The organism is Streptococcus sp. SP8, assembly GCF_030440045.1.
Lineage (GTDB): Bacteria > Bacillota > Bacilli > Lactobacillales > Streptococcaceae > Streptococcus > Streptococcus parasanguinis_I.
Genome location: NZ_JAQFJL010000018.1, coordinates 1 through 47,660 on the forward strand (window position 1 = coordinate 1; position 47,660 = coordinate 47,660).

Annotated in this window: 40 protein-coding genes; 13 read left to right on the forward strand and 27 right to left on the reverse strand. The window is 41.9% G+C overall.

Features of this window, described 5'->3' with window-relative positions; genetic code table 11:
- Nucleotides 1-125: 125 nt before the first annotated feature.
- The 3 genes from budA to PCY11_RS09625 all read right to left on the reverse strand — a co-directional run bounded on the left by budA (nucleotide 126) and on the right by PCY11_RS09625 (nucleotide 3,309).
- Nucleotides 126-842 carry an acetolactate decarboxylase gene (budA, locus tag PCY11_RS09615; RefSeq protein WP_070846026.1) on the reverse strand — a complete coding sequence of 239 codons (717 nt, stop codon included), beginning with the start codon at nucleotides 840-842 and terminating at the stop codon, nucleotides 126-128.
- A gap of 72 nt (nucleotides 843-914) precedes the next feature.
- Nucleotides 915-2,144, reverse strand: coding sequence for a tetratricopeptide repeat protein (locus PCY11_RS09620; protein ID WP_070846024.1), 1,230 nt, complete (start codon nucleotides 2,142-2,144; stop codon nucleotides 915-917).
- The gene (locus PCY11_RS09625; RefSeq protein ID WP_070846022.1) at nucleotides 2,134-3,309 is read right to left on the reverse strand and encodes an AI-2E family transporter; all 1,176 of its coding nucleotides are present in this window, start codon (nucleotides 3,307-3,309) and stop codon (nucleotides 2,134-2,136) included. Before PCY11_RS09625 ends, PCY11_RS09620 begins: the two co-directional genes overlap by 11 nt.
- Nucleotides 3,310-3,477: 168 nt before the next feature.
- On the opposite strand from PCY11_RS09625, the gene PCY11_RS09630 reads away from it, so the two are divergent.
- Nucleotides 3,478-4,488 carry a lactonase family protein gene (locus tag PCY11_RS09630; RefSeq protein WP_049507697.1) on the forward strand — a complete coding sequence of 337 codons (1,011 nt, stop codon included), beginning with the start codon at nucleotides 3,478-3,480 and terminating at the stop codon, nucleotides 4,486-4,488.
- A gap of 95 nt (nucleotides 4,489-4,583) precedes the next feature.
- Nucleotides 4,584-4,769, forward strand: coding sequence for a hypothetical protein (locus PCY11_RS09635; protein ID WP_009731358.1), 186 nt, complete (start codon nucleotides 4,584-4,586; stop codon nucleotides 4,767-4,769).
- A gap of 103 nt (nucleotides 4,770-4,872) precedes the next feature.
- On the opposite strand, the gene eno is transcribed toward PCY11_RS09635, so the two are convergent.
- Nucleotides 4,873-6,177, reverse strand: coding sequence for a surface-displayed alpha-enolase (gene eno, locus PCY11_RS09640; protein WP_049475342.1), 1,305 nt, complete (start codon nucleotides 6,175-6,177; stop codon nucleotides 4,873-4,875).
- Between the two features lie 211 nt (nucleotides 6,178-6,388).
- On the opposite strand from eno, the gene PCY11_RS09645 reads away from it, so the two are divergent.
- Nucleotides 6,389-6,841, forward strand: coding sequence for a DUF1694 domain-containing protein (locus PCY11_RS09645; RefSeq protein ID WP_045759659.1), 453 nt, complete (start codon nucleotides 6,389-6,391; stop codon nucleotides 6,839-6,841).
- A gap of 43 nt (nucleotides 6,842-6,884) precedes the next feature.
- Here the strand turns inward: PCY11_RS09645 and PCY11_RS09650 are convergent, their stop codons facing one another.
- From PCY11_RS09650 to PCY11_RS09690, 9 genes are all read right to left on the reverse strand, one after another.
- Complete coding sequence (locus tag PCY11_RS09650) at nucleotides 6,885-8,000, reverse strand: glycerate kinase (protein WP_049475343.1); 1,116 nt, start codon at nucleotides 7,998-8,000, stop codon at nucleotides 6,885-6,887.
- Nucleotides 7,985-8,653 (reverse strand): phosphoserine phosphatase SerB, encoded by a 669-nt coding sequence (gene serB, locus PCY11_RS09655; RefSeq protein ID WP_070466271.1) that lies wholly within the window; start codon nucleotides 8,651-8,653, stop codon nucleotides 7,985-7,987. Before serB ends, PCY11_RS09650 begins: the two co-directional genes overlap by 16 nt.
- Before the next feature lie 112 nt (nucleotides 8,654-8,765).
- A complete protein-coding gene (ezrA, locus tag PCY11_RS09660) occupies nucleotides 8,766-10,490 on the reverse strand; it encodes a septation ring formation regulator EzrA (RefSeq protein WP_070466273.1) in 1,725 nt (574 codons plus the stop codon).
- Nucleotides 10,491-10,576: 86 nt separating this feature from the next.
- Nucleotides 10,577-12,526, reverse strand: a complete 1,950-nt coding sequence (gyrB, locus tag PCY11_RS09665) for a DNA topoisomerase (ATP-hydrolyzing) subunit B (protein ID WP_070466275.1) — start codon at nucleotides 12,524-12,526, stop codon at nucleotides 10,577-10,579.
- A gap of 12 nt (nucleotides 12,527-12,538) precedes the next feature.
- A complete protein-coding gene (locus tag PCY11_RS09670) occupies nucleotides 12,539-13,102 on the reverse strand; it encodes an HAD-IA family hydrolase (RefSeq protein WP_049491087.1) in 564 nt (187 codons plus the stop codon).
- Nucleotides 13,103-13,267: 165 nt separating this feature from the next.
- Nucleotides 13,268-13,819, reverse strand: a complete 552-nt coding sequence (locus PCY11_RS09675; protein ID WP_024055774.1) for a DJ-1 family glyoxalase III — start codon at nucleotides 13,817-13,819, stop codon at nucleotides 13,268-13,270.
- A gap of 19 nt (nucleotides 13,820-13,838) precedes the next feature.
- Nucleotides 13,839-15,068, reverse strand: a complete 1,230-nt coding sequence (locus tag PCY11_RS09680) for an FtsW/RodA/SpoVE family cell cycle protein (protein ID WP_070466276.1) — start codon at nucleotides 15,066-15,068, stop codon at nucleotides 13,839-13,841.
- A 33-nt stretch (nucleotides 15,069-15,101) separates the two neighbouring features.
- Nucleotides 15,102-16,082: a YeiH family protein gene (locus PCY11_RS09685; RefSeq protein ID WP_070466278.1), complete on the reverse strand. Its 981-nt coding sequence runs from the start codon at nucleotides 16,080-16,082 to the stop codon at nucleotides 15,102-15,104.
- A 4-nt stretch (nucleotides 16,083-16,086) separates the two neighbouring features.
- Nucleotides 16,087-18,540, reverse strand: coding sequence for a bifunctional DnaQ family exonuclease/ATP-dependent helicase (locus tag PCY11_RS09690; protein WP_070466712.1), 2,454 nt, complete (start codon nucleotides 18,538-18,540; stop codon nucleotides 16,087-16,089).
- A gap of 118 nt (nucleotides 18,541-18,658) precedes the next feature.
- Between PCY11_RS09690 and PCY11_RS09695 the strand changes: the two genes are divergently transcribed.
- Nucleotides 18,659-19,294: an MBL fold metallo-hydrolase gene (locus PCY11_RS09695; protein ID WP_070466280.1), complete on the forward strand. Its 636-nt coding sequence runs from the start codon at nucleotides 18,659-18,661 to the stop codon at nucleotides 19,292-19,294.
- A gap of 75 nt (nucleotides 19,295-19,369) precedes the next feature.
- On the opposite strand, the gene ftsX is transcribed toward PCY11_RS09695, so the two are convergent.
- From ftsX to prfB, 3 genes are all read right to left on the reverse strand, one after another.
- Complete coding sequence (gene ftsX / locus PCY11_RS09700) at nucleotides 19,370-20,296, reverse strand: permease-like cell division protein FtsX (protein WP_042759907.1); 927 nt, start codon at nucleotides 20,294-20,296, stop codon at nucleotides 19,370-19,372.
- Nucleotides 20,289-20,981 (reverse strand): cell division ATP-binding protein FtsE, encoded by a 693-nt coding sequence (ftsE, locus tag PCY11_RS09705; protein WP_003008021.1) that lies wholly within the window; start codon nucleotides 20,979-20,981, stop codon nucleotides 20,289-20,291. Before ftsE ends, ftsX begins: the two co-directional genes overlap by 8 nt.
- Nucleotides 20,982-21,025: 44 nt before the next feature.
- Nucleotides 21,026-22,121, reverse strand: a protein-coding gene (gene prfB, locus PCY11_RS09710; protein ID WP_100209015.1) for a peptide chain release factor 2 whose coding sequence is annotated in 2 segments (ribosomal slippage) — nucleotides 21,026-22,048 and nucleotides 22,050-22,121 — 1,095 coding nt in all. Because the reading frame shifts where the segments join, the coding sequence is not laid out codon by codon here.
- A 174-nt stretch (nucleotides 22,122-22,295) separates the two neighbouring features.
- Here prfB and PCY11_RS09715 point away from each other — a divergent pair.
- Complete coding sequence (locus PCY11_RS09715; RefSeq protein ID WP_070846020.1) at nucleotides 22,296-23,153, forward strand: metallophosphoesterase; 858 nt, start codon at nucleotides 22,296-22,298, stop codon at nucleotides 23,151-23,153.
- Nucleotides 23,154-23,181: 28 nt separating this feature from the next.
- Here the strand turns inward: PCY11_RS09715 and PCY11_RS09720 are convergent, their stop codons facing one another.
- The 3 genes from PCY11_RS09720 to PCY11_RS09730 all read right to left on the reverse strand — a co-directional run bounded on the left by PCY11_RS09720 (nucleotide 23,182) and on the right by PCY11_RS09730 (nucleotide 27,243).
- Nucleotides 23,182-23,850 (reverse strand): MIP/aquaporin family protein, encoded by a 669-nt coding sequence (locus PCY11_RS09720; RefSeq protein ID WP_049514648.1) that lies wholly within the window; start codon nucleotides 23,848-23,850, stop codon nucleotides 23,182-23,184.
- Nucleotides 23,851-23,971: 121 nt separating this feature from the next.
- Nucleotides 23,972-26,656, reverse strand: coding sequence for a cation-translocating P-type ATPase (locus PCY11_RS09725; RefSeq protein WP_070466285.1), 2,685 nt, complete (start codon nucleotides 26,654-26,656; stop codon nucleotides 23,972-23,974).
- A 203-nt stretch (nucleotides 26,657-26,859) separates the two neighbouring features.
- Complete coding sequence (locus PCY11_RS09730) at nucleotides 26,860-27,243, reverse strand: DUF1934 domain-containing protein (protein ID WP_049475354.1); 384 nt, start codon at nucleotides 27,241-27,243, stop codon at nucleotides 26,860-26,862.
- Between the two features lie 115 nt (nucleotides 27,244-27,358).
- Here PCY11_RS09730 and PCY11_RS09735 point away from each other — a divergent pair, with 115 nt between their 5' ends.
- The 4 genes from PCY11_RS09735 to PCY11_RS09750 are packed head-to-tail and all read left to right on the forward strand — an operon-like array spanning nucleotide 27,359 to nucleotide 31,922.
- Entirely contained in the window at nucleotides 27,359-28,669 is a 1,311-nt protein-coding gene (locus PCY11_RS09735; protein ID WP_013903868.1) for an HD domain-containing protein, read from the forward strand.
- Nucleotides 28,659-29,465 (forward strand): sugar-phosphatase, encoded by an 807-nt coding sequence (gene yidA / locus PCY11_RS09740; RefSeq protein WP_049507679.1) that lies wholly within the window; start codon nucleotides 28,659-28,661, stop codon nucleotides 29,463-29,465. The genes PCY11_RS09735 and yidA overlap by 11 nt, the downstream gene beginning before the upstream one ends.
- 3 nt (nucleotides 29,466-29,468) lie before the next feature.
- Nucleotides 29,469-30,680 (forward strand): aminoacyltransferase, encoded by a 1,212-nt coding sequence (locus PCY11_RS09745; protein WP_031574026.1) that lies wholly within the window; start codon nucleotides 29,469-29,471, stop codon nucleotides 30,678-30,680.
- 6 nt (nucleotides 30,681-30,686) lie between these two features.
- Nucleotides 30,687-31,922 (forward strand): aminoacyltransferase, encoded by a 1,236-nt coding sequence (locus tag PCY11_RS09750; RefSeq protein WP_301362728.1) that lies wholly within the window; start codon nucleotides 30,687-30,689, stop codon nucleotides 31,920-31,922.
- Between the two features lie 222 nt (nucleotides 31,923-32,144).
- Here the strand turns inward: PCY11_RS09750 and tpiA are convergent, their stop codons facing one another.
- The 4 genes from tpiA to PCY11_RS09770 all read right to left on the reverse strand — a co-directional run bounded on the left by tpiA (nucleotide 32,145) and on the right by PCY11_RS09770 (nucleotide 38,649).
- Complete coding sequence (gene tpiA / locus PCY11_RS09755; protein WP_070466289.1) at nucleotides 32,145-32,903, reverse strand: triose-phosphate isomerase; 759 nt, start codon at nucleotides 32,901-32,903, stop codon at nucleotides 32,145-32,147.
- Nucleotides 32,904-33,067: 164 nt separating this feature from the next.
- Nucleotides 33,068-34,264, reverse strand: coding sequence for an elongation factor Tu (gene tuf, locus PCY11_RS09760; RefSeq protein WP_003008055.1), 1,197 nt, complete (start codon nucleotides 34,262-34,264; stop codon nucleotides 33,068-33,070).
- 279 nt (nucleotides 34,265-34,543) lie between these two features.
- A complete protein-coding gene (gene ppc, locus PCY11_RS09765) occupies nucleotides 34,544-37,369 on the reverse strand; it encodes a phosphoenolpyruvate carboxylase (protein WP_070466713.1) in 2,826 nt (941 codons plus the stop codon).
- A 38-nt stretch (nucleotides 37,370-37,407) separates the two neighbouring features.
- A complete protein-coding gene (locus tag PCY11_RS09770) occupies nucleotides 37,408-38,649 on the reverse strand; it encodes an FtsW/RodA/SpoVE family cell cycle protein (RefSeq protein ID WP_070466291.1) in 1,242 nt (413 codons plus the stop codon).
- 248 nt (nucleotides 38,650-38,897) lie between these two features.
- Between PCY11_RS09770 and PCY11_RS09775 the strand changes: the two genes are divergently transcribed.
- From PCY11_RS09775 to PCY11_RS09785, 3 genes are all read left to right on the forward strand, one after another.
- Nucleotides 38,898-39,773 carry a GH25 family lysozyme gene (locus PCY11_RS09775; protein ID WP_049472442.1) on the forward strand — a complete coding sequence of 292 codons (876 nt, stop codon included), beginning with the start codon at nucleotides 38,898-38,900 and terminating at the stop codon, nucleotides 39,771-39,773.
- 140 nt (nucleotides 39,774-39,913) lie between these two features.
- A complete protein-coding gene (locus PCY11_RS09780) occupies nucleotides 39,914-40,387 on the forward strand; it encodes an aminoacyl-tRNA deacylase (protein ID WP_024055351.1) in 474 nt (157 codons plus the stop codon).
- Nucleotides 40,388-40,409: 22 nt separating this feature from the next.
- Nucleotides 40,410-41,033: a histidine phosphatase family protein gene (locus PCY11_RS09785; protein ID WP_031574000.1), complete on the forward strand. Its 624-nt coding sequence runs from the start codon at nucleotides 40,410-40,412 to the stop codon at nucleotides 41,031-41,033.
- Between the two features lie 36 nt (nucleotides 41,034-41,069).
- Here the strand turns inward: PCY11_RS09785 and lysS are convergent, their stop codons facing one another.
- From lysS to PCY11_RS09805, 4 genes are all read right to left on the reverse strand, one after another.
- On the reverse strand, nucleotides 41,070-42,560 hold the full coding sequence (lysS, locus tag PCY11_RS09790; RefSeq protein WP_070846018.1) for a lysine--tRNA ligase: 1,491 nt from the start codon (nucleotides 42,558-42,560) through the stop codon (nucleotides 41,070-41,072).
- Nucleotides 42,561-42,819: 259 nt separating this feature from the next.
- Nucleotides 42,820-44,163 carry an ABC transporter permease gene (locus PCY11_RS09795; protein ID WP_070846016.1) on the reverse strand — a complete coding sequence of 448 codons (1,344 nt, stop codon included), beginning with the start codon at nucleotides 44,161-44,163 and terminating at the stop codon, nucleotides 42,820-42,822.
- Nucleotides 44,163-44,858, reverse strand: a complete 696-nt coding sequence (locus PCY11_RS09800) for an ABC transporter ATP-binding protein (RefSeq protein ID WP_070466295.1) — start codon at nucleotides 44,856-44,858, stop codon at nucleotides 44,163-44,165. Before PCY11_RS09800 ends, PCY11_RS09795 begins: the two co-directional genes overlap by 1 nt.
- Complete coding sequence (locus PCY11_RS09805) at nucleotides 44,842-45,999, reverse strand: efflux RND transporter periplasmic adaptor subunit (RefSeq protein WP_070466297.1); 1,158 nt, start codon at nucleotides 45,997-45,999, stop codon at nucleotides 44,842-44,844. The genes PCY11_RS09800 and PCY11_RS09805 overlap by 17 nt, the downstream gene beginning before the upstream one ends.
- A 179-nt stretch (nucleotides 46,000-46,178) precedes the next feature.
- On the opposite strand from PCY11_RS09805, the gene gorA reads away from it, so the two are divergent.
- A complete protein-coding gene (gorA, locus tag PCY11_RS09810; RefSeq protein WP_070466298.1) occupies nucleotides 46,179-47,528 on the forward strand; it encodes a glutathione-disulfide reductase in 1,350 nt (449 codons plus the stop codon).
- Nucleotides 47,529-47,660 lie beyond the last annotated feature (132 nt).

Consider the following 47,660-nt stretch of genomic DNA (forward strand, 5'->3'; position numbering starts at 1 on the left):
TCCGCACAGTTGAGTAGGGCTGTAAAAGCTGATGAAATCAGCGTAGTAGAGCCCACTCAACCACTGCGTCTTGCTCGACAATCCAAAAATAATTGAGAGGCTAGGACTTTTGTCCCAGCCTCTTTTTATTCTGCTTTATGGATATCTTCTTTGACCTCATCGACATTGAATTTGGCAAAGAGGTACTGACGGTCTTGGACTGGGAAACGTTGATCCAGCTGATCGATAGCCCCCACCTCTACAATCCCTTCTGAGATGACAAAATCCATTACATGGCCACCAAAGGTATGGTCATCTGAAATAAAGTGCAAATGGTATCCTGCCACACTCACGCCATGGAAAATTTCTGGTGTCCAAAAACCGACGATGGTCCCTGTGACATTTTCCCGTGTATACTCTGGCTGATGGGTTGCAACCTCTGCAAACTTCATCTCTGGTGTTGATTTTGGAATCATACGGACATGCATCTTGACAAAGTCACCACGAATCTTAATGGAGCGAAAAAGATTTTCGCCATCGTAATAAGACTCAATACGAGCTTCCAATTCCTCGTCCGTCATTTCAAAGCGTTGACGGAAAATCACTTCTGCTTGGTGAGGAACGACTGCTGCATAAGGAACCTTGGCATCCGGAGAAACTTCAACAATTTCAGGATGGTCGCCAGATCCCTTGGCCTGATATGCCTTACCATCTAATACGATCAACTCTCCATCAATAGAATCCAGCGTCCCAATTCCGAGGTTCCCATGTTCTAAGAGTTCTCCTATCGTAAATGACCCCCCGTACAGACCCGCCATTAGGGCACCTAAGGTATTGTATTGAAAAAGTTTCACTGGTTCCATGTTTTTCTCTCCTCATTCTATCTTCTACCAGTATACCACAAACTATTCCGAATCTTCACGATATGGTTTTGATTAGAGGCTATCATAGAGGGTTTGCATCTGCACATCGTCTGGTACGATCGCCAAATACTGATTAGCCACTTCACGCGCCTTCGTCACATCTCCAGCCTCACGCAACAAATAAACATAGGCTTCGAGGAATTCTGGGTTGTCCTTTAAATCCTCATAGAGCTCTTGGTAGGCTGAGACGGCCTCTTCTGTTTTCTCCAAGGCAGCCAAAGCACGGGCAATGTTCCAACGGGTGACAACCGTTTCGACTTCTTCATTTTGCCAATCCAAGACTTGGTCAAAGCGTTCCTGTTCCAAATAAAGGGTGGTCAGGCGAAGAGCAATCTCTTCTATATCATCTGCCACTTCTTTAGCCTCTAATAGATAAGCTTCTGCTTGCTCAGGTTGGTGGAGTTCATAAGAAAGCTGAGAAGCAAGGAGCTTCAATTGGGCATCAAATGGATTCTTCTGGATCCCTTGTTTAGCAATCTCAAGCGCTTTTTCACGGTCATTTTCAGCCTGTAAAGCCAAGGCATAACCATACTCATAGCCCTCAAAATCAGGCGACAAGGTATCAATTTGTTTGTAGTAGATCAGGGCTTTTTGGAATTCTTCTTGGTCAGACAATAGGGTCGCTAATTCGTAAGCAATCTGGTCATCAAACTCAATCTCCAGAGCTTTCTCTAAGAAAGGAACAGCTGCTTCAAACTTACCAAGATTGGCATAGGCAAAACCAATCCGTTGATAGGTGGAAATTCCTGTTGCTTCCAAAATCTCCCGATTGTCTAACTGGGCATACTCTTGGATAGCCTCTTGATAGCGTTCCAATTCCAGATCAATTTCAGCTAGCCCTAATTGAATGATGGGATCATCAGACAGACTGGCTGCTTCAACTAACTTTTCACGCGCCACATCTGCGAGACCTTCCAGCTGATAGAGATCGGCCTTAACCAAGAGACTGGCTACATACCAGTTAGACTCAGGGCCAATTTCTTCTAAATATGCAAAGGCCTCTTCCGTTTGCCCTTCCTCTGCAAGGATGGTTGCCAAACTCAGATATACTTCTGGATAGGTTTCTGCAATCTGTTCATAAACCTCTTTTGCCTGAGGATAAAAACCGATACTTTCAAGATATTGACCCAAATCCAATAATTGCGCTTCACTATCTTCTAACAAGGCCTTTTGAAATTGAACTTCTGCTTCTTCTAGCTCTTGCTGATCAAGAGCCTCTACCATTTGTTGACTATGACTCACTCTGTGTTTCCTCTTCTATTTCATTGTGTTCTTCATACAAGCCACTAACGACCTTATACCATTCAAAGATAGCTCCGATCACCACCTTAGCAGATGCATAGACCGGAATACCAAGGAAAACTCCCCAGATTCCAAACATAGATCCTGACGTCAAGAGCACAAATAAAATGGTAATCGGATGGATATTTAACTGACTTCCCAAAACCAAAGGTGATACGAAACGTCCTTCAATGGTTTGCTCCACTGCAAATACAATTAAGACCTTGATAAACATCTCTGGTCCTGCTACCAAGCCCAAAACTAAAGCAGGTAACATGGCTAAGAAACTACCCAAGTAAGGGATCAAATTCAAGATCCCCGCAGAGATCCCAAGTGTCACCGCATAACGTAAGCCAATGATCTTAAAGAAGAGGATAAACATAATGGCGACGACAATGGCTACCGTAATTTGCCCTCGAACATAATTGGAGAGTTGGGTGTTGACATCTGAGAGAACTTGTTCAGCCGGTTTACGAATCTTAGTCGGTAAGAAGCGAACAATGTGGCCCTTTAAATTTTTTCCATCTCGAAGAAGATAAAAGACAATAAAAGGCATGATGATCAAGGCAACAATGACTTGCGAAGCCACTCCGATCAAGTTGCTGACCCAATTGACAGCCCGCCCAGAGATCGAACTCGCCCAAGAAGTAATGTTTGCAGACAATTCCTTAGTGATCTCATCTAATTGGGGTTTGATATCTGAGGAGACGCGATTATCTAGAAAATCATCGATGGTTGCATTGGCCTTTTCCAAATAAGTTGGCAGGTTATGAAAGAAACTCACCACTTGTCGTTGGACGGATGGAATCACTACAGCTAGACCCCAAATTAAAAGCACTGCAATCAAGAAAAAGACTAAGGAAATCGCAAAAATCCGCTTGAGTCCTTTTCTTTCAAGAAAGTCAACAATAGGGTTAAGCAGGTAATAGAGCAAACCAGAAATAATGACAGGCAGCATGACGGCTCCTGCAAACTCAAAAATAGGAATAAAAATAAAGGTGATTTTACTCAAAACCAAAAGGTTCAAGCCCAACAGCAAGGTAACTAAAAATACGGTAATGGCCTTGTTGTCTAAAAACCATCTAAAAAACCAGGACAAACTAAACTGTTTTTCTTTATTATCCACGGAAAACTCCTTTTCATTTCAATCTGTTTCTATTTTAGCATTTTTTGAGCTTGAAGTTACGAAAAAACTAGCAAAATAAGAAAGAAAGGCCCTCGCCTTTTCAACTAGCAATTGCCTTCCAATAGGACCTTTGATATAATAAACCTAACAAATCATACGAGGTGTCCTATGTCTCAAACCATTTATTTCGGTACCTATACCAAAAAAGAATCCAAAGGAATTTACAAGGCACAATTTGACCCTGAAACAGGGACATTGAGCCAACTTGAACTAGTGGCAGCTGAGCCCAATCCAACCTATATCGCTTTTTCTGAAAAAGGCAACCTCTACAGTGTCGGAGCTGAAGAGGGAAAAGGAGGAATCGCAAGTTTTACAGCTGATTTTCAGCCGCTCAATCACGTTGTTGAAGAGGGAGCACCACTCTGCTATGTCTCTGTCGATGACAAGCGTCAACTGATCTATGGAGCCAACTATCACAAAGGCCAAGTTCTCGTATATAAGCTAGAGTCAGATGGGCGTTTGTCCTTTGTCAATCAAGACACCCACCAAGGAAGTGGTCCTCATGCCAATCAAGCAAGTCCACATACCCACTATGCAGACCTTACACCAGATCAGTACTTGATCACGTGTGACCTAGGAACAGACAGTTTGCATGTCTATGATGTCAGTGAGGAAGGAAACCTAACCCTGATCAATCAGTATCAAACAGCTCCAGGGGCAGGACCTCGTCACCTGGTCTTTCATCCCCACTATAAGACTGCCTATCTCATCAATGAATTAAATGCTACGATCGATGTACTCTTTTATGACGGTATGGGTGAATTCGAACACTTCCAAACTGTTTCCACAATTCCATCAGACTACGATGGTCAAAAATGGGCTTCTGCGATCAAGCTCTCAGCTGATGGAAAATTCCTCTATGCATCTAACCGTGCTCACAATTCCATCGCTGTCTTCAAAGTTGTGGCTGATGGTAGTCTAGAACTGATTGAAATTGTTCCAACTCAAGGGCTCAATCCACGTGATTTCACGCTTAGTCCTGATCAAAACTATTTGATCGCAGCCCATCAAGATTCACCTAATGCCACCGTCTTCAAACGAGATTCTACTAGCGGAAAATTGACCCTTCTATCCGACGACTTCTATGTTCCAGAGGCCGTTTGTACAGTTTTTCATTAAGTCGTTTTAGTTGTCAAACCTCTAAAAAAATGATTAAATAGATGAGAAAAAGGCGCGAGCCTGACTTCACAACTTATATTTTAGGAGATCCAAGCATGAATCCAATGGACTTATTTAACCAAGTAAAAGAAATGATCGAAAAGAAAGATTTCGACGCTGCAAAGAAATTTGTTGATGACAACAAAGACAACCTCGGTGACTACCTTGAACAAGCCAAAGGGCTTGTATCTGGAAATGAAATGGTCAGCGGTGCCTTGGACAAAATCAAAGGCTTGTTCTAATAGAACTACTCCTCAACGCTTTAGTTGAGGAGTTTTTGTTTATACCAATCGCAAAAAAGATCCTTGAGAAAACTCAAGGATCTTTTTAGTCTAGTAAACTAGATTATTTCTTAAGGTTGTAGAATGATTTCAATCCACGGTATTCAGCTACTTCACCAAGTTGATCTTCGATGCGAAGCAATTGGTTGTATTTAGCGATACGGTCTGTACGTGAAAGTGAACCAGTCTTGATTTGTCCTGCGTTTGTTGCAACTGCGATGTCAGCGATTGTTGAATCTTCAGTTTCACCTGAACGGTGTGATACAACGGCAGTGTAACCAGCTTCTTTCGCCATTTCGATAGCATCGAATGTTTCAGTAAGAGTACCAATTTGGTTAACTTTGATAAGGATAGAGTTAGCACATTTTTCTTCGATACCACGTGAAAGGTAGTCAGTGTTTGTTACGAAGAAGTCGTCACCAACCAATTGAACTTTACCACCAAGACGTTCAGTAAGAGCTTTCCAACCGTCCCAGTCGTTTTCATCCATACCATCTTCGATAGTGATGATTGGGTATTTGTTTACCAATTCTTCAAGGTAGTCGATTTGTTCAGCAGCAGTGCGGACAGCAGCTCCTTCACCTTCGAATTTAGTGTAATCGTAAACTTTGCGTTCTTTATCGTAGAATTCTGATGATGCACAGTCAAATCCGATAAATACGTCTTTACCTGGAACATAACCAGCAGCTTCGATAGCAGCGATGATAGTTTCTACACCATCTTCAGTTCCGTCAAAACGAGGAGCAAATCCACCTTCGTCACCAACGGCTGTTTCAAGACCACGACCTTTAAGGATTTTCTTAAGTGCGTGGAAGATTTCAGCACCCCAACGAAGAGCTTCTTTGAATGTAGGTGCACCAGCAGGTACGATCATGAATTCTTGGAAAGCGATTGGAGCATCTGAGTGAGATCCACCATTGATGATGTTCATCATTGGAGTTGGAAGAACTTTAGTGTTGAATCCACCAAGGTAGCTGTAAAGTGGGATTTCAAGGTAGTCAGCAGCAGCACGAGCTACAGCGATAGACACACCAAGGATTGCGTTTGCTCCCAATTTACCTTTGTTAGGAGTACCGTCAAGAGCGATCATTGCACGGTCAATAGCTTGTTGGTCACGAACATCGTAGCCGATGATTGCTTCAGCAATGATGTTGTTTACATTGTCAACAGCTTTTTGAGTTCCAAGACCACCGTAACGAGATTTGTCACCGTCGCGAAGTTCTACAGCTTCGTGTTCACCAGTAGAAGCTCCTGATGGAACCATACCACGTCCGAAAGCACCTGATTCAGTATAAACTTCTACTTCAAGTGTTGGGTTACCGCGTGAGTCTAGGACTTCGCGAGCGTAAACATCAGTAATAATTGACATTTCTTACTCTCCTTATTGAGTTATATTTTTTACTCCTCTATCATATCGTAATTAGGCTATTTTTTCAAGAAAAAACAAGGAAATCTACGAAAATTGAGAAGTTTTTAACAAGAAAACGGTTCCACTGCCTTATTTTCTTCCATTTCCCTTCCTTATTTAATTTTTTAGCATTCCTCTACTCTTCTGCTACGCTTTATGCTATACTAAACTTATGACAGATATTAATAAAACGATTTTAGAAAAAGCTGCTGGTCCTACTCGGTTCAATCCTGATGAACAGCGTCGATTTTTGGAGACATATGAGGAGCGTGTGATTGCATCATGTACCTTGGAGGAGGCAAGGGACAATCTCTATTTGGAGCACTATTCTTCAATTCTTACGAACATTTCAGAACGCTTTGAACCTGTATTGGTCAAGATTTCGCCTGCCTTGGATGAAAGCAGCCAACTTCAATATTTGAAAAAAACAAAGGATCTTGGTCTTGTGGCAAGCATTGTTTCAGATGACTGTCGCCACTCTCCCTTTGGTCTCATCATCCATACTGATCATCCATCTGGAATTTCTCCAACCGATATCAGCCTCCAGTATCCAAATTTGTTTGAAAAGAAGGAAGAGAGCACAGCACCTGAAAAAAAATCATTTTGGAAACGCCTCTTTGGCTAAAGAAAGAACCAATTGAAAAGGAATTTCCTTTTCAATTGGTTCTTTAGTTTGCTTTCATTTTTAAGAGGTTACCAATATTTCGAGCACAGGAAATCAGATTTTTTTCAGCATGAGTAAGTGCATCTGCCACCTCACAAGGACCTGGTACAATAGAGAAGGCAGCCTCAATATGATGACTTGGGAAAGCTGGCAAATCCTCTGCTAAGGCCCCACAAATAGCAAGCACTGGGATCTTATCTGGTGTTCGTTTGGCTACCCCGACAGGAGCTTTTCCAGACAGAGATTGGAGGTCCATCCTACCTTCTCCCACGACGACCAGATCCGCTTTTTGAACCTTACGATCGAAGTCGATTAGATCCAAACTTTTCTCAATTCCCGAGGAAACCTGACCACCCGCAAATGCGACCAAGCCAGCTGCCATGCCACCTCCAGCTCCGGCGCCAGCCATGGATAAAATTCGGGCATCTGCTAGCTGGTAAAAATCCTGCATAGCCTGGTCGACAGCTGGAAACAGAAGGGGATTCAAACCCTTTTGCCCGCCAAAGATATAGGTTGCTCCTTGACTGCCACAGAGAGGATTGGTGACATCCGTTAAGACCAGGAGCTCGATGTCTTGTAAAGCATTTGGAACCGCACTGGTATCTATTCTATCCACACGACCGATCGAAGCACCTACAGGACGAAGCAGATGACCTTGGTCATCATAGAAGGCTACCCCTAGTCCGGCTGCCATCCCAATCCCACCATCATTGGTCGCTGAACCACCAATTCCCACACAGATCGTTTTAACCCCTTGGTCAACCAATTGCAAAATCAGTTCACCAATTCCTCGTGTCTCTAGTTCTAGTGGATTGCGTTTTTCAGCTGGGATAGAGCCTAAGCCAACAAGAGAGGCCATCTCAAAAAATGCCATCTCATCTTTTTGGTAGTAAGACATTGAAACAGGCTGTCCAAATGGTCCGGTTACTTGCGTTTGGTACTCAGTTACATCTAGAACACCAGCTAGGGTTTCCATGGTTCCTTCGCCACCATCCCCAATAGGAAGGAGGTCAAAAGTTGCATCTGGTAGAGCCTCTTGAAATCCTTTTTTCAAGGCTTCTGCTACTTGTTTGGCAGATAAGGATTCTTTAAATGAATCCGGGGCTAGTAGGATATGCATGCTGTTTCCTTTCTATGCTGGTCTAAAATTTCAAGAACAAGGCTTAAATCCCTCTTCTCAATACGATATAGGGCTCGCTCAGCGACGATTGGCTTGGCCATAAAGGCAATCCCGATACCGGCTGTTTCAATCATCGGAAGATCATTGGCACCATCTCCCATCGCAATCGTCTGACTTCGTGGGACATGATTTTCTTTCGCCCATGTCAGGAGGGACTCTTTTTTCCTTTCAGGTGTGATTATCCCACCGAGGACTTTACCTGTCAAACAACCATCAGAAGCCTGCAAACGGTTGGCGCGGACCAGATCAATTCCTAAAGACCTCGCGATGGGGTCGATGACTTCATGAAATCCCCCTGAAACAAGGCCAACCTTGTAACCTCTTTGATGAAGTTCCGTGATTAAGGTCTTAGCTCCCGGTGTGACGTCCATCTGCTCTACAATTTTCGGAAAAATAGAGGCCTCTAATCCCTTCAATAAAGCGACACGCGCCTGTAAAGATGCTTTAAAATCCAACTCTCCATTCATTGCTTGTGCCGTAATCTCTGCTACTTTTTGTCCCACGCCAGCTTCTTGAGCTAGTAAATCAATTCCTTCTTGTTGGATCAAAGTTCCATCTACATCCATAACGAGGAGACCGGTTACTTCTTTCATCGCTTTCCTTTCTTATTTCTCCCTTACTATACAAAAATAGGGTTTAAATTTCAAGTTTCAATGATCATTTGAAGATAAAAAAACGACCTCCTAAAAAGTCGTTTTTTTGTTATTAGAAGCGAATTTGCTCCCGAGTTTTTTCATACGAAGTAACAAAGCGATCGGTCACTCCAGCTTCTACCATCTCCAAAGCATCTGAGATGACTTTGAAGGAAGCCGCATAGTCATATTCTCTTTCGAAAATATAAAGGGACTCATCAAAGGCAGCTTGAACATGATCATCAAATGAACGATAGCGATTTGAATATTGCAACAACTGCTCCGTTAAAGTAGCATTTTGTACAATTCGATAAGTCGCTTCTTCCAATTCATTCATATCATTGGTCAAAATATCTAACAAACGATTGGTTGATTCGATGTTGATTTTATCCCCTTCCAACTCATCCATCAAAGCCTCTGTATTGTTGCTTGCTGTGAAGAATAATTCCAAGAATTCTTGAGGGATTCCTGGCAAGTTTCGTTTGTCCATATAGCGTTTAATGGCATGCAAACGGTTGGCATAGATATTAACTTTTTGGCGAGCATTGGCATCGTCTTTTTCAATTTTTGAAAGGGAATCACTTAAGCCAATTTGCTCATCTTCGATTTCTTTCAAGCGAGCTTCAATAGCTTCTAATTCTTCTTCTACAATAGAATAGGCCTTTTGTGTTTCAGATGAATCTTTCAAGGCATCTTCTACCACATTTTCTTGTGAAGATAGCTCAGCTTCCAACTCTTTTAACTGTTGGCTGAAGCTTTCATTCAAGACGAATGTTTTACTAAGGCGTTCCACTTCTGCTGCAAGGTTGCTATTGTTATCTTTTGCGTGTTTCAAATAGCCAGGCAGTTGTTTCACTAACTTCTTCACGACTTTTTGTGATTCGATTTCACGAGTAAAGATGTGATACAATGCATCGATTTCCTCTTGAATTTGCTCATTTTCGTAAATAGCATTGTCCAATTCAAGCGCGGATACATTTGCCATATTGTTCTTCAAGGAAGCATGCAACTGTTGGAAACGAGATTCAATATCTGTTTCAGTGAAGTGGTAGCCAGATTCCAAAAGCTTGCGGTAGCCACTTTCCAAATCCTCTAATTGGTCTGGAAGTTTTGACTGAAGAGCGGTGACAATTTCTGGCACTCGCTCAACAATTTGTTTTAAGGCCACAATATGATTCTCAGCTGTATCAAGGATTTCAGCTGCTTCAACAGGGTCACCTGAAGAATTCAAGGTGACAAATTGTGAAAACTCAGATTGAATATTTCCAATTTGCTTTTCAATTTCAGGAAGCGCACTGCCATAACGATCTGGATCTGAAGTGACTTCTTTTTGAAGTTCTTCAAACATATCTAAGGCATGAACCACGCGTCCGCTATTTTTTTGTTCTTGCTCTTCAAGATCTGAAAGGGCTTGGCGAATCGCTTTGATATCTTCGTCGATCAACTGGATCTGACTTTCGATATTGTCAATGGCTTGTTTAGCCTTCATGAAACGGAAAGAATTATTATAGCCTTCCGCTTCAAACAGATTGTTTTCAATATCAGCAAATGAATTTAAGGATAAATCTACCCATTTTTGATTCCATTCACGAAATGCAATTTGACTTTGACCAATCAAATGCATGTTTTTTACGGCCTCTACTTCATCGTTGACCGGAAGGTTGTATAACTTTTCTTTTCGTTCTTCCAGTGCTGCCAGTAAGGCTTCATTTCGTTTTCTCAATATGACTGCAACCACATATCCTACAATCAAGATAAGGGCGACAATAAAGATGAGAACAATTAGTCCACTAGACATATAAAAACTCCTTCATCGTATTACTTGAACGTAATCCTAGTAATTATACCATAAAATATCCATTAATGGGAAGCGTTCGGTGAATTTTATACATCGAGTGTACTATATTCAGCGTTTTCTTCGATAAATTCACGACGTGGTTCCACACGGTCCCCCATCAACATATCAAAGATCTTATCTGCTTCCGCAGCATCGTCTACTGATACTCGTGCCATCAAGCGGTGTTCTGGATTCATGGTTGTTTCCCATAATTGGTGATCATCCATTTCTCCAAGACCTTTATAGCGTTGGATGGTTGGTTTTGAGCGACCTTCTGAATAACGTTCCAAAGCTGCAGCTAATTCGGCTTCTTGGTTGGCACCAGGTTGGATATATTCTTTGATTTCACTACCGACTTTGACCCCATAGATTGGTGGTTGCGCAATGTAAACATATCCCGCTTCCAAGACTGGTTTCATATAGCGATAGATCAAAGTCAATAGAAGGGTTCGGATATGAGCGCCATCGACATCGGCATCGGTCATGATGACTAATTTTTGATAACGCGCTTTTGTAACATCAAATTCGGCACCAAATCCAGTTCCCATAGCAGTAAATAAACTACGGATCTCTTCATTGGCTAGAATTTTGTCCATACTTGCTTTTTCAACGTTCAAGATCTTACCACGGATTGGTAAAATCGCTTGGAATTCCCGATTTCGACCAGATTTTGCAGATCCTCCGGCTGAATCCCCTTCGACGATAAAGAGTTCTGTTTCTTGTGGATTATTTGAAGAACAATCTGCCAATTTACCAGGTAGGTTGGAAATCTCAAGCCCTGATTTCTTACGGGTCACCTCACGCGCTCGCTTAGCAGCTACGCGAGCTTTCGCTGCTAAAATCCCTTTTTCGACGATTTTCTTAGCAATTTGCGGATTTTCCAAAAGGAAATCAGAAAAGGCATCACTAAAGAGTCGATTGGTAATCTTAACAACTTCTGAATTTCCAAGTTTGGTCTTGGTTTGTCCTTCAAACTGTGGATTTGGATGTTTAACCGAGATCACTGCTGTTAAGCCTTCTCGAACATCTTCCCCAGTTAGATTGTCTTCGTTTTCTTTTAAGAGTTTATTCTTCTTAGCGTAATCATTGATCACACGAGTGAGAGCTGTACGGAAGCCCTGTTCATGCGTTCCACCTTCATGGGTATGAATGTTATTCGCAAAACTCATGACCGTCTCATGGTAGCCTGTGGTATATTGCATAGCTACTTCAACTGTAATATCATCCATTTCACCATCTGTGTAGATTGGTTTTTCAAAGATGACATCTTTGTTTTCATTGATGTATTCGACGTAACTTGAGATCCCACCTTCGTAGTGGTAATGCTTTTCTTGCTCTAGGCCTTCTCGCTTATCCGTCAAAGAAATACGCAAGCCACGATTCAAAAAGGCTAGTTCTTGAATTCGTTTATTTAATTTTTCAAAATCATACTCGGTGGTTTCCGTGAAGATTTCTGGGTCTGGAATAAAGTGGACGGTTGTTCCTGTGCGGTCTGTTTCTCCAATGATCTTTAAATCATCTACAACATGTCCGCGTCGATATTCTTGGTAATGGATACTGCCATTTTTATAGACACGAACATCGAGGGATGTGGAGAGGGCATTTACTACGGAAGATCCTACCCCGTGAAGACCACCAGAAACCTTGTAGCCACCTCCGCCGAATTTTCCTCCGGCGTGAAGCACGGTAAAGACAGTTTCAACGGCAGGTCGACCTGTCTTTTCTTGGATATCCACTGGGATCCCACGACCATCATCGACAACCGTGATAGAATTATCTGCTTCAATGAAAACTTCAATATGGCTAGCAAAACCAGCTAAGGCTTCGTCAATCGAGTTATCTACGATTTCCCAGACCAGGTGATGAAGACCTTCTTTTGAGGTAGAACCAATATACATTCCCGGACGCATCCGAACGGCTTCTAGTCCTTCCAAGACCTGAATCTGACTGGCATCATATTCTTGTGCTTGATTTTCTTGCTGTTTATCCTCTGTCATAATTTCCCTTTTCTATTCAAATATAAACTGGTGTAAGCGTGGCATGGAATCAAATAAATAGGTCGAAAGCCCTGCAGCCTTCCCAGCTTCTATATCGATCGGACGATCTCCGATGACCAGACCGTCTTGAATGCCATATTTTTCTTTCAAATAAAGCATAGAGGCTGGGTCTGGTTTTCGAGGAAAGCCCTCGTCTGCTGTTACAATCTCCGTAAAGTAGGGTGCAATACCTGTCTGTTCAATAAGGGTCAAAACTTGGCGATCCCGATGAGATACCAAAAAATGGCGTCCTCCATGTGCTTGGATCTCTTCTAGTAACTTTTTTGCTCCCTCAAATAAGACCGGCTCTTGCAAGCCCAAGGCTTCTTTTTTCTTGTATTCCGTACGAAAATTGGAAATATGAGGGGCAAAGGTTTGAATTGCATCCTGTGTTGAGATTTTTAATGCTGCATAAACAGAATCATGATCAGCTTGGATGTGAAAGTCCTTCAATGTCGCTACAAAGGCATTTGTGGACGTTTCGTAATTATCCAATAGCGTCCCACCAAGATCCCATATAAAATCATGATAATTCATAGTCAATATTATACCACAAATGGACAAAAAAATAAGCTAAAAACCCTCATTTAGGGGGGATTTTAGCCATTTTTTACGGTCATTTCATTTTAAATCAAAGAGAAGTCATTTTCCGACATAGAATGTGATCTTTCACCAGAAAATATGGTGTCCAAAAGAGCTTTGTTAAGCATCTCCAAAGACATCTTGATAGAGCATTCCTTGACGAAGGCTTTGGGCATCTCCTCCAAATTGCTCTACCAAGGCGTAGGCTAAGGCAAGTGCCGTTGAAGGACCACGACTGGTCAAGAGATTCCCGTCTTTCACTACTGTTTCTTTCTGATAGTGTCCATCTTGAATCTCTTCTTCAAAACCATCGTAACACGTATAGTGTTTATCTTTTAAGAGGCCGGCACGCGCCAAGACAATTGGTGCTGCACAAATCGCAGAAATGATTTTTCCCTTCCTACTTTCTTCTTGAAGAGCTGCAATCAATTCCGGATTATCACGCAAATTTGCAGCTCCTGGCATCCCACCTGGTAAAAAGATTCCATCATAATCTGACAGGTCCCCATTCCAGAGGCGATCGACTTCCACTGTGATCTGGTGAGAACCTGTGACCGTTTCTTCCATGCCAATAAGGTCACAGTCGATCCCAGCGCGTCTCAAAACATCGACAATGGTCAAGGCTTCAATTTCTTCAAAACCGTTTGCTAAAATCGTTGCTACTTTTTTCATTTTCATTCCTTCTTTCTATCTATTGCGCCTTTTTAAGGACTACTTTTTTACGGATTGGAGGCCCTTCTTCTGGCTCTTTCTTTTTGCTACTATGATTATATATTGAGAGGACCAGACCAATACCAATCAGATTACTAATAATAGACGATCCACCTTGTGAGATAAAGGGGAGGGGAATCCCCGTCAAAGGGAGAAGACCCGTTACTGCTCCGACATTTTCAAAAATATGAAAGACCAGCATCATGATAAATCCGATGGAAATATAGGTATAAAATTGGTTATTGGACTGGAGGGTAATTTTTAAAATGCGGTAAATCAGGGTCACATATAAAATCAACAGCACCAGAGCTCCAACAAAGCCAAAGTCTTCTGCGACGACCGTAAAAATCATATCGCTTTCCCGTACGGGAACCAATAAATTGGAGACATTAAAGCCTTGCCCAAAGAGACCACCACTAGCAATAGCTAGCTGTCCTTGCGCCTGCTGGTAGGTGGTGGTTTGTGCATAGTCAAAAGGATTTAACCAGGCTAAAATACGGTTCATCTGATAGGTTGGCATCCCTACTTGCTGGTGCAGAAAAGCTCGCCCCCCTTCTGAAAGAAAGAGGAAGAGAAAGCCTGCTAACCCACCTGCCAGAAGCAAGATGACCGGCAAGATAATTTTCCAGGAAACTCCTGAAACGAGCACTAAGCCCGCAAAAATGGCCAAGAATACTAAGGCCGTTCCCAAGTCCTGTTGGAGAGCCAATAAGGCAAAGACCGGAATCGTATAGATGGTCAACTCTAGAATCAAAAACCAATCTTGTCGTAATAATCGCTCACGCCCCTTATTTCTTTGCAAAAATCGGACAATAGAGCGTGACAGCATCAGGATGAAGGGGATCTTCATAAATTCTGAGGGCTGAAATAAGGTGATGTTCCCATAAGCCACCCAGTTTTTAGCTCCTGTTGAAGCTACCAAGTTGGGATTATAAAACACAAGGGGAAGAACCATCAAGGCTAGGCCAAGCAGGTAAAGAAAGGGAGTGATTTTCCAAAGAAATTTCGTGCTAAAAATCGTCACAATCAGGCAAATGACGCATCCCACACCAATCCAGGCCAATTGCTGCCCTAAAAAAGACCACACCATTTGGGGATAGTCGTGAGAAACTGCTACATAAACAGATAAGATCCCAATCATAAGAAGGGTGAAGACAATCCCAATGATGGAATAATCCAGGTGAATCGTCCAAAAATGATGTTTCTTCATTCACGTTCCTTTCTGTGAGAATCATCAAATCAATTAATAGAACAACATTTGTAGAACCAAGCTAGATCCTGCTACACAAAACCAAGCAATCAACCCTACTAAAAGAGGGGCTGCTCCTGCTGCACGGAACTGTTTCCAAGAAACCTTGCTTCCGATTCCAACCAAGGCCATGGCCATAAAGAGGTGAGAAAGGTCATTTAGGTAAGGTAGGACCACTTTAGGTACCAGGCCAATAGAAGAAAGAATGGAAGCCACAATAAACCAGATAATAAACCAAGGAATAATTTTCTTTAACATTCCTTTGTTTCTTCCTTGTTGTTTACTCCGATACCATTTTAAACCGATCAAGCCCAAACAAACTGGTACAATCATCAGGGCGCGTGTTAACTTAACAATTGTAGCCATTTGCCCCGCTGCTTTACTGTAAGAAAATGCTGCTGCTACAACAGATGACGTATCGTTAATGGCTGTTCCTGACCAGAGGCCAAATTGGAAATTAGACATATGCCATAAATGCCCTAATACTGGAAAGATAAAGACAGCCAAAATGTTGAAGAAGAAAATAGTTGACATAGATAGGGCAATTTCCTCTTCGTCTGCTTCAATGATCGGCGCTGCTGCTGCAATAGCAGATCCACCACAAATAGCTGTACCAAACCCAATTAAGGTCCGTAGATGAGATTTCAGGTGGAAGACTCTCCCAAAAATAATAGCTGCAAGAAAGGCAACGGTTATCGTTGGCAGACTAATCTTTAAAGAAGACAAACCTGTAGAGGCAACTGTCGCAATGGGCAAGCTAAATCCCATGAAGATAATCGAATACTGCAACAATTTCTTACCGGACCAGTTCAAGCCTGGTCGTGAATTCTCCGGCAAATCCACAAATTCATTAAGGACAATTCCTAAAATTAAGGCAAAAACACTGGAGCCAATAATGGGAAAGAAAGTTCCCAACAACATAGCACAAAGTGCCAGTACAAATGCAATTGCAAGTCCAAATCCTTTATTTTTCATTTTCTCAATTCCTTTCAAAAAAGTCAGCTGCTTGCTCAACAAGCCGCTCTCTCACTGTCGTGTGAAGGGGCAACACTTGTTGCAAACCATCCAAAATTTGTTTTCCATATCGCTTGGTTACCACCCGCTGATCTAATAAAAGCACCAAAGATTCCTGATCTTGAAAACGGCTGGTTCTCCCAATAGCCTGTTTGAGCCTTAAAATCGCGACTGGAAGACTATAGTCGTAAAAGGGATTTTTCCCCTGTTCTCTGAGTTTTGTATTCAGCTTTTGAACCATATAATCTTTAGGATTGTCAAAAGGAAGGCGCGTGATGATTTGAATCACTTCTTTTTGTTGGGAGAAATCGACTCCCTCCCAGAAGCTTCCTGTTCCCAATAAAATGGAGCTTTCTCCTCGGTCAAATCGTCGCTTAATATTGGCTGCATCCCCATTTCGATACTGGGCCAAGTGAGGAAACTTCAATGCGTTTGACGTCTCCAGTAACAATTCTTTTGAAGTAAACAAAAGAAAAATTGGCTTTCGTAAAGGAAGGAGTTCACCGACGAGCTGACAAATCTCCCCTGCGTATTCCACTGAAGATAAAGAAACAACATCTGGAAAATCAATCGGCACCAGCAATTCCTGGTGTTGTTTGACTGTTATCGGTACCCGATAGATTTGCTGCTTTTGATATCCTAAAAGAGCAGGTAAATGCACTTTTTTACTGATAGCAATCGTCGCTGATACAAAGAGCACGGTCACTTCTTCAGGTACAAATTCCTTAAAGGATAGTAAGTCCTCCACTCCTCCATGGAGACGAAGAATCTGGTGGCTTTCAACCACTTCTTTGTCTATCCAAAAGGTTTGGTAGCGCTCATCAAACAATTCCTTTAGATTCTCTAGAGATTCGGTTTTCAATTCCGATACATCCTGCCGAATTTTTGCCACCGTTTGATCTGATAAGACTGCCGTTTTTCCTTGCACGACTTCTTTGGAGCAGGCATTTAACTCAAATTGAATACTCTCCAGCAAACGTCGTTGTAGAAGATCTTTTTCCTCTTCAATAGCGTGTTGCAAGTTTAAAAGAAGAGATTGCAAGGTTTCTTCTCTCTGTGAAAATTGCTCTAAAGCAAAGAAGAGTTTTTGCGCTTCATCCACGACCAGAACAGACTCTTGAAGTAGACTCTTATCATCTTCTAGACGGGTTAGCAGATAAGCATGATTGGTCAAAATCACACGGCTAGTTTTCACTTTTTCCTGACCAAGACGCCAAAAATCTTCCTGATAAAACAGTGAACGTTTCGACAATTGACCATCGTGGCAAATGTCAGCTACAAAATGAAGATGACGATAGAGTTGGCCAATTTCACTGAACTCTCCTGATTCAGTCATGGTCAGCCAAACCAACAGTTGCATTTTAAAGCGTCGAATCATCCCATTATCTGACTCAATCTGTAAGGTCTCATAAAATTTATCGAGTTGGATATAATCCTTGGGACTTTTAAGGCTATGAAAGGGAATTTGGAAAAGATCCTGGATGGTCTTTCCTTCTTTCTTCATAATTTGATCCTGAAGAATTTTAGTTGGAACACTCACAAGAATGCGCTTGGAGGTTTTCGCCAAAAGCGTTAACAGATAAGCGTAGGTCTTCCCAATTCCCGTTGGCGCCTCGATAAAACTTGGAAGCGGCTGGTGCAAACTGTCCTCGATATAGGCAACAAATTCTCTCTGCTCCGGATAAGCTTCCATTCCCAACAACTGCATATTGAGTTCAAACTGTTCAGACAAATAGTGACTTTCTAAGAACTGCTGTGGCTTGCGCAGATAGAGACCATGAACTTCTACTAAATGAGCTGGTAAAAAAAGGCTACTGTCTTTAAGCGCATCTTCTATTAAGAGTCGCGATTCATAAATCAAACAATCTGCCATCGAAAGAAGTTTTTCGATCAATCCTCTTGGTAAGCTCGCAATTTTCTCTCTCAATTTCAACAGCAGCTGGGCTGTTGCCATAGCATCCGCTAAAGCGGAGTGAGCATGGTGCAACTCAATTTCCAGTTCAGCTGCAAGCGCTCCTAAATTGTAGCGTTCTAAAGTCGGATAGAAAATTTGAGACAATTCAACCGTATCAATCCGAGGAGTCGTTAGCTCAAATCCTTCCCAAAAGAGGGCTTCTGCTAATAAATTCGCATCAAATTTGACATTATGGGCCACAAAGACGGCATCTTCTATTAATTCAAAAATTTCTTTTGCCACTTGTGCAAACTCTGGTGCTTTTTTCAAGCGAGCATCTGTCAGGCCAGTCAATTGTTTGATATGCTCATCCAATCGTTCATGGGGATTCACATCCGTCTCATAGGATTGCATAATCCTCCCATCTTCGATGATGACAATCCCAACCTGAATGATCTTAGCATTGCTTCCAGCACTGGTCGCTTCCAGATCCACAATGGCATATTTCCGTTTCTGTCTTGTCATAATACTTAAAATTATATCACGTTTGAGCAAGCTCTGCAGATTTTTTTCTCCTTTCAGGCTGACTTCAATCCTGTTATTTTCCTTACAATTTGATACACTATTCTAGAAAGGAGTCCTTATGAAAATCTATCGTACTGTTAATCCTATAGCTTATGAAAACACCTACTACCTTGAAAATGATCACTCCCTCATTCTTGTCGATCCAGGGAGCGACTGGGCGACTATTCAAAAACAAATAGATCGCATCGGAAAACCAATCGTAGCAATTCTTTTAACCCATACGCATTATGATCACATTATGAGTCTTGAAAAGGTTCGTCAGACCTATCATTTCCCACCTGTTTATGTCCATCCAGCAGAAGCCAGTTGGTTGTCTTCTCCTGTCGATAATTTATCTGGTTTGGATCGTCATGCGGATTTAGAAGATGTTGTATGCAAGGAGGCCGACTTCCTTTATGACATTCGCTCTGATTACCAAATAGCTGATTTCCACTTTTATGTTCTGGAGACACCAGGCCACTCTGCAGGAGGAGTCTCTATCGTCTTTCCTGAGGATCACCTGGTTCTATCCGGTGATGCCCTTTTTCGCGAAACTATCGGACGGACCGATCTTCCGACAGGGAACGCGACACAGTTACTTAGCAGTATCAGAGAAGAGCTCTTTACCCTTCCATCTTCCTACACTGTCTATCCCGGTCATGGCCCTGAAACTTCTATTGGTCACGAGAAGATGTTCAATCCCTTCTTTAGATAATCCTAAAGAGTCCTTATCATCCTTCCTGTCCTCATCAAAGTAAACAAAAAAAGCAAGTGCGAACTTGCTTTTTTATTATATCTTAAGAAAACGTCTCATGGAGATTGAAGAACCAATCGCTCCAATCAAAATTCCTAATCCAAAGAGGCCACCGACCATGATCGGTACCAAGAGATGAGGACTATAGAGATACAAGTTTTGATCTGCCAAATTATTGTTCATAGATGTATAGACAACATTATAAACGTAGAAGACTAAAGCTGAAGGAACCAAGGCTCCCAAAAGACCGATCCAAGCACCTTCTAAAAGGAATGGTGCACGAATATAGCCATTTTTTGCTCCTACCAGTCGCATAATCTTAATCTCACGACTACGTGAAATGATGGTAATCCGAATGGTATTTGAAATCAAGAAGACTGCGATGAAGATCAATAAAGCTACACCAATCAAGCCCCAGTTTCGGATGAAGGTTCCAAGAGCGAACAAGCGTTGGGTATCGACCCCACCATCTTTAACTTCAGAGACCCCTTCAATTTTTTTGGCATCAGCCGAAACTTGCTTTACATATTTAGGAGCTGTTGTCTCTACATAATAAGCATCATAGAGAGGATTGGCATCTCCATCAAAAATCTTCCAGTTGTTCCCAGCCGTTTTGATCAGTTTATCATACTGCTCTTCCTTGCTAGAAAAATCAACCTTGTCAACATGCTTCATGGCTGTCAGAGCATCGTAGACCTTATGGTAGTTTTCATTGGTCACGGTTTGACCGTCTTTTTCAATCTGCTCGCTCTGATCTTGAATATCCTTGCGCATGTATACTACAACCCGCACACTGTTTTGAATATCATCTGAAAGCTTGATGGTATTGGCAATAACTGAGGCGAAAATAGCAACCAAGCTAAGGGTAATCATAACCGAGCTGACCGCTGCAATCGTCATCCAACCATTTCGTTTCAAGCTTTTAAGCGATTCGATTAAGTGTCGGAAAAATCTTCTAATCATCGTATCCGTACTCTCCTTCCGCTTCATCACGCACTACACGACCATTTTCAATCGCGATGACACGGTGACGTAAAGTATTTACAATCTGGCTATTGTGGGTCGCCATCAATACTGTGGTCCCTTGCAGATTAATCCGCTCCAAAAGATTCATGATTTCCCATGAATTATCTGGGTCCAAGTTCCCCGTTGGCTCATCCGCAATCAAGACTTTCGGATTGTTGACGATCGCACGAGCAATCGCAATCCGTTGTTGCTCCCCACCGGACAATTCATTCGGGAATGAGCGGACCTTGTGTTTCAATCCGACAAGATCCAAAACTTCCATAACACGCTTTTTAATATTGCGACGGCGCTCACCGATAACTTGCATTGCGTAGGCAATATTTTCATAAACGGTTTTCTTTGGAAGCAATTTATAATCTTGGAAGACCACTCCCACATTGCGTCGCAACATAGGAATATCGCGTTTTTTGATTTTATCCAAATCAAAATCAGCTACTTTCAAACTTCCTTTATCGTGTTTGACTTCACGGTATAAAAGTCGAATAAAGGTCGACTTCCCTGCACCAGAAGGTCCTACGATGTAGGCAAATTCTCCTGGTTCAATTTGGACAGAGACCCCGCGAAGGGCCGTCGTCCCGTTGTCATACTTTTTGACAACATCTTTCATTTCAATCATTGACATGTAATGAAATTCCTCTCATTCTTTTCTGGTTGATTCCCTCGAGGTTATTGGAGACGCCATTTAAGGTAGGCATCGATAAAGCCATCGATATCTCCATCCATCACCTTGTCCACCTGCGCTACTTCGTAGTTGGTCCGGTGGTCCTTAACCATGGTATAAGGGGTAAAAACATAGGAGCGGATTTGACTTCCCCAGGTGATTTCTTTTTTATCCCCTTTTAGAGAATCCACTTCTGCTGCTTTTTTCTCTTGCTCTAATTGGTAGAGTTTAGCTTGCAACATCTTCATCGCACGATCACGGTTCCCGTATTGGGTCCGATCCACGGTGGACGCCACTACAATCCCTGTCGGAATGTGGGTCAAGCGCACCCCTGTAGAGACCTTGTTGACGTTTTGTCCACCAGCTCCACCAGAGCGGAAGGTGTCCATCTTGATATCATCATCACGAACTTCGACTTCGATGGTATCGTCTAATTCGGGCATGACCTCAACAGATGTAAAGGAGGTATGACGACGTTTAGCGGAGTCAAATGGAGAGATCCGAACCAAACGGTGAACGCCCATTTCAGATTTCAGAAGACCGTATGCATGTGGCCCTTCAAAGGATAGGGTCACAGACTTGATTCCAGCCTCATCTCCAGCCTGATAGTCCAAGACTTCAACTTTAAAGCCGTGGGCATTTCCAAAACGAGTATACATCCGAAGAAGCATGTCGCCCCAGTCCTGAGCTTCTGTTCCTCCTGAACCTGGGTGGATTTCTAGGATGGCATTATTATTGTCATAGGGTTCAGACAATAGCAAGGTCATCTCATAGCTGGTCATACGTTTATCCAGCTCCTCCAACTTCTCGATCAATTCTTCCTTGACCGAATCGTCTTCTGCCAAAAAGTCCAGTAAGATTTCTGACTCATCAAAGAGATCCACCATTTGATGGAAATTTTCATAGGTCTGCTTGAGTTCATTTAATTCTTGAGATGTCTTTTGCGCAGCAATATTATCATCCCAAAAATCAGGTTCTGTCATTTTATTTTCTAAAATGGCAATTTCTTCTTCCAATGCCTCTAAGTCAAAGAGACCCCCTGAAAGAAGCTAATTTTTCACGATTTGCGTCAATTTTTTGACGAATTTCTGAAATGTCCATAAGTACCTCTTTCTATGTATCTAGTCTATTATATCATAACCTTCACTATTTGCCCACCTTCCAATATTGGATCTGCTGGTTGACTACTGCCAAGCCAGCTAATTTTCAACATTTTTCCATTCATTTGTAACCTAATTGTTAGAAAAAAAGATCCTCTTATGCTAGACTGGTAGCATGACAATAGTAGCTTTTATGTCCGATTTACATATTGATTCGAACAACTTCGGTAAAGAAGAATTAGAGACCCTGATCACTCTTTTCAAGGACAAAAAAATTCAACATCTCCATATTGCAGGAGATATTGCCAACGGCTTTGAAAAGACCTCACAGAAATTTTTAGACCAACTTCATTGTCATCTTCCAGTGACCTTTAGCTTGGGAAATCATGATATGCTGGGCCTATCAGAAGAAGCCATGAGACCTTTTGAATTTCAAAAGATTCCTTTTTCAAAGCATACACTCCTTGCCTTTTCGGGCTGGTATGACTACAGCTTTGTTCCTACTATCTCTCCCCAAAAACATCTCCAAACCAAGAATCTGTTTTGGTTTGACAGACGTCTCCAACGAAGGGGATCTGATCCAGCCATTACCCAACGTCTGTTGCAAGAGCTCGAAACAGAACTCATGCAAGTGGATCAACCCTTGATCATCGCTATGCACTTTGTTCCTCATAGTCAGTTTCTCCTGCGCCACCCTTATTTTGAACGCTTTAATGCTTTTCTAGGGAGCCAAGCCTTTCATGAACTGTTTAGACAATATCCTGTCAGAGAAGTGATTTTTGGTCATAGCCATCACCGAATGCCAGCAACAACGATTGACACCATCACCTATCATGCCAGACCTTTAGGCTATGTCCGAGAATGGGAGCTCTGCAAGCAATTTTTCGAAGCTTTTCCTGAATATGATTTTCCAAAACGATACGATCCCTACAAACGCTATCGCAGAATCAAAGACCTCCCCGAATTTAAAGCATACAAGAAAAAACAGCTCGCTCATGAATTTTCTCAAGCCATGACGATCCTTAAACTATAAAAAAATTGGTTCCTTCGGAACCAATTTTTTACTCTTCTGTATCCAAGAGATTTTTTGCAACGATTGCAGCCAGAACACCACCGACAATTGGAGCCAAGATAAAGATCCAAATTTGTTGAAGAGCCGCACCACCAACAAAGAGGGCAGGCGCCAAGCTACGAGCTGGGTTAACAGAAAGTCCTGTAATGTTCAAACCAACAAGAATAATCAAAGTCAAGCTCAAACCGATCACAAGACCAGCGATCTTCCCATTACCTTTGCTAGCTGATGTCACTGTCATGATGACTAAGATAAAGATAAAGGACGCAATCACTTCAAACAAGAAACCGCCAAATGGAGTCACTCCTTTAGCCAAGGCATTTTCACCAAGACTAGCTGTTGACATACCTGAATTTGACAAGAGGAAGAGAACTGTTGCAGACGCGAGAACCGCACCCACTACTTGCGCTGCAATATAATTAACCAAGTCCTTTGAAGACAAGCGTTTGTTCACAAACATGGCAATCGAAACAGCCGGGTTCAAGTGGGCACCAGAAACAGTCCCAATTGAGTAAGCTGCTGCAACAATGGATAAACCGAATGCCAAGGCAATTCCTAAATGTCCCAGACCTTCTGTCCCATTTCCAAAAACAACTGCGCCAGTCCCGATAAAGACAAGCATAAATGTGCCGATTACTTCAGCAAAAAACTTTTTCATAACTAAGTTTCCTTTCTTCAAACTGTTGACTAGTTTATCAAAAATCCACACGTACCTCAAGAAATATGCCCAGTCTATTTTGCCCGCAAAAAAAGCCATCCAAAGATGACTTTTTTTATGTTTAAATGGCGTTTTTATCTTTTCCAAGTGCACGTTGAACGGCTTTAACAATCTCAACGAGAACAACAATCAAGAGCGAACCAATCATAACTGCTAACCATTGTGTCAAACTCAAATGAGAGACATGGAAGAGTTTGTTAAATCCAGGGACAATGATGGTCGCCATCAAGAGAACAAAGGCAACTGGAATCGACCAGTTAAAGCTCTTGTTCTTGAAGAGTCCCACTTTAAAGATCGATTGGTAAACCGATTTAACGTTAAAGGCATGGAGCAATTGGATCAAACCAAGAGTTGCAAATGCCATGGTCAAAGCGTCTGCATGGATTTCGGCACGAGTCGCATGTTCTGGAGAGAGCAAAGCCCAGCCATAAACACCAAGAACCAGCATGGTTTGGAAGATACCTTGATAAAGAATAGCTCCGAAGACCCCACCGTCAAAGAAGTTAGATTTACGTCCACGAGGTTTGTGGCTCATGACACCTGGCTCAGCTGGTTCCACACCAAGAGCGATGGCTGGAAGCGTATCGGTTACCAAGTTGATCCAGAGAAGATGCACTGGTTGCAATACATCCCAACCAAAGAGGGTTGCAAAGAAGATGGTGAAGACCTCAGCCATATTGGCAGACAAGAGGTATTGGATAGATTTTTGGATATTTGAGAAGACCTTCCGTCCTTCTTCTACCGCTACGATAATGGTTGCAAAGTTATCATCTGCAAGGACCATGTCTGAAGCTCCCTTAGAAACTTCTGTACCTGTAATCCCCATACCGATACCGATATCAGCTGTCTTAAGTGATGGTGCATCGTTGACCCCATCCCCTGTCATGGCAACAACTTTGCCTTCATTTTGCCAAGCTTTCACGATCCGAACCTTGTGTTCAGGTGATACACGCGCATAGACAGAATATTGCTTGAAGACTTTTTGGAATTCTTCGTCAGAGAGTTCATTCAACTCAGCCCCTGTGAAGACATGGTCTTCGGTATCATTTGGATCGATGATTCCCAGACGTTTGGCAATAGCTTCTGCTGTATCTTGGTGGTCACCAGTGATCATGATCGGACGGATACCCGCTTCCTTAGCGACACGGACAGCTTCTGCAGCTTCTGGACGCTCAGGGTCAATCATACCGACCAAACCAGAGAAGATCAGGTCAGACTCAACAATTTCAGACTCCAAAGTTGGAATTTCCTTGCTTGTCTTATAAGCCATCATCAAGACACGAAGGGCTTGTTTAGCCAAGTCTTTGTTGGTAGCAAGGATAGCTTTCTTATCTTCATCCGTGATAGGACGAACTTCCCCATTGACTTCAATACGCGTCACACGTTTGAGCAATTGGTCAGGCGCACCCTTCACAGCGATAAAGTAAGAACCGTTTTCTTCTTTATGGATGGTAGACATAAGCTTACGGTCTGAGTCAAATGGCAATTCAGCTACACGTGGCTCATCCTTCAAGACTTCACGAACATCAAAGTTGTGATCTAAGCCAAACTGCACCAAGGCAGTTTCTGTTGGGTCCCCAATCAACTTGCCAGATGGGTCCACTTTGGTATCATTGGCAAAGTTCATGATACGAAGGGTATTGTTGCTAGCAGCTATCTCAGTTGCTGCACTTTGTAATTGACCGTTGGTATAGACTTTTTCAACCGTCATTTGGTTCATGGTCAAAGTACCTGTTTTATCAGATGCGATGATTTCTGTTGAACCAAGTGTTTCAACGGCTGGCAATTTACGAACAATCGAATTGCGTTTGGCAAGGGTTGTTGTTCCCAAAGAAAGAACGATGGTTACAATGGCAGGAAGTCCTTCTGGAATCGCCGCAACCGCAAGGGCAACAGCTACCATCAAGCCTTCCAATGGATGTTCCCCACGAACGAAGACACCAACTAAGAAAGTAATGACCGCAATCACAACAATTAAGTAAGTCAAGGCTTTAGATAATTGTTCCAAGCTTTGCTTCAATGGTGTTTCAGTCTCATCGGCATTAGCCAACATATCTGCAATCTTACCAACTTCTGTATACATACCAGTGTTTGTTACGACACCAATACCACGACCATAAGTTACATTTGAGTTTTGGTAACCCATATTAACGCGGTCCCCAATACCAGCATCTGCTTCAACAAGTCCTGTCACATCTTTTTCAACTGGCACAGACTCCCCTGTAAGAGCTGCTTCTTCAATTTTAAGAGAAGCTGCTTCAAACAAACGCATATCTGCAGGCACGACATCTCCCGCTTCAAGCAAGACGATATCTCCGGGTACCAATTCTTTTGAGTCAATCTCAATAACATGGCCATCACGACGAACACGAGCCATGGGGCTAGACATATTTTTCAGAGCTTCAATGGCTGCTTCTGCTTGCCCTTCTTGGTAAACCCCAAAGGCAGCATTCAAGACAACAACGGCCAAGATGATCATGGCATCCGTTAGACCGTCCATTCCTTCTGTAATCACAGAAAGTGCCGCTGCCACAAGCAAGATGATAATCATCAAATCCTTAAATTGATCAAGGAATTTAGCTAGTAGGCTACGTTTTTCACCCTCTTCCAACTCATTACGACCATAATTCGCTAAGCGTTCTTGAGCCTGGGCGGTTGACAAACCTTCGACAGATGAGTCCAAGTTCTTTAGGACTTCCTCAGAAGATTGCGTGTAAAACAAATCTTTATTTTGTTCTTTTGACAAAACAGTCTCCTCCTTTTTGGCCTCTTTTTACAAAAAAAGAGACCTGTTTTTTAAAAAAACAAGTCTCGCTGTTTAATATAGTGCCGGAAATAATTCGTAATGACGACACTATCGCGGAAAACCGCCAGCTACTCCCTTGAGTGGTTTTATTATACCATTTTTATAGAATAAAGCAAGCGGGATCTCTAATAATTTAATGAGGTCTATTCTTCCCATTCCACTAGTAATTGATAATTAGCAAATTCCTGTTCTCCATCGAGAGTTAACAAGCGATAAGAGACTTGCAAATGACCTGCTTCTAATTGAAAGAAATCTGTTGTAATCAAAAACTGCTGAATGCCCATCGGAGTTGGGATGATTGCCCCACCATCTTCATTTTTGTAGAAACGCATGATGGATTTAGGACTTGAGAAACGTGTCATGACCAATTCGTCATTGGAAAATTTCAAAGCAACCTTTTCATCTTCTTCATTGGTATACAAGAGATACTGAAAACCTGCTTTTTCCTTCCATTCACCTTGATAGTACTGATCAACGATTTCCATTTCTTCTCCAAATCGAATGGTATTTTGAATGCGAATCTGCATCTTTGTCTCCTTCTCTTCTTTTCTTGCCTTACTATTCTATCAAATTTTACGCATTTTGACTGCCCCTATTAGCCTCTATATCGCAAAATAGGCTTTTTTTTGCTATAATAGACCCATGAATGAAAAAGTCTTTCGCGATCCCGTGCATGATTACGTTCATGTGGATCATCCCATCATTTATCAATTAATTAATAGTAAAGAATTTCAACGACTACGCCGCATCAAACAACTGGGGACATCTGGTTTTACCTTCCACGGTGGGGAGCATAGTCGTTTTTCTCACTGTCTTGGCGCCTATGAAATTTCAAGACGCATTCTATCCATTTTTGAGGAGAAGTATGCAGAGCAATGGAATTCTGATGAAAACTTACTGACCATGACAGCCGCTCTTCTTCATGACATTGGACATGGTGCTTATTCTCATACCTTCGAAGGACTCTTTGGAACCGATCATGAAAAAATGACCCAGCTGATCATCACCAGCCCAGAGACGGAGGTCAATCAGATCCTCTTGCAAGTGGCTCCTGATTTCCCAAATCGTGTAGCCAGCGTCATTGATCATACCTATCCCAATAAACAAGTGGTGCAATTAATTTCTAGTCAGATTGATGTGGACCGAATGGATTATTTACTGCGGGATGCCTATTTTACGGGTGCTTCCTATGGAAAATTTGACTTGACCCGTATTTTGCGCGTCATTCGACCGATTGAAAATGGCATTGCCTTCCAACAAAATGGCATGCACGCTGTCGAGGATTACGTGGTCAGCCGTTACCAAATGTATATGCAGGTCTACTTCCACCCGGCTACTCGTGCCATGGAAGTCCTCCTTCAAAATCTTCTCAAACGAGCTAGAACCATTTATCCAGATCAGAAAGAGTATTTTCAACTGACTTCACCTCGCTTGATTCCATTTTTTGAAGAAGAGGTCACCATTCAAGACTACCTAAATCTAGATGACGGTGTGATGAATACCTATTTCCAAGTCTGGATGGATAGTCCGGATACCATCTTGTCTGATCTTGCTCAGCGATATATTAATCGGAAAGTCTTTAAATCGATTCTATTTACAGAAGATAAACGAAAAGACTTAGCAATCCTTGAAAAACTGATTAAAGAGGTTGGGTTTAATCCAACCTACTACACCGCTATTCATCAAAATTTCGATCTGCCCTACGATATTTATCGACCAGAGCTTGAAAAACCGCGGACCCAGATCGAGATGATCCGAAAAGATGGGAGTCTCGCTGAATTATCTCAGTTGTCTCCACTCGTCGCTGCTTTAGCAGGAACTCGCTATGGGGACAACCGCTTCTATTTTCCAAAAGAAATGCTGGAGGTTAATGGACTTTTCAGTAAGCAAGTAGAAGAATTCACTTCTTACATTACCAATGATTATTTTACAGGAGAGACGGATGTCCATTAAATTAGTTGCGATCGATATCGATGGTACACTCCTCAATTCAAAAAAAGAGATCACACCTTCCGTATTTGAAGCCATTCAAGATGCTAAAGCCGCAGGCGTTAAAATCGTGATCACAACCGGTCGTCCTATCGCAGGGGTCTCAAAACTTTTAAAAGAACTCCATTTGATGGATCCTGGAGACTATGTCATTACCTTTAATGGCGGTCTGGTGCAAGAAACTGCTACTGGAAAAGAACTCATCAAAGACCTTTTACATTATGAGGACTATCTCGATATCGAGTCTCTTGCTAACAAACTCCAAATCCACTCTCATGCTATTACTAAAGACGGCATCTATACCAGCAATCGCGATATCGGACGCTACACCATTCATGAATCTCAACTGGTCAATATGCCCCTTTATTACCGGACGCCTGAAGAAGTTCGTGAGAAAGAATTTGTCAAGGCCATGTATATCGATGAACCAGATATTCTAGATGCTGCGATTGCAAAAATCCCTAAAGAATTCAAGGATCGCTTCACTATGGTCAAATCAGCCCCTTTTTATTTAGAAATTCTAGGGAAAACAACCAATAAGGGATCAGCTGTTCTTCATCTAGCTGAACGACTTGGAATTCAGCAAGAAGAAACCATGGCCATCGGAGATGAGGAAAATGACCGTTCCATGCTAGAAGTCGTGGGACATGCCGTCGTTATGGAGAATGGCAATCCAGCTCTTAAAAAAATTGCTACAACTATTACCAAATCAAATGATGAATCTGGCGTTGCATACGCCATTAGAAAGTGGGTATTATAAGAAATGTACCATTACCAGCTAGGAATTTCTGCTAGTGAGCATGATGACTTTGTTATTCAGAGTGACCAAACTAATCTCTTACAAAGCAGCTCATGGGCAAAAATCAAAGATAATTGGGGAAATGAACGGGTTGGTTTTTATCAAGAAGACCAATTAGTCGCTGTTGCTAGCATCTTGATTCAACCCCTGCCACTTGGCTTTTCCATGCTCTACATTCCTCGAGGTCCAATCATGGATTACCAAAACAAAGAGCTGGTTTCATTTGTGATCCAGTCCCTTAAAAAGATAGCCAAACAATACAAGGCCTTGTTTGTGAAATTTGATCCAAGTCTTTTCTTGAGTAAACACTTGATTGGACAAGAAAAGACGGAAGCTCCTACTGTGCAAGCGATGATCGACACCTTAACTAAAGAAGGGGTTGAATGGACTGGCCGAACCAGTGATATGGCAGAAAATATCCAACCACGCTTTCAAGCAAATATCCACAAAGAGTTTTTCACCGAGCAAGATCTTTCAAAATCTACTCGACAAGCCATCCGAACTGCTCGAAACAAAGGAATCCAAGTCCAATTTGGCGGAACCGAATTGTTAGAGGACTTTGCTTCTCTCATGAAAAAGACTGAGGCTCGTAAAAGCATTCATTTACGTGGAAAAGACTACTACGAAAAACTGCTCACAACCTACCAAGGACAATCCTACATTACCTTGTCTACGCTAGATCTCGAGAAACGGAAAACCTCCCTTACAAAAGATCTTGAAAAAAACAAGGCAGAGGCTGAAAAATTCACAGAAAAAACAAAGCCTGGCAAGGTTGAGAATAACCAAAAAGAAAAAGAGCGGATAGAGGAAGAACTGCAATTTCTTGAACAGCATCTCCAAGCAGGTAGACAGATCGTTCCTTTATCTGGGACCTTAACCCTTGAATTCGGTGGGACGTCTGAAAATGTTTATGCAGGGATGGATGAAGAATTCCGCCGTTACCAACCTGCTATCCTCACCTGGTATGAAACTGCCCAACACGCTTTCGACCGTGGTGCTTCTTGGCAAAATATGGGGGGCATTGAAAATTCACTCGATGGTGGTCTCTATCATTTTAAATCTAAATTTAATCCTGTCATTGAAGAATTTGTTGGGGAATTCAACCTCCCAACCAGTCCACTCTATCCACTTGTAAACAAAGTCTACAAGATCCGGAAAAAATTAAGGAGTAAATAAAGTTACATGACTCTTACGACAATTTCAAAAGAAGAATTTACCTCATTTGCAAATACTGTCTCCCATCGCTCTTTTATCCAGTCTGCTGAAATGGCAGATCTGCTTAAAAAGCGAGGAAATACCGTCCAATTTATCGCTTGGAAGCAAGAAGATCAAGTCCAAGTGGCAGCAATCTTGTACAGTCTTCCTATGACAGGTGGTCTCCATATGGAAATCAATTCTGGCCCCCTTTACCAAGAGGAATCTATGCTAGAACCCTTCTATGCAGCCTTAAAAGACTATGCGAAAGAAAATGGGGCTATTGAACTCGTTATCAAGCCCTATGATACCTATCAAACCTTTGACAGTGACGGCAATCCAACCAGTGAAGAGCAAACCCATTTTATGGATACCCTAAAAAAATTGGGCTATCAGCATGATGGTTTAACAACAGGTTATCCAGGTGGAGAAGGTGATTGGCATTATGTGAAAGATATGGAGGGTATCACCGAAAAAAATCTTCTCAAGAGCTTCAGTAAAAAAGGAAAGCCACTTGTCAAGAAAGCCAAATCTTTCGGTATTGAACTGAAACGATTAAACCGAGATGAACTGCAACTCTTTAAGGATATTACTTCCTCTACCAGTGACCGTCGCGACTATCAGGATAAGACCTTGGATTATTACCAAACTTTCTATGACAGTTTTGGCGACAATGCAGATTTCATGATCACAACACTGAACTTCCACCATTACTACACGAATCTTGAAAAAGACCAAGGAAAACTAGCACAGAAGATTGAGAAATTACAGAAGGATCTTGAAGTCAACCCCAATTCAGAGAAAAAACAAAATCAACTTCGTGAATTCTCTAGCCAGTTTGATACCTTTGAGGTGAGAAAACAGGAAGCAAAAGAATATATTGAAAAATATGGAGATCAAGACGTCATTCTTGCAGGTAGCCTCTTCGTCTATATGCCACAAGAATCCACCTATTTATTCAGTGGCTCTTATACAGAATTTAATAAGTTCTATGCTCCTGCTGTTCTCCAGGAATATATGATGCTTGAAACCATCAAACGTGGCATCCCAAGATATAACTTCCTAGGTATTCAAGGAATCTTTGACGGGTCAGACGGTGTTCTTCGTTTCAAACAAAACTTCAATGGTTACATCGTCCGTAAGATGGGGACCTTCCGTTATTACCCAAGTCCTCTGAAATACAAACTGATTTCTCTCATTAAGAAACTATTAGGACGTTCCTAACTCAAAGGGAGTGGGAAAGAACTCCGACAAGTTAAAAAGAGTTCGTCTTCCCACCCCCGCACAGTTGATTAGGTCATCTTTGGAGCTTAAAAGGCGAACAAAGATGCCAATCAACCACTGCGTCTTACACTTACTCCTATCAAACATCAAAGGCTGGACAGTTTTTGCCCAGCCTTTTTCTACTATAAAAAAGGCGAGAAACCTCTCGCCTTTTAGATGTCATTATTTAACGAAGTCAAGCAATGCCAAGAAGCTTTCTGGATCAAGTGATGCACCACCCACAAGAGCTCCGTCAACGTCTGGACAAGCCATGTATTCAGCAACGTTTTCAGGTTTCACTGAACCACCGTATTGAACACGTACTTTGTCAGCCACTTCTTGACCAAAGTCAGCAGCTACAACGTCACGAACAACTTTACACATTTTTTGTGCGTCGTCTTGTGAAGCTGATTTACCAGTACCGATCGCCCAGATTGGTTCGTATGCGATAACTGTTGAAGCGACTTGTTCTGCATTCAATCCTGCAAGAGCAGCTGAAACTTGAGCTCCTACGAATTCTGCTGCTTTACCAGCTTCGTAAGTTTCAAGGCTTTCACCACAACAGATGATTGGAAGCATACCGTTCGCAAAGATTGCTTTTGCTTTTTTGTTGATATCTTCATCAGTTTCATGGAAGTAGTCACGACGTTCTGAGTGACCGATAACAACGTAGTCAGTACCGATTTCTTTCAAAACTTGTGGGCTAGTTTCACCAGTGAAGGCACCAGCATTTTCAAAGTAAGTGTTTTGGGCAGCAACTTTAAGGTTTGAACCTTTAGCAGCAGCAAGAACAGTTGTCAAGTCAACTGCAGGAGCTGCAATACCAGCTTCAACAAGGTCAGCTGAAGGAAGTTTTGATGCTACAGCTTCAACGAATGCTTTTGCTTCTTCTGGATTTTTGTTCATTTTCCAGTTACCAGCGATAAATGGTTTACGTGACATTTCACATACCTCTTTTTTCTAATTTTATACTATCTATTTTACCATAATTTTCGTCATAATGAAAGGTTGCACAAGCTCATTTTACTTTTTACCAAAATAAAAACCCCGTCTTCACGGGGTTTTCTGTCTGTCTATATAATTGTTAATCTGGGAACTAGATCGAATTAAGCTTCGATTTCAGTAACCATACCTGAACCAACAGTACGTCCACCTTCACGGATTGAGAATGTAGTACCTTGTTCAACGGCGATTGGGTGGATCAACTCAACGTCGATAGTCACGTTATCACCAGGCATTACCATTTCAGTTCCAGCTGGAAGTTCGATAGATCCAGTTACGTCAGTTGTACGGAAGTAGAACTGTGGACGGTAGTTGTTGAAGAATGGAGTATGACGTCCACCTTCTTCTTTAGTAAGGATGTAAACTTCACCTTTGAATTTAGTGTGTGGGTTGATTGAACCTGGTTTAGCGATAACTTGTCCACGTTCGATTTCATCACGTTGGATACCACGAAGAAGCACACCAACGTTATCCCCTGCAAGACCTTCGTCAAGTTGTTTACGGAACATTTCAACACCAGTAACAACTGCTTTTTGGATTTCGTCTTTGATACCAACGATTTCGATTTCGTCGTTGACACGAACAACACCACGGTCGATACGTCCTGAAGCAACTGTACCACGTCCAGTGATTGAGAATACGTCTTCGACTGGAAGAAGCAATGGTTTGTCAGTATCGCGTTCTGGTTCTGGGATGTACTCATCAACAGTATCCATCAATTCCATGATGATGTCTTCATATTTAGAGTCACCTTCAAGAGCTTTAAGAGCTGAACCTTGGATAACTGGAAGGTCATCACCTGGGAAATCGTATTCTGAAAGAAGGTCACGGATTTCCATTTCAACCAATTCAAGCAATTCTTCATCGTCAACCAAGTCAACTTTGTTCATGAAGACGATCAAGTGTTTAACACCAACCTGACGTGAAAGAAGGATGTGTTCACGTGTTTGTGGCATTGGCCCGTCAGTTGAAGCTACTACAAGGATAGCTCCGTCCATTTGAGCGGCACCAGTGATCATGTTTTTAACGTAGTCCGCGTGTCCTGGAGCGTCGATGTGAGCGTAGTGACGTTTAGCAGTTTCGTACTCAACGTGTGCAGTGTTGATGGTGATACCGCGTTCGCGTTCTTCTGGAGCAGCATCGATAGACGCATAGTCTTTAGGTTGGTTAACTGATGAAGGCAAGCGACGTGCCAAAACAGTTGTGATTGCTGCAGTTAGGGTAGTTTTACCGTGGTCAACGTGTCCGATTGTACCGATGTTAACGTGCGGTTTACTACGATCGTATTTTTCTTTTGCCATTTGAGTAAAAGCCTCCAATAAAATATATTTTATAGATAGACAGTAGGCAATACAGTCTAACTTTCCTTACTATTCTATCGAATTTTAGATAAAATTGCAAGCCTTTTACCTATATTTTCTTAATTATTCCTCTTCTTTTCTTTTATTTTATCAGCTTGCTGAAAGATCCTGATCTAGCTTTGAAAATTCTCATTTAAAATCTGCTATTTAAGCCTTTCTGTACCTTTTGCTCCTTTGGGTTCAGGGAATAAAAAAATCGGAACAGTCGTTCCGATTTTTTTAACCTGAATTACGTAATCCTGTAGCCACTCCATTGATCGTAATATGGATTAGCTTGTCTTGATCGGCTGGTAATTGGCCGGTCCGTTGACGTCGAATCAGTTCTAACTGAATATAGTTCAAGACGTTAAAGTACGGCATCCGATAGTCCAAACTTTCTTTCAGATAAGGGTTCTCCGCGAGCAACTCGTCTTGTTCCTCAATCATCAAGATGATGTCCTTGGTCAATTGCCATTCATGTAAGATAATCTGATAGATATTGCGAACTTCTTCTTCTTCACACAATTGAGCGTACTCAAAGGCAATATCCATGTTGGCTTTGGATAAGACCATGTCCACATTTGACAAGAGAGATTGGAAGAAAGGCCAGTTTTTATACATGTATCGAAGGGTTTCGATATTCTCAGGATCCTCATCGATAAATTCCTTAAAGCTAGAACCTACTCCGTACCAACCAGGGAACATCACCCGACTTTGTGACCATGAGAAGACCCATGGGATAGCACGCAAACCACCGATTTCTGTAATGGTCTTACGAGCAGCAGGACGTGAACCAATATTAAAGCTAGAAATAGCTTTGATCGGACTTGATTCAAAGAAGTAATCATAGAAGTGCTCATTTCCAAAGACCAAATCACGATAGATATCGTAACTGCGATTCACGACTTTATCCATGACTTCCCCGAAACGATCAAACATAGAAAATGGACTCTTTTGTTCTGAAATCATGCGGTTAATAGTTGCAGAAACAAGCATCTCAAGGTTGTAGTAGGCGGCATCTTTGTTCCCGTATTTATTGCCGATCACTTCCCCTTGCTCCGTTAAGCGGATACGGTCATTAATAGATTTCAACGGTTGAGACGTGATGGCTTCATAGGTTGGACCTCCACCACGTCCAACGGTACCACCACGTCCATGGAAGAAGGTAATCTTCACTCCAAACTCATCTCCGATAGCGGTCAATTGTTGTTGGGCTTTAAAGAGGGTCCAACAAGAAGACAAGTAGCCACCATCCTTGTTAGAATCCGAGTAACCTAACATAATTTCTTGATAGTTGTTCTTAGAAGCAATCCAACGTTTGGCAATTGGAAGAGACAAGTAGCTTCTCATAGTTTCTTCTGAATGATCCAAATCTTCGATTGTTTCAAACAAAGGTACGATTTGCACGCGAGCTTTTTCAGTATCAACTAAGCCCACTTCTTTCAACATCACAGCCAATTCCAACATATCTGACACACTTGTTGCATGAGAAATGATGTTTTGACGAATGACTTCTTCTCCTAAACGATCCTTCAATTCACGGGCCGTTTGGAAAATTGCTAGTTCTTTTTCAAGCAGTTCAGATTTTTCAGCATGGGTGGCTGATAAAATCCGTGGGTCTTCTAAGAGTTCTTTCAAGAGAACCTGACACTTTTCATCCTCTGATAAATCAGAATAATGGTCATTAATCCCTGCTGATTTCAATAATTCTGCTACACAGGCTTCATGCACACTAGAATCCTGGCGCATATCAATAGAGGCCAGATAGAATCCGAAAACATCGATGGCTTCTAGAAGTTCTGCTAACTCACCAGAAATTAAATACTCTGATTTGTTTTCTAACAAGGAATCTTTGATCTTTTCAAGGTCTTCTTTGAATTCTTGAGCAGAGGCATAAGCTGGAGCATCTTTCTCAGAAATTTTCTTTAAAGCTCCAGAGATACGATTGCCGATATAATCAGAAACTGGCCCTTGTTGATGAGCGTTTGCTCCTAATAACCTCTCGACAGCATAACGATCTTCTCTAGTTTCCCCAACCATCGTCCATTCTTTTAAGTTGACCAAGGTTTGGATCAATTTTGACTGGATATAGTGGAAAGCACGACGGTATGGTTCTTTTTCACGAAAGACAGATGTATCACTTGATAGGGCTGCCATTTCAGCTACTGCTTCACTTGTTTTAGAAAGACTCGTTGAAAGTGAGAAATGACGGTATAATTTAGAGATCTTTTCGATGTAATAGTTCAAAATGACTTCACTTTGAATGGTTGCTGAACGTTTCAAGGTCTCAGCAGTTACAAAAGGATTTCCGTCCCGGTCTCCCCCAATCCACATTCCCATTGTAATCGGACGTGGTTGTTCGAGTTCTAATCCATGCTCTTTTGCCAAGCGTTTGTATTCCAGCATAAGGTTTGGAACAGCTTGTAAAAAGGAGCTATTGTAATATTCCATGACATTGGTGATCTCATTTGTCACCTTCAATTTTTTGTCACGAATCATATCCGTTTGCATCATGATTTCAATATTACAACGAAGGTTATTATACCACTTGTTTTCATTAATCAATCCCGCTTTAACATCCCGGTGTTGACGAAGAAGAGCATGGATATGATTGGTCAGATCCAGCATAGTCTTTCTTTGCACTTGAGTTGGATGGGCTGTTAAAACCGGTACAATGTTGAGATTTTCAAGAATTTCTTGGGCATCTTCATTCTTCGCAACTTCTTTAATGGTTGAAGAAAGTTTTCCGAGGTAATCACCATCCACGTTATTCAAATGATTGATTTCATAGGCCAAATCGACATCTTCTGAGATGTTAATCAAGAGTGGTAAAATGGCAAAATAACGTGAAATCACTGTCATTTCTTCATTTGTCAATTGTTCCACTATTTGATTTAACTCACGATAGTTCTGTGTTTTTGATAGATCCTTCAACTGCCTAATTTTATCAAAGGTTTCCGGACGAACCAAATTTTTCGTAATATCATCTAATAAATTGGTTAAGATTTCGGCTTCTTCTTTGATAATATCTTTATTTGTGAAGTTCTCTAATTTTTGTAAGACCATTTTTTCTCCTTTTTGAATAGCCATTCAACAATTCCCTTTTAATAATAAGGTTTGATTTTACCTTTTTCTTCAAAAACCATGCCTTCTTGTTCCATCTTGGCCCGTTTTTCACTAGCGTCGATATTCAAAACGAAAGCAATCGCTACGGATAAGACCCATAAACTATTTCCCCCTTGGGATAAGAAGGGGAAGGTCACTCCTGTAGACGGAATCAAACCAGAAATTCCTCCGATGTTAATGAAGGTTTGCACTAAGATCATCCCACCGATCCCAATGGCCATCATTGAATTAAAAGGATTCTTTGCTCGAATACCGACTAAAATGATCCGAAGGATTAAGAAGAATAGGAGAGCAAGGATCAAGCTAGCTCCAACAAAACCTAATTCTTCAATCACAATCGCAAACACAAAATCTGTGTGCGCTTCTGGTAAGTAACCTTGTTTTTCAATGGAATTTCCAAGTCCCAAGCCAAACCAACCACCGTTGCTCATGGCATAGTAGGAATTAGCTAATTGGTGACCTGCGCCAGACAAGTCATTGAAGGGATTAAAGAAGGCACTAAAACGTTTGGCTACATAACCAAAGACTGGAATTTTAGCGACACGGTCCACACCGATGATCCATATTGAACCAAGGACAATGGACGATACTCCAACAACTAAACCAAGTAAAGAGGTAAACCAACGGTAGCCCACTCCACTAGCCGTAATCATGATCAAGACCGTTAAGGCCAAGATCGTCGCATTTCCCAAGTCCGGCATAATCACAACGATTCCAATCAGAATCAAGGTCAGCCAACGCCAATCGTTTAAATTCCTTGGAATCCATTCATTATGGGTCAAGGCTTGATAATCATAATCGCGTATCTCGTCTTGTCGTTTAGAAAAGATCAAGGCTAGATACCAGACTAAGATCACCTTGAGGTATTCTGCCGGCTGGATACTAAACCCTCCAGGAATCGTCAACCAACCGTGAGCTCCATTGACGGTATCTGTGATAAACCTAGACAGAATCAACAAAATCACTTCAATAAAAATGACAAAAGCCAGCACTTTTTTATTTCGAAGAAACTTTAAGCTAAATTTATAAATCAAGGCGATGGTTAGGAGACTTAGGATAAAAAAGAGCCCCTGTGTCCGGACCATCCGAATCGAACTCACTCCACTTTGAATTGCCAAGGCACTTGTTGTCGAATAGACAACAATCAAGCCAATGATGGATAAAATCAAATAGGGAATGAGGATGGAATAATTTAAAAGATGTCTTTTTTCAATTTTCATAATTCACCATATTCCTAATGTTCAACCTTCATTATATCATTTTTAAGAAGCAAAACCAAGGAAAGGCCAGAAAAGATTCGGCTTCTTCCCTATTTTCAAGAAATATTCTGATCATTCTTCTTATTTTCATATATTTTTATCCTTTTTCGATGAAAAGATTCCTTTTTTTTGAAAATAATAGCTGAAATCAGCATCTTTTAAGCATTAAGTTTTGCCTTTTCGTTTTTTTTACGGTAAAATGTTTCTGTATGAGAAAAAGGATAAAACCCGTTGTTCTCTTAGTCTTTTTTATCGGTATCATTTCTTTTCTCGTTCTTTCACGAACGATTGCCGATCTTCAAGCCAGAGAGCGACAAGAAACAACTAAAACCATTCCGAACTCCAATACACCTCGAAAAACAACTACTGCAAGCTCTTCTTCTAAAAAAGAAGAAGACATCAATCCAGAACTGGTTGGCCGCCCGATCATTGATATCTCAGGCTGGCAATTGCCTAGTGAAATTGATTACGATGTCCTCTCCCAAAATGTGGGAGGTGTGATCGTTCGTGTCCATAGTGGGGCTCAAGCTAAAAAGGAAAATGCAGCAACCTACTTAAATGGTCTGGATAAATCTTTTAAAACCCATATCCAAGAATTCCAAAAACGAAATATCCCTGTCGCAGTCTATGCTTATGTCGCTGCTAAGGATAAAAAAGAAATGGAAAAAGAAGCAGAGGAATTTTACAAGGCTGCTTCTCCTTACAAACCGACCTACTATTGGTTAGACGTTGAGGAAAAAACCATGAAGGATATGAATGCAGGCGTTGAAGCTTTCCGAGCAAAACTACAAGCTTTGGGTGCAAAAAATATTGGACTCTATATCGGAACCTACTTCATGGAAGAACATAGTATCTCCACTGATAAATTTACGGCTCTTTGGATTCCTACTTATGGATTTGATGATGGCTACTATAATGCCGCGCCAGATACCAACACGGAATACGACTTGCATCAATATACCTCTCAAGGGCAATTAAATGGATTCTCACACTACTTGGATCTCAACCAAATTGCTCCGACGCAAGACCAAGAAGCGATTTATCGGAAACTTTTCAAGGTACAAAAAGATGGCTCTTCCTCATAGCCTTAAAACAGCAGATCAAGTGGTTTTCACTTTTTCTGCTGTTTTCTATTTTTAAGGAGAAGACAATATCGTCGCTATTATATGTTATAATGGTCTAATGAAATCTGATTTTGTAGAGAAAAAGAGAAAAGGAGAAAGCCATGGCAAAAAAAAATAAAGTGAAAAAAACCTTAGTCGAGCAGATCTTGACTAAAGCAAAAATTGAGCACGTAGGCTTACAAATCAACGCTTTAGAAGGGATCTTACCAGAAGGGATTGATCGCTCTACTATTTTCAAAACCCTAGCTCTCAAAGGAGATAAAACAGGGCCTGTGATTGGGATCATTCCTATCACGGAGCATCTTTCAGAGAAAAAATTGGCCAAATTATCGGGCAATAAGAAAGTGGCTATGATTCCTCAAAAGGATCTCGAAAAAACAACTGGTTATATTCATGGGGCCAATAATCCGGTGGGCATTCGTCAAAAGCATTCTTTCCCAATCTTTATCGATGAATCAGCCCTTCAGTTAGAAACCATGATCGTATCTGCTGGGGAAATCGGCCATAGTATTCAAATCAAACCACAACTTCTAGCAGACTTCGTACAAGCGACTTTTGCAGATATTTTAGAATAATGACAGAGAAGGAGACAAGATTGTGAAACTATATTTTATTCGACACGGACGGACAGAATGGAATGAAGAAGGACGTTTTCAGGGATCAAATGGCGATTCTCCGCTGTTACCAGCCTCTATTCATCAGCTTGAAAAATTAGGAAAGCACCTGGCTACTGTTCCTTTTGATGCAGCCTTTGCAAGTGATCTACCACGAACAGTCCATACCGCACAGATCCTCCTCGATCAATTGGAAACACCTCTAGAATTGCAAGCAACGCCTGCTCTTCGTGAATGGAATTTGGGAAAATTGGAAGGAGCTAAAATTTCTACTATTTCAGCTATCTATCCCCAACAAATGGATGCCTTTCGCCATAACCTAGCCCGCTTTCAAAATGAAATCTTTGATGCAGAATCTGTCTATGAAACGACCAAACGTACCTGTGATTTTGTAAAAAGCCTGAAAGGAAAAGAGCTCGATACCGTTCTCATCGTTGGACATGGGGCTAATTTGACAGCTTCTATTCGAACCTTGCTTGGTTATGACACAGGAGAACTTCGCAAAAATGGCGGACTAGATAATGCCAGCGTGACGATTCTGACAACAGATGATTTTGAGCACTATCACTTAGACACTTGGAACGACACCTCTTATATGGAAGACTAAAAAACACTGATCTTGCGATCAGTGTTTTCTTTTAGCTTATTTCATAGTTGGGAAGAGAAGGACGTCACGAATTGTTGTTACATTTGTCAACAACATAACGAGACGGTCAATACCAATTCCAAGTCCACCTGTTGGTGGCATACCATATTCAAGGGCTTCAACATAGTCATAGTCAATGCCTGTAGCTTCGTCATCTCCCAATTCTTTGGCACGCGCTTGTGCTTCAAAACGTTGCAATTGATCGATCGGATCATTCAATTCGGTGAAGGCATTCGCATACTCTTTGGTCATGATGAAGAGTTCGAAACGGTCAGTGAAGCGTGGATCTTCTGGATTTTTCTTAGCCAATGGGGACACTGCTACTGGGTGACCGTAAACAAAAGTTGGTTGTGTTAAGGTTTCTTCAACGAATTCTTCGAAGAAGGCATTGATAATTTGTCCCACTTCTGTGTAGTGTTTTTCAACTGGTACATGTTTTTCGTTTGCAAGTGCTACAGCTTCTTCAAAGGTCATGTCTTTCCAGAAGTCAACACCTGTGATTTCTTTAATCGCATCAACCATGTGAACCCGTTTGAATGGTTCGTTGATTTTGATTTCTGTTCCTTGATAGTCAATTGGACCATCACCATGGACCGCTTTCGCAGCATGTTGGATAATGCCTTCTGTTAAGTCCATGATATCGTGGAAGTCAGCGTAAGCTTGGTAGACTTCGATCGAAGTAAATTCAGGGTTGTGAGTAGCATCCATTCCTTCGTTACGGAAGATCCGTCCGATTTCATAAACGCGTTCCATCCCACCAACAATCAAACGTTTCAAGTGGAGCTCAGTCGCGATACGAAGCACCATGTCAATGTTTTGTGCATTGTGATGAGTGATAAATGGTTTGGCAGCCGCACCCCCAGCTTCATTGTGAAGCACTGGTGTTTCCACTTCAAGGAATCCTTGACCATCTAAATAACGACGGATTTCAGAGATGATTTTTGAACGGGTTACAAAGCGTTCGAAGCTTTCACGGTTTGAAATCAAATCCAAATAACGTTTACGATAGATGGTTTCAACGTCTGAAAGTCCGTGGAATTTTTCAGGCAAAGGACGAAGGGCTTTTGACAAGTGAGTGATATAAGTTGCTTTAATCGAAAGTTCACCCATGTCTGTGCGCATGATTTCCCCTTCAACACCAAGGAAATCACCAAGGTCTGCTTTTTTGAAGATTTCGTAGTTTTCTTCTCCAACAGCGTCCTTACGAACGTAGATCTGAATTTGACCTTCACGGTCTTGAAGGTGGGCAAAGCCAACCTTTCCTTTTCCACGTTTGGTTACGAGACGACCGGCAATAATTGCTGTTTCGTTCAATTCGTGGAGTTGTTCTTTATCTAATTCTGAATATTTTTCTTTTAATTGACCTGAATTTGCAGTGCGTTCGAATCGTTTCCCAAATGGATCGATTCCTTGTTCACGAAGGGCCGCCATTTTCTCACGACGGACAATCTGCTGGTCATTCAATTCTTCCATATGTTCAGTAGTCATTTGGAACCTCCTAAGTTATTCTCCCCTATTCTATCATATTTAGGCCAGAAATTCACTAATATTTACCAATTAAACAAAAATAAGATGGAAGAAAAAATGCAGCTTCTTGAATGAATACTCAAAAACATCGGAAGACCGTCGTTGACTGTCCAAATAGTTTGACCTGTATAAGACAAGGTTTCGACAAGCTATTCCAAAACAGCATCAAAAAGGAGCGTGGAGAATCTTAAACCATTCATCCTGACCCGCTCCTATTTTTTTATTCATAACGCAGTGCTTCGATCGGGTTTAACTTAGAAGCCTTATTCGCTGGTAAAATTCCAAAGATGATGCCTACAAAAGCAGAGAAAATAATACTGCCGATGGCGACATTTAAGGAAATAATCGGTGGTCCTTCTAGGGAAGCTGCTGCGAGTGTAGTAATCAAGCTATTCACACCATAAGCAAGGCCAAGTCCAATCAGTCCACCAATGATGGTTAAGACCATCGACTCAATCAAAAATTGAACCAGAATCTTACCCCGAGTTGCTCCCAAAGCCTTGCGAAGACCAATTTCTCTCGTCCGCTCAGTAACAGAAACCAACATGATATTCATGACTCCAATGCCACCAACTAAGAGGGAAATCCCAGCAATGGCACCAATCACTGTCGTCATAATTCCTACTACTTTATTGGTTTCCTCTAGGATGCTATCCAAATTAAAGATTTGGAATTCTCCTTGTCGAACACCTGAAAGCTCCGTTAGCTTTTGAGCAGCTTCGATCCCAACAGATTTGATTTCTTTCACATTTGGAACGTGAACGACAATGTTCTGAATCTCGTCTGTTCCAAATTCAGAAGCCAGCTGGGTATTGGCCATCAAGGCACTTCCACCTGAAGAAGCTCCATAGAGGGCTGTCCCGGCATTTGGATCCTTGAAAATACCAACGACGCGATAATTGTTGTCTCCAACAGAGACCACCTGATTCAGTGGATTCTCCGTTCCAAATAATTGTTGGGCCAATCCTTCATCAAGGAGCACCACCCGGGAGAAATTACTATAGTCTGAAGGAGTTAATTTTCGCCCAGATAAGAGCTCAACCTTTTTGACAGAAAAATAGGTTTCATTTACCCCTTGGATGTTCACACCGTCTGCTTTTTTCTTTTGAAAAGCAATGGTTGCATTGGAGGTATTGCTAACATAGTAACCATCGATGCCTTGAATCTTGGTTAATTCCTTAACCCAAGATTCTTGCACAACTGGTGGTGCTTCTTGGACTTGACCATCAACATCTTCAGCGTTTTCCCCATCGATATCCGATGGAGCAGCCATCCCTCGGTCTTCAGCTGCAGGGCCACTTTCGCCTCCGCCTTCTCCTTCTCCAGTATCATCAGAAGGGCCAATATTGATTCCTGTCACATAGCCACTCTTGTTCGGAGAATAAGAGATTTGTACATACTCTTGGTCTTTGGTGAAGGTCTTGGTGACACCAGCCTTCATACCATCTCCCAGTGCCATGATGACAACAACAGAGGCAACTCCTATAATGATCCCCACCATGGTCAAGAAAGACCGTAATTTATGGCTCATAATCGAGCTGATTGCAAATTTCCAATTTTGCATTAGGTCCCCCTTTCCAGCCTGCTATCTGAGGAGATCACTCCATCACGAATGACAATGCGACGATGCGCAAAGGCTGCAATTTCTGGCTCGTGCGTAACCATGATAATGGTTTTTCCTTCTTGGTTTAGCTTGGTTAACAAGTCCATTATTTGCTCCCCCGTCTTGGTATCTAGGGCTCCAGTCGGCTCATCTGCTAAGACGATGGCTGGCTGATTGACAAGGGCTCGAGCAATCGCAACCCGCTGTTTTTGACCCCCTGAGAGCTCTGAAGGCAAATGGTGCATGCGAGAATGGAGCTCTACCTTTTCAAGGTACTGCTCAGCTAATTCCTTCCGTTTAGCAGGATGAACCCCCGCATAAATGAGAGGCAGTTCTACATTTTGAAAGGCATTGAGTTTAGAGAGAAGAAAGAATTGTTGAAAGACAAAACCGATCTGTTCATTACGAACACGTGCTAATTTTTTCTCACTGAGATTTCCAACCTCCTGACCTTCTAGAAAATACTCTCCACTGGTCGGGCGATCCAACAAGCCAATGACGTTCATCAAGGTCGATTTTCCTGAGCCAGATGGACCCATAATGGCCACAAATTCTCCCTCTTCGACTTCTAAATCGATGTCTTTTAAGACACGAAGTTCCTGATCCCCATTTTTATAGGTTTTATTGATTCCTTTTAGTTCAATCAATTTTGTCATATTTTCCGATCTCTTTTCCATCTTCCAGTTTCTCATTAGGATTCACAATAACTTGAGCATCTTTCTTCAAGCCTGACAAGATTTCCTGGTTTTCAGCATCGGCGTTACCAAGCGTCACTTTTACTTTCTTAGCCTTGCCATTTTCGACCGTCCATACATAACTCGTATCCCCATCAGCCATGACACTTGTCACGGGAACAAGGGGATGTTGAGTAGAACTTTTGACTTCAATATTGACAGAAAAGCCTTGTTTGAGTTCTCCAATCTCACTGGTAATATCCACTGTAAATGGGTACTTGGCTCCACCGCTTCCTTGTGTTCCACCTGCTGCATTGGCACCTGTTTGACCCGCGTCGGTCGGATAGTTGGCTACATAAGAAATCTTTCCTGTCCAGGTTTTATCCGGATATACCTTGGAAGTGAGGACCACTTCCTGACCTTCAGAGATATTGGCCAAATTGTATTCAGACAATTCCCCTTTGACTTGTAAATTTCCGTTGCTCACAATGTGAACCAAAGTTTGGTTGGTCCCTGTAGTCGATTTTGAAACATCTTTATTGACTTCGACCACGGTACCATCTGTATTACTCCTAACTGTTGTCGCATCCAGAAGAGCCTTAGCCTTGTTCATATTATCGACCGCATCTGACTTAGCATCTCGTAAATCGCTAGCTTGAGAATCGACTGTTCGTTGGGTCTGCGAAGCTGATTTGGCATCTGCTTCTTCATCTCCTGTCGTATCAATGGTCACACCATTTGTCAGTAAATCATTTAACTGACGATCTGCCTTATTGACAGCACGAACGGCTGCATCATAAGCGGTTTGGGCCTCTGTACTGCTATACTGAACAATCGGCTGACCGGCTGTTACTTGATCTCCTACATTGACCAAAATCGACTGCAAATCCCCTTTGGTTCCATCAAAATAGACATACTGTTCCTGGTTGGCAGTGACTTTCCCAGTTAACAAGACCGAAGAAGCGATCGATCCATCCTTGACCGTTTGCACCATTGGAGTTTCTTTCGTGATTGCTTGATCAGGAGTACTTGGGTGCGAAAACACCATCACACTTCCTGTTCCAATCACCGCAATAGCTGCACCTGCAGCTGCAAATAGTTGCCATTTTTTCAATTTCTTCATCGTTTTTCTCCATCAAAGAAAGCGTTTTATTCTATACCATAGTATACCATATTTCCTTACTTTTCTATCTAAAATTGACACGGCAACATGAAATTTAAATGCTTGGTAACATGCTAAACCCTTGACTTTTGTAACAGTTAATATTACAATCAAACTGAAGTCCCATTTAGGAGGAAAACATGAAAGAATTTGATATTATTTCAATCGGTGGAGGTAGTGGAGGAATCGCTACGATGAACCGGGCTGGAGAGTACGGAGCGCGCGCTGCTGTCATTGAAGAAAAACAATTGGGTGGCACCTGTGTCAACAGAGGATGTGTGCCTAAAAAGATTATGTGGTATGGTGCACAAATTGCAGAAGCAATTCGCGATTATGGACCAGACTATGGATTTACTTCTGAACAGACAAAATTTGATTTTGCAACCTTAAGAAAAAATCGTGAAGCCTATATTGACCGTTCCCGTAATTCCTATGATGGCAGTTTCAAACGCAATGGGGTTGAACGAATTGAAGGACGTGCCCGTTTTGTGGATGCTCATACGGTTGAGGTAAATGGAGAAACCATTAAGGCCAAGCATATCGTAATTGCGACCGGTGCCCATCCCTTTATTCCTTCTGTTCCTGGAGCTGAATTTGGCGAAACTTCTGATGATGTCTTTGCTTGGGAAGAACTTCCTACATCTGTTGCCATTATTGGAGCTGGCTACATCGCAGTGGAACTAGCCGGTGTGCTCCATGCCCTTGGTGTTCAAACCGATCTCTTCGTTCGCGGTGATCGTCCATTAAGAAAGTTTGATTCCTACATTGTCGATGGCTTAATGGAAGAAATGGAAAAACAAAACCTTCCGCTTCACAAACACAAGGTTCCCATGAAGCTTGAAAAATTAGAAGATGGTCGTGTGAAGATTTATTTTGAAGATATGACCAGCCACGTGGCAGATCATGTTATCTGGGCAACAGGACGAAAACCAAATGTCCAGGATCTCAATCTAGAAGCTGCAGGCGTCACCTTAAATGAAAAAGGATTCATTGCAGTGGATGAATACCAGAATACAGTTATTCCAGGAATCTATGCTCTTGGGGATGTCACAGGAGAAAAAGAATTAACTCCTGTCGCTATAAAAGCTGGACGCACTCTTTCTGAACGACTATTCAATGGAAAAGTCAATGCCAAAATAGATTATACAAACATCCCGACTGTTGTCTTTTCTCACCCGGCTATCGGAACCGTTGGCCTAACGGAGGAAGAAGCCCAGCAAACTTATGGTAAAGAGAATATCAAAGTCTATACTTCTCAATTTGCTTCCATGTACACTGCTGTAACCCAACACCGCCAGCAAGCAAAATTTAAACTCATCACTGCCGGTCCCGAAGAAAAGGTCGTTGGCCTTCATGGTCTTGGCTACGGAGTCGATGAAATGATCCAAGGATTTGCAGTTGCTATCAAGATGGGAGCGACAAAAGCCGATTTCGATGCAACTGTCGCCATTCACCCAACCGGATCCGAAGAATTTGTGACAATGAGATAAAAAATAAGAGAGTGGGACAGAAATCGGTAATTCGTTAGAATTCGATTTCGTCGTCCCACCTCCGCACAGTTGAGTAGGGCTGTAAAAGCTGATGAAATCAGCGTAGTAGAGCCCACTCAACCACTGCGTCTT

What these genes read in the sequence shown, in the direction of transcription:
- PCY11_RS09720 (WP_049514648.1), bottom strand. Translation starts at nt 23,850, where the DNA reads ATGAAAAAGTTTTTTGCTGAAGTAATCGGCACATTTATGCTTGTCTTT.
- PCY11_RS09800 (WP_070466295.1), bottom strand. Translation starts at nt 44,858, where the DNA reads ATGACAAAATTGATTGAACTAAAAGGAATCAATAAAACCTATAAAAAT.
- PCY11_RS09675 (WP_024055774.1), bottom strand. Translation starts at nt 13,819, where the DNA reads ATGAAAAAAGTAGCAACGATTTTAGCAAACGGTTTTGAAGAAATTGAA.
- PCY11_RS09805 (WP_070466297.1), bottom strand. Translation starts at nt 45,999, where the DNA reads ATGAAGAAATTGAAAAAATGGCAACTATTTGCAGCTGCAGGTGCAGCT.
- PCY11_RS09750 (WP_301362728.1), top strand. Translation starts at nt 30,687, where the DNA reads ATGACTCTTACGACAATTTCAAAAGAAGAATTTACCTCATTTGCAAAT.
- PCY11_RS09670 (WP_049491087.1), bottom strand. Translation starts at nt 13,102, where the DNA reads ATGAATTATCATGATTTTATATGGGATCTTGGTGGGACGCTATTGGAT.
- PCY11_RS09735 (WP_013903868.1), top strand. Translation starts at nt 27,359, where the DNA reads ATGAATGAAAAAGTCTTTCGCGATCCCGTGCATGATTACGTTCATGTG.
- PCY11_RS09775 (WP_049472442.1), top strand. Translation starts at nt 38,898, where the DNA reads ATGAGAAAAAGGATAAAACCCGTTGTTCTCTTAGTCTTTTTTATCGGT.
- tuf (WP_003008055.1), bottom strand. Translation starts at nt 34,264, where the DNA reads ATGGCAAAAGAAAAATACGATCGTAGTAAACCGCACGTTAACATCGGT.
- gyrB (WP_070466275.1), bottom strand. Translation starts at nt 12,526, where the DNA reads ATGACAGAGGATAAACAGCAAGAAAATCAAGCACAAGAATATGATGCC.
- PCY11_RS09685 (WP_070466278.1), bottom strand. Translation starts at nt 16,082, where the DNA reads ATGAAAAATAAAGGATTTGGACTTGCAATTGCATTTGTACTGGCACTT.
- PCY11_RS09695 (WP_070466280.1), top strand. Translation starts at nt 18,659, where the DNA reads ATGAAAATCTATCGTACTGTTAATCCTATAGCTTATGAAAACACCTAC.
- PCY11_RS09650 (WP_049475343.1), bottom strand. Translation starts at nt 8,000, where the DNA reads ATGCATATCCTACTAGCCCCGGATTCATTTAAAGAATCCTTATCTGCC.
- PCY11_RS09645 (WP_045759659.1), top strand. Translation starts at nt 6,389, where the DNA reads ATGACAGATATTAATAAAACGATTTTAGAAAAAGCTGCTGGTCCTACT.
- PCY11_RS09795 (WP_070846016.1), bottom strand. Translation starts at nt 44,163, where the DNA reads ATGCAAAATTGGAAATTTGCAATCAGCTCGATTATGAGCCATAAATTA.
- yidA (WP_049507679.1), top strand. Translation starts at nt 28,659, where the DNA reads ATGTCCATTAAATTAGTTGCGATCGATATCGATGGTACACTCCTCAAT.
- lysS (WP_070846018.1), bottom strand. Translation starts at nt 42,560, where the DNA reads ATGACTACTGAACATATGGAAGAATTGAATGACCAGCAGATTGTCCGT.
- tpiA (WP_070466289.1), bottom strand. Translation starts at nt 32,903, where the DNA reads ATGTCACGTAAACCATTTATCGCTGGTAACTGGAAAATGAACAAAAAT.
- PCY11_RS09635 (WP_009731358.1), top strand. Translation starts at nt 4,584, where the DNA reads ATGAATCCAATGGACTTATTTAACCAAGTAAAAGAAATGATCGAAAAG.
- PCY11_RS09770 (WP_070466291.1), bottom strand. Translation starts at nt 38,649, where the DNA reads ATGAAAATTGAAAAAAGACATCTTTTAAATTATTCCATCCTCATTCCC.
- PCY11_RS09730 (WP_049475354.1), bottom strand. Translation starts at nt 27,243, where the DNA reads ATGCAGATTCGCATTCAAAATACCATTCGATTTGGAGAAGAAATGGAA.
- PCY11_RS09690 (WP_070466712.1), bottom strand. Translation starts at nt 18,540, where the DNA reads ATGACAAGACAGAAACGGAAATATGCCATTGTGGATCTGGAAGCGACC.
- ftsX (WP_042759907.1), bottom strand. Translation starts at nt 20,296, where the DNA reads ATGATTAGAAGATTTTTCCGACACTTAATCGAATCGCTTAAAAGCTTG.
- ezrA (WP_070466273.1), bottom strand. Translation starts at nt 10,490, where the DNA reads ATGTCTAGTGGACTAATTGTTCTCATCTTTATTGTCGCCCTTATCTTG.
- PCY11_RS09630 (WP_049507697.1), top strand. Translation starts at nt 3,478, where the DNA reads ATGTCTCAAACCATTTATTTCGGTACCTATACCAAAAAAGAATCCAAA.
- ftsE (WP_003008021.1), bottom strand. Translation starts at nt 20,981, where the DNA reads ATGTCAATGATTGAAATGAAAGATGTTGTCAAAAAGTATGACAACGGG.
- PCY11_RS09715 (WP_070846020.1), top strand. Translation starts at nt 22,296, where the DNA reads ATGACAATAGTAGCTTTTATGTCCGATTTACATATTGATTCGAACAAC.
- serB (WP_070466271.1), bottom strand. Translation starts at nt 8,653, where the DNA reads ATGAAAGAAGTAACCGGTCTCCTCGTTATGGATGTAGATGGAACTTTG.
- PCY11_RS09780 (WP_024055351.1), top strand. Translation starts at nt 39,914, where the DNA reads ATGGCAAAAAAAAATAAAGTGAAAAAAACCTTAGTCGAGCAGATCTTG.
- eno (WP_049475342.1), bottom strand. Translation starts at nt 6,177, where the DNA reads ATGTCAATTATTACTGATGTTTACGCTCGCGAAGTCCTAGACTCACGC.
- PCY11_RS09745 (WP_031574026.1), top strand. Translation starts at nt 29,469, where the DNA reads ATGTACCATTACCAGCTAGGAATTTCTGCTAGTGAGCATGATGACTTT.
- budA (WP_070846026.1), bottom strand. Translation starts at nt 842, where the DNA reads ATGGAACCAGTGAAACTTTTTCAATACAATACCTTAGGTGCCCTAATG.
- gorA (WP_070466298.1), top strand. Translation starts at nt 46,179, where the DNA reads ATGAAAGAATTTGATATTATTTCAATCGGTGGAGGTAGTGGAGGAATC.
- PCY11_RS09680 (WP_070466276.1), bottom strand. Translation starts at nt 15,068, where the DNA reads ATGAAGAAACATCATTTTTGGACGATTCACCTGGATTATTCCATCATT.
- ppc (WP_070466713.1), bottom strand. Translation starts at nt 37,369, where the DNA reads ATGGTCTTACAAAAATTAGAGAACTTCACAAATAAAGATATTATCAAA.